49 protein-coding genes (2 of these 49 only partly in view) are annotated in these 57671 nt (G+C 61.0%); 33 read left to right on the top strand and 16 right to left on the bottom strand.

The features are described 5' to 3' along the window. Together EIY71_RS08140 and EIY71_RS08135 are read left to right on the top strand one after the other, a co-directional pair. A protein-coding gene (locus EIY71_RS08140; RefSeq protein WP_085696968.1) for an MFS transporter crosses the window boundary here: on the top strand, window positions 1–348 show its 3' end. 963 nt of this gene lie to the left of the window's left edge; the window shows 348 of its 1311 coding nt (coding positions 964–1311); its start codon lies off the left edge, out of view; its stop codon occupies window positions 346–348. A 60-nt stretch (window positions 349–408) separates the two neighbouring features. Beyond that, window positions 409–1212, top strand: a complete 804-nt coding sequence (locus EIY71_RS08135; RefSeq protein ID WP_134021288.1) for an IclR family transcriptional regulator — start codon at window positions 409–411, stop codon at window positions 1210–1212. A 4-nt stretch (window positions 1213–1216) separates the two neighbouring features. Here EIY71_RS08135 and EIY71_RS08130 read toward each other — a convergent pair whose 3' ends face one another. Continuing rightward, window positions 1217–2269, bottom strand: a complete 1053-nt coding sequence (locus tag EIY71_RS08130) for an NAD(P)-dependent alcohol dehydrogenase (RefSeq protein ID WP_134021285.1) — start codon at window positions 2267–2269, stop codon at window positions 1217–1219. Window positions 2270–2460: 191 nt separating this feature from the next. Between EIY71_RS08130 and EIY71_RS08125 the strand changes: the two genes are divergently transcribed. Then, the gene (locus EIY71_RS08125) at window positions 2461–3351 is read left to right on the top strand and encodes an AraC family transcriptional regulator (RefSeq protein WP_007950856.1); all 891 of its coding nucleotides are present in this window, start codon (window positions 2461–2463) and stop codon (window positions 3349–3351) included. A gap of 66 nt (window positions 3352–3417) precedes the next feature. On the opposite strand, the gene EIY71_RS08120 is transcribed toward EIY71_RS08125, so the two are convergent. Beyond that, window positions 3418–5082: an electron transfer flavoprotein-ubiquinone oxidoreductase gene (locus EIY71_RS08120; protein WP_007950858.1), complete on the bottom strand. Its 1665-nt coding sequence runs from the start codon at window positions 5080–5082 to the stop codon at window positions 3418–3420. Between the two features lie 525 nt (window positions 5083–5607). Between EIY71_RS08120 and EIY71_RS08115 the strand changes: the two genes are divergently transcribed. From EIY71_RS08115 to EIY71_RS08070, 10 genes are all read left to right on the top strand, one after another. Then, window positions 5608–6357 carry an electron transfer flavoprotein subunit beta/FixA family protein gene (locus tag EIY71_RS08115; protein ID WP_134021282.1) on the top strand — a complete coding sequence of 250 codons (750 nt, stop codon included), beginning with the start codon at window positions 5608–5610 and terminating at the stop codon, window positions 6355–6357. Window positions 6358–6359: 2 nt separating this feature from the next. Next, on the top strand, window positions 6360–7289 hold the full coding sequence (locus EIY71_RS08110; protein ID WP_085647477.1) for an electron transfer flavoprotein subunit alpha/FixB family protein: 930 nt from the start codon (window positions 6360–6362) through the stop codon (window positions 7287–7289). 80 nt (window positions 7290–7369) lie between these two features. Beyond that, on the top strand, window positions 7370–8206 hold the full coding sequence (locus EIY71_RS08105) for an ABC transporter substrate-binding protein (protein WP_085745035.1): 837 nt from the start codon (window positions 7370–7372) through the stop codon (window positions 8204–8206). A gap of 9 nt (window positions 8207–8215) precedes the next feature. Beyond that, a complete protein-coding gene (locus EIY71_RS08100) occupies window positions 8216–8572 on the top strand; it encodes a DUF4398 domain-containing protein (protein ID WP_173892743.1) in 357 nt (118 codons plus the stop codon). Continuing rightward, entirely contained in the window at window positions 8569–9381 is an 813-nt protein-coding gene (locus tag EIY71_RS08095; RefSeq protein WP_085745033.1) for an OmpA family protein, read from the top strand. Before EIY71_RS08100 ends, EIY71_RS08095 begins: the two co-directional genes overlap by 4 nt. Window positions 9382–9582: 201 nt before the next feature. Continuing rightward, window positions 9583–11022, top strand: coding sequence for a PLP-dependent aminotransferase family protein (locus tag EIY71_RS08090; protein ID WP_007950868.1), 1440 nt, complete (start codon window positions 9583–9585; stop codon window positions 11020–11022). A 74-nt stretch (window positions 11023–11096) separates the two neighbouring features. Then, window positions 11097–11576 (top strand): translation initiation factor 2, encoded by a 480-nt coding sequence (locus tag EIY71_RS08085; RefSeq protein ID WP_085745032.1) that lies wholly within the window; start codon window positions 11097–11099, stop codon window positions 11574–11576. A gap of 166 nt (window positions 11577–11742) precedes the next feature. Then, on the top strand, window positions 11743–11997 hold the full coding sequence (locus EIY71_RS08080; RefSeq protein ID WP_085745031.1) for a YkgJ family cysteine cluster protein: 255 nt from the start codon (window positions 11743–11745) through the stop codon (window positions 11995–11997). Between the two features lie 41 nt (window positions 11998–12038). Continuing rightward, entirely contained in the window at window positions 12039–12644 is a 606-nt protein-coding gene (locus EIY71_RS08075; protein ID WP_007950871.1) for an START domain-containing protein, read from the top strand. 313 nt (window positions 12645–12957) lie between these two features. Beyond that, window positions 12958–15051 carry an LTA synthase family protein gene (locus EIY71_RS08070; RefSeq protein WP_085745030.1) on the top strand — a complete coding sequence of 698 codons (2094 nt, stop codon included), beginning with the start codon at window positions 12958–12960 and terminating at the stop codon, window positions 15049–15051. 59 nt (window positions 15052–15110) lie between these two features. Here EIY71_RS08070 and EIY71_RS08065 read toward each other — a convergent pair whose 3' ends face one another. Further along, a complete protein-coding gene (locus EIY71_RS08065) occupies window positions 15111–15269 on the bottom strand; it encodes a DUF3309 family protein (RefSeq protein WP_169432680.1) in 159 nt (52 codons plus the stop codon). Between the two features lie 256 nt (window positions 15270–15525). Here EIY71_RS08065 and EIY71_RS08060 point away from each other — a divergent pair, with 256 nt between their 5' ends. The 3 genes from EIY71_RS08060 to csrA all read left to right on the top strand — a co-directional run bounded on the left by EIY71_RS08060 (window position 15526) and on the right by csrA (window position 17062). After that, window positions 15526–16341, top strand: a complete 816-nt coding sequence (locus EIY71_RS08060; RefSeq protein ID WP_085745029.1) for an SDR family oxidoreductase — start codon at window positions 15526–15528, stop codon at window positions 16339–16341. Window positions 16342–16405: 64 nt separating this feature from the next. Next, window positions 16406–16738 (top strand): YnfA family protein, encoded by a 333-nt coding sequence (locus EIY71_RS08055; RefSeq protein ID WP_007950874.1) that lies wholly within the window; start codon window positions 16406–16408, stop codon window positions 16736–16738. Between the two features lie 138 nt (window positions 16739–16876). Next, on the top strand, window positions 16877–17062 hold the full coding sequence (gene csrA / locus EIY71_RS08050) for a carbon storage regulator CsrA (RefSeq protein ID WP_039770603.1): 186 nt from the start codon (window positions 16877–16879) through the stop codon (window positions 17060–17062). 6 nt (window positions 17063–17068) lie between these two features. On the opposite strand, the gene EIY71_RS08045 is transcribed toward csrA, so the two are convergent. The 5 genes from EIY71_RS08045 to mnmC form a co-directional block, all read right to left on the bottom strand. Further along, entirely contained in the window at window positions 17069–17296 is a 228-nt protein-coding gene (locus EIY71_RS08045; RefSeq protein ID WP_003172962.1) for a YheU family protein, read from the bottom strand. Window positions 17297–17355: 59 nt separating this feature from the next. Beyond that, window positions 17356–18546, bottom strand: a complete 1191-nt coding sequence (locus EIY71_RS08040; RefSeq protein ID WP_085745028.1) for an osmoprotectant NAGGN system M42 family peptidase — start codon at window positions 18544–18546, stop codon at window positions 17356–17358. A 61-nt stretch (window positions 18547–18607) separates the two neighbouring features. Beyond that, window positions 18608–20353 carry an N-acetylglutaminylglutamine synthetase gene (ngg, locus tag EIY71_RS08035; RefSeq protein ID WP_134021280.1) on the bottom strand — a complete coding sequence of 582 codons (1746 nt, stop codon included), beginning with the start codon at window positions 20351–20353 and terminating at the stop codon, window positions 18608–18610. Window positions 20354–20356: 3 nt separating this feature from the next. Next, window positions 20357–22129, bottom strand: a complete 1773-nt coding sequence (locus tag EIY71_RS08030) for an N-acetylglutaminylglutamine amidotransferase (RefSeq protein ID WP_134021277.1) — start codon at window positions 22127–22129, stop codon at window positions 20357–20359. Window positions 22130–22391: 262 nt separating this feature from the next. Then, entirely contained in the window at window positions 22392–24374 is a 1983-nt protein-coding gene (mnmC, locus tag EIY71_RS08025) for a bifunctional tRNA (5-methylaminomethyl-2-thiouridine)(34)-methyltransferase MnmD/FAD-dependent 5-carboxymethylaminomethyl-2-thiouridine(34) oxidoreductase MnmC (RefSeq protein ID WP_134021274.1), read from the bottom strand. 173 nt (window positions 24375–24547) lie between these two features. Here mnmC and pap point away from each other — a divergent pair, with 173 nt between their 5' ends. Together pap and EIY71_RS08015 are read left to right on the top strand one after the other, a co-directional pair. Next, window positions 24548–26062 (top strand): polyphosphate:AMP phosphotransferase, encoded by a 1515-nt coding sequence (pap, locus tag EIY71_RS08020; RefSeq protein WP_102686489.1) that lies wholly within the window; start codon window positions 24548–24550, stop codon window positions 26060–26062. A gap of 102 nt (window positions 26063–26164) precedes the next feature. Beyond that, on the top strand, window positions 26165–27349 hold the full coding sequence (locus EIY71_RS08015) for a thiolase family protein (RefSeq protein ID WP_085745023.1): 1185 nt from the start codon (window positions 26165–26167) through the stop codon (window positions 27347–27349). Here the strand turns inward: EIY71_RS08015 and EIY71_RS08010 are convergent. Continuing rightward, window positions 27346–27546 carry a DUF6316 family protein gene (locus tag EIY71_RS08010; protein ID WP_085745022.1) on the bottom strand — a complete coding sequence of 67 codons (201 nt, stop codon included), beginning with the start codon at window positions 27544–27546 and terminating at the stop codon, window positions 27346–27348. The genes EIY71_RS08015 and EIY71_RS08010 overlap by 4 nt on opposite strands. 215 nt (window positions 27547–27761) lie before the next feature. Between EIY71_RS08010 and EIY71_RS08005 the strand changes: the two genes are divergently transcribed. Further along, window positions 27762–28721, top strand: a complete 960-nt coding sequence (locus tag EIY71_RS08005; protein WP_085745021.1) for a DMT family transporter — start codon at window positions 27762–27764, stop codon at window positions 28719–28721. A gap of 36 nt (window positions 28722–28757) precedes the next feature. On the opposite strand, the gene EIY71_RS08000 is transcribed toward EIY71_RS08005, so the two are convergent. Next, window positions 28758–30152 carry a class II fumarate hydratase gene (locus tag EIY71_RS08000; RefSeq protein WP_039770582.1) on the bottom strand — a complete coding sequence of 465 codons (1395 nt, stop codon included), beginning with the start codon at window positions 30150–30152 and terminating at the stop codon, window positions 28758–28760. A gap of 193 nt (window positions 30153–30345) precedes the next feature. Between EIY71_RS08000 and EIY71_RS07995 the strand changes: the two genes are divergently transcribed. From EIY71_RS07995 to EIY71_RS07975, 5 genes are all read left to right on the top strand, one after another. Continuing rightward, entirely contained in the window at window positions 30346–30864 is a 519-nt protein-coding gene (locus tag EIY71_RS07995; RefSeq protein WP_007950895.1) for a DUF2059 domain-containing protein, read from the top strand. A gap of 12 nt (window positions 30865–30876) precedes the next feature. Further along, the gene (locus EIY71_RS07990) at window positions 30877–31176 is read left to right on the top strand and encodes a BolA family transcriptional regulator (protein WP_007950896.1); all 300 of its coding nucleotides are present in this window, start codon (window positions 30877–30879) and stop codon (window positions 31174–31176) included. Between the two features lie 117 nt (window positions 31177–31293). Beyond that, window positions 31294–32235: a rhodanese-related sulfurtransferase gene (locus tag EIY71_RS07985; RefSeq protein ID WP_011335384.1), complete on the top strand. Its 942-nt coding sequence runs from the start codon at window positions 31294–31296 to the stop codon at window positions 32233–32235. A 35-nt stretch (window positions 32236–32270) separates the two neighbouring features. Further along, window positions 32271–32873, top strand: a complete 603-nt coding sequence (locus EIY71_RS07980; RefSeq protein ID WP_170929396.1) for a DsbA family protein — start codon at window positions 32271–32273, stop codon at window positions 32871–32873. Then, on the top strand, window positions 32866–34683 hold the full coding sequence (locus tag EIY71_RS07975; protein ID WP_102717094.1) for an ABC transporter ATP-binding protein: 1818 nt from the start codon (window positions 32866–32868) through the stop codon (window positions 34681–34683). Before EIY71_RS07980 ends, EIY71_RS07975 begins: the two co-directional genes overlap by 8 nt. Window position 34684: 1 nt before the next feature. Here EIY71_RS07975 and EIY71_RS07970 read toward each other — a convergent pair whose 3' ends face one another. Continuing rightward, window positions 34685–38839, bottom strand: a complete 4155-nt coding sequence (locus EIY71_RS07970; protein WP_134021271.1) for a hypothetical protein — start codon at window positions 38837–38839, stop codon at window positions 34685–34687. Window positions 38840–39059: 220 nt separating this feature from the next. Between EIY71_RS07970 and EIY71_RS07965 the strand changes: the two genes are divergently transcribed. Further along, window positions 39060–41522: an EAL domain-containing protein gene (locus EIY71_RS07965; RefSeq protein WP_085745018.1), complete on the top strand. Its 2463-nt coding sequence runs from the start codon at window positions 39060–39062 to the stop codon at window positions 41520–41522. A 46-nt stretch (window positions 41523–41568) separates the two neighbouring features. After that, window positions 41569–42363 carry a TenA family transcriptional regulator gene (locus tag EIY71_RS07960; protein WP_085745017.1) on the top strand — a complete coding sequence of 265 codons (795 nt, stop codon included), beginning with the start codon at window positions 41569–41571 and terminating at the stop codon, window positions 42361–42363. A 63-nt stretch (window positions 42364–42426) separates the two neighbouring features. On the opposite strand, the gene EIY71_RS07955 is transcribed toward EIY71_RS07960, so the two are convergent. The 5 genes from EIY71_RS07955 to EIY71_RS07935 form a co-directional block, all read right to left on the bottom strand. After that, a complete protein-coding gene (locus tag EIY71_RS07955; RefSeq protein WP_102717096.1) occupies window positions 42427–43353 on the bottom strand; it encodes a GGDEF domain-containing protein in 927 nt (308 codons plus the stop codon). A 362-nt stretch (window positions 43354–43715) separates the two neighbouring features. Further along, the gene (locus EIY71_RS07950) at window positions 43716–44456 is read right to left on the bottom strand and encodes a YciK family oxidoreductase (protein WP_085745015.1); all 741 of its coding nucleotides are present in this window, start codon (window positions 44454–44456) and stop codon (window positions 43716–43718) included. A gap of 80 nt (window positions 44457–44536) precedes the next feature. Then, entirely contained in the window at window positions 44537–45208 is a 672-nt protein-coding gene (gene mupP, locus EIY71_RS07945) for an N-acetylmuramic acid 6-phosphate phosphatase MupP (RefSeq protein ID WP_085745014.1), read from the bottom strand. Window positions 45209–45212: 4 nt separating this feature from the next. Then, on the bottom strand, window positions 45213–45911 hold the full coding sequence (gene ubiG / locus EIY71_RS07940; RefSeq protein WP_007950906.1) for a bifunctional 2-polyprenyl-6-hydroxyphenol methylase/3-demethylubiquinol 3-O-methyltransferase UbiG: 699 nt from the start codon (window positions 45909–45911) through the stop codon (window positions 45213–45215). Between the two features lie 58 nt (window positions 45912–45969). Beyond that, window positions 45970–47304, bottom strand: a complete 1335-nt coding sequence (locus tag EIY71_RS07935) for a TRZ/ATZ family hydrolase (RefSeq protein WP_007950908.1) — start codon at window positions 47302–47304, stop codon at window positions 45970–45972. Window positions 47305–47412: 108 nt separating this feature from the next. Between EIY71_RS07935 and mtnA the strand changes: the two genes are divergently transcribed. From mtnA to cmk, 7 genes are all read left to right on the top strand, one after another. Beyond that, window positions 47413–48489, top strand: coding sequence for an S-methyl-5-thioribose-1-phosphate isomerase (mtnA, locus tag EIY71_RS07930; protein ID WP_007950910.1), 1077 nt, complete (start codon window positions 47413–47415; stop codon window positions 48487–48489). Between the two features lie 423 nt (window positions 48490–48912). Further along, entirely contained in the window at window positions 48913–51576 is a 2664-nt protein-coding gene (gene gyrA / locus EIY71_RS07925; RefSeq protein WP_134021268.1) for a DNA gyrase subunit A, read from the top strand. A 64-nt stretch (window positions 51577–51640) separates the two neighbouring features. Next, window positions 51641–52726 (top strand): 3-phosphoserine/phosphohydroxythreonine transaminase, encoded by a 1086-nt coding sequence (serC, locus tag EIY71_RS07920; protein ID WP_085745010.1) that lies wholly within the window; start codon window positions 51641–51643, stop codon window positions 52724–52726. After that, the gene (pheA, locus tag EIY71_RS07915; protein ID WP_007950913.1) at window positions 52726–53820 is read left to right on the top strand and encodes a prephenate dehydratase; all 1095 of its coding nucleotides are present in this window, start codon (window positions 52726–52728) and stop codon (window positions 53818–53820) included. Before serC ends, pheA begins: the two co-directional genes overlap by 1 nt. A 12-nt stretch (window positions 53821–53832) precedes the next feature. Then, window positions 53833–54945, top strand: a complete 1113-nt coding sequence (gene hisC, locus EIY71_RS07910) for a histidinol-phosphate transaminase (protein ID WP_134021265.1) — start codon at window positions 53833–53835, stop codon at window positions 54943–54945. Window positions 54946–54973: 28 nt separating this feature from the next. Continuing rightward, on the top strand, window positions 54974–57181 hold the full coding sequence (locus tag EIY71_RS07905) for a bifunctional prephenate dehydrogenase/3-phosphoshikimate 1-carboxyvinyltransferase (protein WP_240868636.1): 2208 nt from the start codon (window positions 54974–54976) through the stop codon (window positions 57179–57181). Beyond that, window positions 57178–57671, top strand: partial view of a (d)CMP kinase gene (gene cmk / locus EIY71_RS07900; protein ID WP_085647507.1) — the 5' portion only. It continues 196 nt past the right edge of the window; 494 of the gene's 690 nt are visible here — the first part of the coding sequence; the start codon lies at window positions 57178–57180; the stop codon falls past the right edge of the window. Before EIY71_RS07905 ends, cmk begins: the two co-directional genes overlap by 4 nt.

Raw genomic sequence — 57671 nt, 5'->3', positions numbered from 1 at the left:
CCGATCATTGGCGGGCTGTTGATTTCCACCTCGATCATCGGCGCCAACTTCGTTGAATCGACGCCGCTGGTGATTGCCTTCCTGGCGCTGGCGTTTTTCGGTAACGGCTTGGCATCGATCACCTGGTCGCTGGTCTCGACACTGGCGCCGGCGCGGTTGCTGGGCTTGACCGGCGGGGTGTTCAACTTCATCGGCAACCTGTCGGCGATTGCCACGCCGATTGTCATCGGCTTCCTGGCCAGTGGCGATTCGTTCGCGCCGGCGATCACCTACATCGCGGTTCTGGCATTGATCGGTGCTTTGTCCTACGTGCTGCTGGTGGGCAAGGTCGAGCGCATCGAGTTGTAGTCGGCTATGTCGGGCGACCATAATGCCGCCCGTTCCCTCGCTCAACGCTAAAGGCTGGATATGCAGGAAGACGCCCCAAAAACCGCCAAGGACGCCGCGCCAACCGGCACCCAGACTCTGCTTCGCGGGTTGGGTGTGGTGCAGGCCGTCGCCAGTGGCGCCCGCGATCTCAAAGAGATTGCCCGCCTGATCGGTACCACACGCAGCACCACCCATCGTCTGGCCAGTTGTCTGGTGGACGAGCGCTACCTGCGCGTCGTGCCGCAAGTCGGTTATCTGCTGGGGCCGAAGTTGATCGAACTGGGTTTCCAGGCGCGTGAAGAGTTGCCGCTGGTGACGTTGGCCGGGCCTTATCTGGACGAGTTGTCGGCGCTGACCGGCGACACCGTTCACCTGGGAATTCGTGAAGGCGACGAGGTGCTGTACCTGTTGAAGAATCCGGGGCGCAACGGCCCGGAAATGCGCTCGCGGGTCGGCCATCGCATGCCGCTGGCGCGGACCGGGATCGGCAAAGCCTTGATGCTGGATGACGCGCCGCAGGACTGGCAGCGTCTGTACGACATCAGTCTGCCGGCGGGTGGGAAAAGTCAGTTCTGGCCGCAGCATCCCCATCAATCGTGGGAGCAGCTGGAGCAACGGATGACCGAGTACGTGGCCGGCGGCTACGCGTTCGATCTGGAAGACAACGAACCGTCGATCCGTTGCGTGGCGGCGCCGATCCGCGACGCGAGCAAGCGCATCGTCGCGGCGATCAGCATCGCCAGCACCGTGCCGTACATGCCGCTGGAAAAAATGGCCGAGCTGATTCCCCTGATCAAAGGGGTCACGGCCCGGCTCTCGGCAGAACTTGGCTTGAAGGTCTGAGGAATCAGAGCTTCAGAGTCGCCATGTCGATGACGAAACGATACTTCACGTCGCCAGCGATCATCCGCGCGTAGGCTTCGTTGATCTGGCGGATGTCGAGCATTTCGATGTCGCAGCTGATGTTGTGTTCGGCGCAGAAATCCAGCACTTCCTGGGTTTCGGCGACGCCACCGATCAACGAACCGGCCAATACGCGACGACCCAGCACCAGTTTCGCGGCGTGTACCGGCGGATCGATCGGTTCGATCAGACCCACCAGAATGTGCACGCCGTCGAAGCGCAGGGTGTCGAGGTACGGGTTGAGATCGTGCTGGACCGGAATGGTGTCCAGCAGGAAGTCGAAACGACCGGCTGCAGCTTTCATCTGCTCTTCGTCGGTGGAGACGATCACGTGATCGGCGCCCTGGCGACGACCTTCCTCAGCCTTGCTTGCCGAACGGGTGAACAGCGTCACTTCAGCGCCCATGGCCTTGGCGAACTTGATGCCCATGTGACCGAGGCCGCCCATGCCGAGAATCCCGACCTTGTCGCCGGCCTTTACACCGTAGTGTTTGAGCGGCGAGTAGGTGGTGATGCCGGCGCAGAGAATCGGTGCGGCAGCCGCCAGATCCAGCTTCTCGGGAATGCGCACCACGAAGTGTTCGTTGACCACGATGCTGTCCGAATAACCGCCCATGGTGTTGCTGCCGTCGACCCGGTCGGGCGTGGCATAAGTCATGGTCGGGCCTTCGAGGCAGTATTGCTCAAGGTTCGACTGGCAGGCTTCGCAGGTGCGGCAGGAGTCGACCATGCAGCCGACGCCGACCAGATCGCCGACCTTGTGCTTGGTAACATTCGCACCGACGGCGGTGACTTTTCCGACGATCTCGTGGCCGGGCATCAACGGGTAAACGGCGATGCCCCATTCGTTGCGCGCCTGGTGGATGTCGGAGTGGCAGACGCCGCAGTACAGGATTTCGATGGCGACGTCGTCAGCTCGAGGGCTGCGGCGTTCGAACTTCATCGGGGCGAGGGGCGTGGTGGCCGTTTGAGCGGCATAGCCGATGGCGGTGTACATGTGAAACCTCGCAAAAGCAGTGACAGGTGAGGCGGCGCATTCTGGGCGCCGTCCGGTCGTCCGGCCATGGCGATTCCTCCGGGTGTCATGCCTAATCCTCCGGCATGCGGGGTTGATCGGTCGCATTGGCAAAAGGATCTGCGATGATGCTTTTATCCCTTTTTCCGTGATTTTTTCTGAAGAGCCACCCGATGCAATTGACCCGTCACCTTGATGCCAACGCCACCCTGGTTTCGCTGATCGAACCGCTGGCGCTGCGCGATGGTTACAGCCAGACCGGGCTGCCGGGCGTGCAGGTGTTGCGCGCCAGTTGCGACGTCGCCCGTGGCCCGCACATTTATGAACCGAGCCTGATGATCATCGCCCAGGGCAGCAAACTGGCGTATCTGGGGCCGCGCACCATGGAGTACGGCGCCGGGCATTATCTGATCCAGGCGTTGCCGGTGCCGTTCGAGTGCGAGACCTACGCGTTGCCGGATGCGCCGTTGCTCGGTGTGTCGGTGGCGATCGACCGGGTGCTGCTCGGCGAACTGGTGCTGGCCATGGGGTTGGCGCCGGGGCGGCATATTCCGGCGCAGACCCCGGAGTCGATGACCTCGGTGGTGCTCGACGATGACATGCGCGGATGCGTCGAGCGCTTGTTGCGCTGTCTGCACGATCCGCTGGAATGCCAGATTCTCGGGCCGGCGCGTGTACGAGAGTTATTGTTCGTGGCGTTGCGCGGACCTCAGGCTGATGTGTTGCGGGCATTGGTGGAGCAGCAGGGGCAGTTTGCCCGGGTGGCGGCTTCGATCAGCCATTTGCACTCGCACTACACCGAACCGTTGAACGTCGAGACGCTGGCCAGTTGCGCGAACATGAGCGTTTCGACCTTTCATGAGCATTTCAAACGCAGCACGTTGCTGTCGCCAGTGCAGTATCTGAAGCGTTTACGTTTGTTGAAGGCGCAGACGTTGTTGATCGCCGAAGGACTGGGAGTGGCGCAGGTGGCGCATCGGGTGGGGTATCAGAGCACGTCGCAGTTCAGTCGCGAGTACAAACGCTATTTCGAGCGCAGTCCGGGGGATGAGCGCGCGGCTTGATCCTGTACAAATCGCGGGCAACAAAAAGGCCCCCATAAAGGGAGCCTTGATGTTCAGCAATTCGACTTACATGTTCGGGTAGGTCGGGCCGCCGGCGCCTTCCGGCGTCACCCAGGTGATGTTCTGCGAAGGATCCTTGATGTCACAGGTCTTGCAGTGCACGCAGTTCTGGGCGTTGATCTGGAAGCGTTTCTCGCCGTCTTCCTTGGTGATCACTTCATACACGCCGGCCGGGCAATAGCGCTGTGCCGGCTCGTCATACAGCGGCAGGTTCTTGCTCAGCGGGATGGTCGGGTCGGTCAGTTTCAGGTGGCACGGCTGTTCTTCTTCATGGTTGGTACCGGAGATGAACACCGAGCTCAGCTTGTCGAAACTGATCTTGCCGTCGGGTTTCGGGTAGTCGATCTTCTTGCAGTCGGCCGCGAGCTTGAGGCAGGCGTAGTCCGGCTTGGTGTCGTGCAGGGTGAACGGCAGTTTGCCGCCGAAGATGTTCTGATCCAGCCAGTTGAAACCGCCGCCGACGATAGCGCCGAACTTGTGGATCGCCGGGCCGAAGTTGCGGCTGGCGAACAGTTCTTCGTAGAGCCAGCTCTTCTTGAACGCGTCGACGTAGGTGGTCAGCTCTTCGGTGCCGTCCTTTTCAGCGAACAGCGCGTCGGCCACGGACTCGGCGGCGAGCATGCCGGACTTCATCGCGGTGTGGCTGCCCTTGATCTTGGCGAAGTTCAGGGTGCCGAGATCGCAACCGATCAGCGCGCCGCCCTTGAAGACCATTTTCGGCAGCGAGTTCAGGCCACCCTTGCAGATTGCGCGAGCGCCGTAGCTGATGCGCTTGCCGCCTTCCAGATATTGCTTGAGCACCGGGTGATGCTTGAGGCGCTGGAATTCGTCGAACGGCGACAGGTAGGTGTTGCTGTAGGAAAGATCGACGATCAGACCGACTACCACCTGATTGTTTTCCAGGTGATAGAGGAAGGAGCCGCCGGTGTTCTCGGTGCCCATGATGTCCATCGGCCAACCGGCGGTGTGCACCACCAGGCCCGGCTGGTGTTTGGCCGGGTCGATTTCCCAGATTTCCTTCAGGCCGATGCCGTAGTGCTGGGCGTCGGCATCGCTGTCGAGGTTGTAGCGCTTGATCAGTTGCTTGCCGATGTGGCCACGGCAGCCTTCGGCGAACAGTGTGTATTTGCCACGCAGTTCCATGCCCGGGGTGTACAGACCTTCTTTCGGATGACCTTCGCGGTCGACGCCGAGGTCGCCGGTGATGATCCCGCGTACCACGCCGTTTTCATCGATCAACGCTTCCTGAGCGGCGAAGCCCGGGTAGATTTCCACGCCCAGGTTTTCGGCCTGCTGAGCGAGCCAGCGGCACAGGTTGCCGAGGGAGATAATGTAGTTGCCTTCGTTGTGCATGGTCTTGGGCACAAAGAAGTCAGGAATTTTTTGCGCGCTTTCGGCGTTTTTCAGCACGAAGATGTCATCGCGGGTGACGGGCGTGTTCAGCGGGGCGCCGAGTTCTTTCCAGTCCGGGAACAGTTCGTTCAGAGCGCGCGGTTCGAACACGGCACCGGACAGGATGTGTGCGCCGACTTCGGAGCCTTTTTCGACCACGCAGACGCTGATTTCCTTACCGGCTTCGGCGGCCTTCTGCTTCAGACGGCAGGCGGCGGACAGGCCAGCGGGGCCGGCACCGACGATGACCACGTCGAATTCCATGTATTCGCGTTCCACAGGCTATCTCCTACTCAAGGCTCAACAGTTTTTTTTCTAATTTGGAGGTTCGGTGTCGTATCCGTTATTGCCTTTACGTTAACGTCAAGGCTAATAATGGGCAAACCACCTTTCTCTCTAGGCGGCGCATTATATCTACACCACTCTTAGCGTCCAATACAAACGTTTGTTTGAATCGGCTCCAGCCCAGAGAAATCAAAGAAGCGCGGCTTATGACAGGGCATTTTGGCGTATTGACCAGAATGGGCGTTCCGGTCAAGATACGGGCGGTTTTGCGCTCGCCGTAGGCTGAATGGTGGTTTCAAGAGCACCTCTAAAGACAGGGCGTAGGCGGTAACCGGTGATGCGCAGCGCAGGTTCGGCGCGCAGTTTACACACCGCAAAGCGGCATGACTCGTCGGTCACGACTGACGAACGGTCATCCCGCTCAGCCGGCGTTTTTAGAGGTGCCCTTGTGCCCGATGAGCATCAACCGCCAGGTTCGCCTAGGCGACTTTCTTTTCACCGGAGAGTAACGAGGAATCCATGAAGGTTCTTGTAGCTGTCAAACGCGTTGTGGATTACAACGTCAAGGTTCGCGTCAAGGCGGACAATTCCGGCGTAGACCTCGCCAACGTCAAGATGTCGATGAACCCGTTCTGCGAAATCGCAGTGGAAGAAGCCGTACGCCTGAAAGAAAAAGGCGTTGCGACTGAAATCGTCGTCGTCTCCATCGGCCCGTCCACCGCTCAGGAACAGCTGCGTACCGCACTGGCTCTGGGTGCCGACCGCGCCATCCTCGTCGAATCCGCTGAAGACCTGACTTCCCTGGCCGTGGTCAAGCTGCTCAAGGCCGTGGTCGACAAGGAACAGCCTCAGCTGGTGATCCTGGGCAAACAGGCCATCGACAGCGACAACAACCAGACCGGCCAGATGCTCGCTGCACTGAGCGGCTACGGTCAGGGCACTTTTGCCTCGAAAGTCGAAGTTTCCGGCGACAGCGTTGCCGTGACCCGCGAAATCGACGGCGGCGCGCAGACCGTTTCCCTGAAACTGCCAGCGATCGTCACCACCGACCTGCGTTTGAACGAGCCGCGCTACGCGTCCCTGCCAAACATCATGAAAGCCAAGAAGAAGCCTCTCGAAGTGCTGACTCCGGACGCTTTGGGCGTTTCCACCGCCTCCACCAACAAGACCCTGAAAGTCGAAGCGCCGGCTGCACGTAGCGCGGGCATCAAGGTCAAGTCGGTGGCTGAACTGGTCGAGAAACTGAAAAACGAAGCGAAGGTAATCTGATCATGACTATCTTGGTAATCGCCGAACACGACAACAAGGTGCTGGCTCCGGCCACCCTGAACACCGTGGCTGCCGCTGCCAAAATCGGCGGCGACATTCACGTTCTGGTTGCAGGCCAGGGCGCTGGCGCCGTGGCTGAAGCCGCCGCGAAAATCGCGGGTGTGAGCAAAGTCCTGAACGCTGACAATGCTGCCTACGCGCATCAGCTGCCGGAAAACGTTGCTCCGCTGGTAGCCGAACTGGGCGCTGGCTACAGCCACATCCTGGCTGCCGCTACTTCCAACGGCAAAAACATCCTGCCGCGCGTTGCTGCCCAGCTGGACGTTGACCAGATCTCCGAGATCATCTCGGTAGAAAGCGCTGACACTTTCAAGCGTCCGATCTACGCCGGTAACGCCATCGCTACCGTGCAATCGACCGCTGCGATCAAAGTAATCACCGTGCGTGCCACCGGTTTCGACCCGGTTGCCGCTGAAGGCGGTTCCGCTTCGGTTGAATCCGTTGCTGCTGCTCACAACGCCGGCACTTCCAGCTTCGTCAGCGAAGAGCTGGCCAAGTCCGATCGTCCTGAACTGACCGCTGCCAAGATCGTCGTTTCCGGCGGCCGCGGCATGCAGAACGGCGACAACTTCAAACACCTGTACGCTCTGGCCGACAAGCTGGGCGCTGCCGTTGGTGCTTCCCGCGCCGCGGTCGACGCAGGTTTCGTACCGAACGACATGCAGGTCGGCCAGACCGGCAAGATCGTTGCGCCACAGCTGTACATCGCCGTCGGTATCTCCGGCGCGATCCAGCACCTGGCAGGCATGAAAGACTCCAAAGTGATCGTTGCGATCAACAAGGACGAAGAAGCACCGATCTTCCAGGTGGCCGATTACGGCCTGGTGGCGGATCTGTTCGAAGCCGTACCTGAGTTGGAGAAGCTGGTCTAATCCGGCCGCTTCACTTATAAAGAGCCCGACCTTTTGGTCGGGCTTTTTTTTGTCTCGGATTTGAGTGGGAGCGTTTCGCCATGGATCTGCATCGTCGGTTGGGCTGCTCGTGGTTACTGGGGCTGGCATTGTTGCCGGGCCTGTCGGTGGCGGCGGGCAAGTGCGAGCGGCTGGTCGTCACCGGCAGCCCGGATGCACCGCCGTATCTCTGGCAGGATCCGCAGAACCCCAAACAACTGATCGGTGCCAGCGCCGACCTGTTGCAACAGGTGGCGAAAGAGCTCGGGATCAAAGTCGATCTGCTGTACGCCGGCAAGCGTTCCCAGGCCCTCGACGAGGTGCGCAGCGGGCGCATGGACATGCTGGCTGACGCGCCGCTGACCTTCAATGAGCTGGAAAACCTCGACTACATTCACCCGCCGTTGCTGGAAAACGATTACCTGGTGTGGACGCGCAAGGGCTCGACCCTCGTCTATAGCGAAGCCAAAGACCTGCACGGGCATACCGGAGGCTTGTCGGAAAAGTCTCGAATGACCCCGGCATTCGGCACTTTCGCCGAGCAGCAATTGACCCTGACCCGTACGGCAAACCTGACCCAGGCGTTTCAGAAACTTCTGCTGGGCGAGGTGGAATATGTACTCGCCGGTCGCTACTCGGGCATGGCAGCCGCGCAGGCACTGGGCATGGCCAATGATCTGCTGGCTTTTGAACAACCCATCGACCGGCCCGGTCTGTTCCTCGCGGTTTCGCACAACTCGGCCTGCAACGATCCGTGGTTGCGCGGACAGCTGGCCAAAAAGATGACAGAATTGCCCGCGTCCGGCCTGACGGAAGCCGCGCTGCAACGCAACATCGAGCGCTGGAAGGCGCAGCAGCAACAGCCGCCGCAACCACCTGTCAGCGCCCCAAAACAGTAGGGATTCTTAGTGAGTAATCGACTTCTTTTCGCGGCCATGGCCGTTCTGGCCCTGGCCGGTTGCGCCAGCGATCCGGCACCCAACGAACAAATGCGCCTGACCGAGCAGGCCCTTGAGCAAGCCAAAGCCGTGGGCGCCACCGCTGAAGACGTGCCGGAAATGAAACTGGCAGAAGACAAGTTCAACCGGGCCAAGGGCAGCATGGCCGGCGAATCGTACAAGAATGCGCGGATGCGCCTCGAACAGGCCGAACTCGACGCCCGTCTGGCGGAAGCCAAAGTGTTGACCCAGAAGAGCGAAGAGCAAGTGAATGTGCTCAACACCCGCATCGTCCGACTGCGCAAGCAACTGGGGGATGCCCAATGAGCCTGAAGTCCAAAACCCTCGGCGCTCTGATCCTCACCGGTTGCGCCAGCCTGTACGGCTGCGCCGGTCAGCACAGTGAATCCGCATTGCAGCAGGCCAGCACCGACTTCCAGAAGGTCAAGGAAGATTCCAACGTGCTGCGTATCGCGCCGAAAGACGTGATTCGCGCCGGTGAGTCCCTGGCCCGTGCCGATCGTCTGTCGACGTACTGGGGCAGCGGCTCGGACGTGGTGCATTACGCCTACCTGAGTCAGCGCTACAGCGAAATCGCCCGTGAGCACACCAATCAGGTGCTCAACGAAGAACGCGCAGCGAAACTGGAACTTGAACGCCAGCGCCTGCAACTGGCCCTGCGCGAGTCGAAACTGCTGAGCGTGCAACAGCAGGGCAAATGGCTGGAAGAGCAGATCGTTGCGCTGGCCACCACCCAGACCGACCGTGGCCTGGTGATGACCCTGGGTGACGTGCTGTTCGATACCGGCGAAGCCGAACTGAAAAATTCGGCCAACCGCGTGGTGCTGAAGATCGTGCAATTTCTGCAACTCAACCCGAAACGCGTCGTGCGCATCGAGGGCTACACCGATAGCACCGGCGGCAAGCAGGAAAATCTCAAGCTGTCCCGCGATCGCGCGCAGTCGGTAGCGGACGTGCTGACGGATCTGGGCATCGACGAAAAACGCATTCAGGTCGAAGGCTACGGCGACGAATACCCGGTGGACGCAAACGCTTCCGAGCGTGGGCGTGCGCAGAACCGTCGGGTGGAAATCGTGTTCTCCGACGAAAAAGGCCAGCTCGGCGCCACCCGCTGAGGGTGGCGTTACTGGAAAGCCCGGGCTGTCAGGCAGCGCCGGGCTTTTTTACGTCTGTCGATTACCTCACAAAGCAGTACAGATTTAACCGACACAGCACTGTATGGTTGACTAATATGGCAACTGTCCCAGTACACTTCCAAACTGTTCCGGTATTGTTTCACACAAGAATAAAACGCCCGTGAAATCGAGTGCTGCGTCATGACCAATCTCTTGCTCTACCAACGTATTGCTCAACAGCTGGCCGAAGATATCCGCCGTGGCGTCTATCAACCGGGCGAGCGCGTGCCTTCGGTGCGCAAGATGAGTTCGCAGCTCAACGTCAGCCATGCCACCGTATTGCAGGCTTACGCCAACCTCGAGGATCAGGGCCTGATCCGCGCGCGGCCGCAGTCCGGTTACTACGTGCACCAGACTCCCGCACTGACGGCGCCCACGCCGGACATCGCCCGGGTCGAACGGCCAGGCCTGGTCACCCGCAGCAGCATCATTCAGCAAGTGCTGGTCGAATCCCGTCGTGAAGGCGTGTTCCCGCTGGGTGCGGCGGTGCCGAGTGTCGATTACCTGCCGGTGCGCGCCCTGCATCAGCAACTGGCCAAAGTCACCCGCTTTCACAGCCCTCGGGCGTTCAGCTACATGTTCAGCCCGGGTTTCGAGCCGCTGCGCCGCCAGGTGGCGATTCGCATGCGTGATGCAGGCGTTGTCGTCGACCCTTCGGAAGTGGTGATCACCCACGGTTGCGTCGACGCCTTGCAGATGTCGTTGCGGGTGCTGACTCGCCCCGGTGACCTGATCGCCGCCGAATCACCGACGTATTACGGGTTGCTGCAACTGGCTGACCTGCTGGGCCTGAAAGTCATCGAGATTCCCAGCGATCCTGCCACCGGCATGAGCCTCGAAGCCCTGCAACTGGCGGCCAACCAATGGTCGATCAAGGCGCTGGTGCTGACCACGCGTCTGAGCAATCCACTCGGCGGCACCATGCCGGAAGAACGGCAGAAGCAATTGCTGAGACTGGCCTCGGACTTCGACATCCAGATCGTCGAAGACGACATCTATGGCGAGTTGATGTTCGAACAGGGTCGCACAAAATCACTCAAAGCCTACGACCGGCTCGATCGGGTGATCTACTGCTCGAGTTTTTCCAAGACATTATCGCCCGGTGTGCGCATCGGCTGGATGATCGCCGGCAAGTACCAGCAGGAAATCCAGCGCTTGCAGACTTTCAGCACCCATTCGGCGTGCAGCGTCACGCAAATGGCCATCGCGGCGTACCTGGAAAACGGCGGCTATGACCGGCATTTAAGGTACATCCGCCAGGAATACCGAAAAAATCTCAGCGCATTCCAGCTGGCGGTTCAGCAGTATTTTCCGGAAGGCACTCAGATGACCCGGCCGACCGGTGGATTCATTCTATGGGTCAGTCTGCCAGGGCGGGTCAACACCCAGGAATTGCACGTGCGAGCGCTGCAACAGGGCATCAGCATTGCGCCAGGCCTGATCTTCAGCAACACCGAACAGTTCAACCACTGCATCCGGTTGAACTGCGGCATCCCGTGGAATCGCGAGGCGGAACGGGCGCTGATGACCCTCGGGATGCTGGCGACCCAGCTCTGCCAGGAGATGGCCGGCGGGTTTTGAAACATTGAGGGCGCTTGTCATGTGACGTCCAACAGGCGAGCATATGGCTATCTGCCGTTAGCTTCGTTGGGTTCATGAAAGCGAAATTTTCTGCCGCCTGGGTCGTGTTCTGCTTGCTGTTGATGGGTCATGTGCCCGGCGCTTTGGCGGCTGCGGCGCAGGAAAAGACGCCGGCCACCGCTACCGCGAAAAAACCGGTCACGGCCAAGAAAACCGTTCCAGCGAAAAAAACACCGCAGAAAAAGGCTGCTCCAGCCAAGAAGCGCGCACCGGTCGCTTCCAAGTCGAAGTCGGCAAAAGAAGTGGCCAAGACGCCGTTGCCGTCCGCGAAACTCGATTTGAGCCTGCCCAAAGATATGGTTCAGGAATTGAAACCACCTGGCTCCGTGACGCTGCCCAAACGCGAACCGATTCTGCCGCAAATGTTCGGTGACAAGAACAACGGGTTTCAGCTCAACGGCCGTCTGCTCAGCAACGAAATGCAGCTGCAACTGCGCAATGAGGAGCGTCGAGAAGTCGAAGGCGCGGCGCTGGATTTCGAGTTCAAGCAATAAATCGTCCCCATCGGTGACCCGCAGACCAGACGCTTTGTCGGAGACTGGTCAGTCACTTTCGTTTCTGCGTAAAAACCCCGGTTCAGGCAATTTAAAACAGCCGTTTAAGCGGTTACCCTGTTCCGCGTCCCTTTAACACATTGCCCGCTGCGAGGAATGCGTCGTCATGAAATGCCGTGAAGGCTGTGGCGCCTGCTGCATTGCCCCTTCCATCAGTTCGCCGATTCCAGGCATGCCCGATGGCAAACCTGCCGGTGAACGCTGCGTTCAGTTGTCGGTCGATAACCTGTGCAACATTTTCGGCCGACCGGAACGTCCAGCGGTCTGTTCAGGATTCAAGGCCGATCCCGAAGTCTGCGGCAGCAGCCAGGACGACGCGATCAGACTGCTCGGCTGGTGGGAGCAGATGACGGCGGCGTGATGTGTCAAACGAACGGAACTTCAACAATAAGGAATAAGACTATGGGTTCGCTGCATCGTATCGCTGTGTTGTGTGGTTTGACGGCCGTGCTGGCCACCTCGGCCGCCCAGGCTGAAGACTGGAAAGTCGCCAAGAACGAGGACGGCATCAAGGTCTCCCTGAGCGAAGTGCCGGGTTCGGACTACAAGTCTTATCAGGGCGTGACCGTGATGAAGACCACCATCGCCAAACTGCGCGCCTTGCAGGAAGACGTTTCCGGTGCCTGCGCCTGGATTCACGAATGCAAGACCCAGAAACTGCTCAAGCACGAAGGCGACCAGAGCTGGACCTACACTCAGTTCAACACGCCATGGCCGGTGACTCCGCGCGATTCGATTCTGCATGTCACCACTGTTGAAGGCGCCGATGGCAGCCTGACCCGTAATCTGGAAGGCGTGCCGAAGTACCTGCCTGAAGAAAAGGGCTTTGTGCGGGTTGCTCAAGTCAAAGGCTTCTGGAAGTTCGTACCAAAAGGCGACCAGGTTGAAGTGACCTATCAGGTTCACACCGAGCCGGGCGGCAGCGTGCCGTCGATGATCGCCAACAAGTTTGTGGTCGATGCACCGTTCAACACCCTCAAAGCCTTGAAAGAACGCGCCGAGAAGTAACTGTCGCGTTCATCTGTAAACGCCCCGAAGAACTCGGGGCGTTTTGTTTTCCGGGTTTATTGTGTTTCCAGATATGCGTTGGACGAAATTTTCACAAAGTCTCCAAGACAATTCGCCCGCGCTGTCTGCACCTGTCCCGGTGCGCCGTGCCTTGAATGAAAGCGTCCGGCAACGGGCACTAATCAATGGCAATGCCGCCGGTGATCGTGCAACATTTGCGCTCCGCGCAAGCCCCGGGGCCTGGAATGGCCAACAGAGGGCAGGGCGCAGCTGAATTTTTGCAACTTCAACTTCCAATGGGTCCTAAAACGACATGGCAAACCCGGACGCCCTGAGTCAGCAGCGATCTTCCAGTCGCCTGCTGCAACCGACCGTCAAATCGCATCTGGCCTACACGCTCCTGTGCGCGCTGGTCATGATGGTGATGTTTTCCGTGCTGCGCCTCGCGCTGCTGGTCTACAACCGCGAGATGATCCTCGACACCCCGGCCTCGACCTTCCTCGAAGCCTTCGCCAACGGCCTGCGCTTCGATGTGCGTCTGGTGGTGTACCTGTGCATTCCGCTGGTGCTGGCGCTGTTCAGTGCCCGGGCCATGGCGGCCCGCGGTTTCTTCCGTCTGTGGCTGACCGTTGCTTCGAGCATTGCACTGTTCCTCGGTCTGATGGAGATGGACTTCTATCGCGAGTTCCACCAGCGCCTCAACGGCCTGGTGTTCCAGTACGTGAAGGAAGACCCGAAAACCGTGATGAGCATGCTCTGGTACGGTTTCCCGGTGGTGCGTTATCTGCTGGCCTGGGCCGTGGGCACGCTGATCCTGACCCTGGCGTTCAAGGGCGCCGACCGTCTGACCCGTCCGCGTGGTCCGTTCAGCGGTGGCAACGTCGGCACCCGTCAAGTGGCGCCATGGTATGCGCGTCTGGTTGTCTTCGTAGTATGCCTGCTGGTCTGCGTGGTGGCCGCTCGCGGCACCCTGCGTCAAGGCCCGCCGCTGCGTTGGGGGGACGTGTATACCACCGAATCGAACTTCGCCAATCAGCTCGGCCTCAACGGCACGCTGTCGCTGATCGCGGCGGCCAAGGACCGGATGGGCGAGGATCGCGACAACATCTGGAAAGCCACGCTGCCGCAGGATCAGGCGCAGAAAGTGGTCCGCGAGATGCTGGTGATGCCGGACGACAAACTGGTGGATGCCGATATCGCCGCCGTGCGTCGTGAATACACGCCGCCTGCCGACAAGACCCTGCCGATCAAGAACGTCGTCGTGATCCTCATGGAAAGCATGGCCGGTCACTCGGTCGGTGCTCTGGGCGCGCCGGGCAACATCACGCCGTACCTCGACAAGCTGTCGAAGGAAGGCCTGCTGTTCGACCGTTTCTTCTCCAACGGCACCCACACCCACCAGGGCATGTTCGCCACCATGGCATGTTTCCCGAACCTGCCGGGTTTCGAATACCTGATGCAGACCCCGGAAGGCAGCCACAAGCTGTCCGGCCTGCCGCAGTTGCTCAGCGCTCGTGACTATGACGATGTCTACGTCTACAACGGTGATTTTGCCTGGGATAACCAGTCCGGTTTCTTCAGCAACCAGGGCATGACCAACTTCGTCGGCCGCAACGACTTCGTGAACCCGGTGTTCTCCGATCCGACTTGGGGCGTGTCCGACCAGGACATGTTCGACCGCGGTCTGGTGGAGCTCAAGGCCCGGGAAAACGGCAAGCCGTTCTACGCGCTGCTGCAGACCCTGTCCAACCACACGCCGTACGCCTTGCCGACGCCGCTGCCGGTCGAGCGCGTGACGGATCGTGGCACGCTCAACGAGCACTTGACCGCCATGCGTTACGCGGACTGGGCGCTGGGCCAGTTCTTCGAGAAAGCCCGCAAGGAGCCGTACTTCAAGGAAACCCTGTTCGTCATCGTCGGCGACCACGGCTTCGGCAACGAGCGTCAGATCACCGAAATGGACCTGGGCCGCTTCAACGTGCCGATGCTGATGATCGCACCGGGCATCCAGGAAAAATTCGGTACCCGTGACCACACCGTGGGCACTCAGATCGACATCGTGCCGACCATCATGGGTCGCCTCGGTGGCGAAGTGCGCCATCAGTGCTGGGGCCGCGATCTGCTGAACCTGCCGCAGGGTGACACCGGTTTCGGTGTGATCAAGCCGTCGGGCAGCGAGCAGACCACCGCCATCGTCACCGCCGACCAGATCCTGGTGCTGCCGAAAGAGAAGGAAATGGCACCGAAGATCTATCAGTACGAGCTGGGTGCCAACCCGCACGCTGAAGTGGTACCGGATGCTCCGCGCACAGCCGAGCTGAAACTCAAGCTCGAAGCGTTCCTGCAAACGGCGACCAAGAGCCTGATGGACAACACCGCCGGTGTGATTAACGGCAAGCCGGACTGATCAGTCGGCACCATAAAAAAGAGGCCCTTGAAGGGCCTCTTTTTTTGTCGGTCAAACAGTCATATCCGACCGAGTAACAACAGCACCAACAGGACTACCAGCACTACGCCGATAATGCCCGATGGGCCATAACCCCAACTTCTGGAGTGCGGGAAGACCGGCAGACCACCGATCAGCAACAGGATCAGGATAATGATTAGAATTGTGCCCATGTCTATTTCCTTGTTGATAGTGTCTGTGAAGTCTTGGTGTTCAAGGGCGGCTGGAAGTTGAATTAAATCCAGCCGGCTTATAAATTCCGACTGGTGCACATGAAAGAAAATTCAATGTTTTTTTAAGGTATTTGGCTCGCCTGCTTATTTCGTTTGTTGTTGCGGTTTGCCCTCGCCATTCAGCAATCTGATGGAGCGTGGGTCGCTGCGGATCCTTCGCTACACTCCGCGCATCTTCCCCGGAACAACAAGGCTGTCTGCTATGCAAAATCGCATGATGATCACTGGCGCGGGCTCAGGCCTGGGTCGCGAAATCGCGCTGCGCTGGGCGCGTGAAGGCTGGCAACTGGCCTTGTCCGACGTCAGCGAACCCGGTTTGCAAGAGACCCTGAAACTGGTTCGCGAGGCTGGCGGCGACGGCTTCATCCAGCGCTGCGACGTGCGCGATTACAGCCAGCTAACGGCGTTCGCCCAGGCCTGCGAAGTGAAACTGGGCGGCATCGACATCATCGTCAACAACGCCGGTGTGGCCTCGGGCGGTTTCTTCAGCGAACTGTCGCTGGAGGACTGGGACTGGCAGATCGCGATCAACCTGATGGGCGTGGTCAAGGGCTGCAAGGCGTTCCTGCCGCTGCTGGAACTGAGCAAGGGCAAGATCATCAACATCGCCTCGATGGCCGCGCTGATGCAGGGGCCGGCGATGAGCAACTACAACGTGGCGAAGGCCGGGGTAGTGGCGCTGTCGGAAAGTCTGTTGATCGAACTGGCCCAACAGGAAGTCGGGGTTCATGTGGTCTGCCCGTCATTCTTCCAGACCAATCTGCTGGATTCCTTCCGTGGCCCGACGCCGGCGATGAAAGCCCAGGTCGGCAAGTTGCTGGAAAGTTCGCCAATCACCGCCAGCGATATTGCCGACTACATCTACCAGCAAGTCGCGGCCGGCGAGTTCATGATCCTGCCTCACGAACAAGGGCGTATGGCCTGGGCGCTCAAACAGAAGAATCCGCAGCTGCTGTACAACGAAATGACCGCGATGGCCGAAAAGATGCGCGCCAAGGCCAAACAGAATAACGGCTGAACTTGCCCGGGGTTCACCGCATCGTTAGGGTGGCCGCAACAGTCACCCTGACGAGATGTTTTGCATGCTCAATTACCTGTGGTTCTTCCTCGCCGCGCTGTTCGAAATCGCCGGCTGTTTCGCGTTCTGGATGTGGCTGCGCCAGGGCAAGAGCGCCTTGTGGGTGATCCCGGCGCTGATCAGCCTGACCCTGTTCGCGCTGCTATTGACGCGCGTCGAAGCGACTTACGCCGGTCGCGCCTACGCCGCTTATGGCGGCATCTACATCATTGCTTCGATTGGCTGGCTGGCGGTGGTCGAGCGCATCCGCCCGTTGGGGTCGGACTGGATCGGGGTGGCGCTGTGTGTGATCGGGGCCAGTGTGATCCTGTTCGGACCACGGTTTTCCGCGAGCTGAATCTTGCAGCCTTGAAGGAAACGTCTGAAGGCTTGCGCGACCTGATGCGTAGGGAATGACTGAATTGCCCGGCGTGCATTGTAGGGCGGTCGAAACCCGCGCATCTTCGAGGCTCGCAAACCTTGAAGGACAACCCCCATGCTTGTACTCAGCCGTGTTGTCGGTGAACTGATTTCCATCGGCGACAACATCACTCTGCGCGTTCTGGCGGTCAACGGCTCCAGCGTGCGGTTCGGCGTCGAAGCGCCGGAGCAGATCGGCGTGCATCGCGCCGAGGTCTACGAACGGATCCAGCGCAAACAGGCCAGCGGCAAGGGCCGCTGACTGTTTTCAGTCGAACAGGTGCTTGGGCACGTCGTGCTTGAGCATCAACTGGCATTGCTCGCTTTCCGGATCGAAAACAATCAACGCCTGGCCTTTGGTCAGCGCCTGGCGAACCCGCAATACGCGGGTTTCCAGCGGCGTGTCGTCACCGTTGTCGGTACCGTCGCGGGTGACGAAATCCTCGATCAGGCGGGTGAGGGTGTCGACTTCGAGCGCGTCGTGGGGAATCAGCATGGGCACCTCGGCTAAATCAATGTCGGGATGCTACGGCGAATGATCGCCGAGGGCCAGACTCAACCGTCCGAGCGTTGCCCCACCAGGCTGTCCACCGACGGCACACGGGTGTCGCTCTCCATCTGCGTTTCGTGCTCGATTTGGTGACTGAAGCGATCCAGTGACCCGGTGGCCGGTTGCGCATCGCTGGCGAACACCGGTGGACTCAAAATGTACGCCCCCAGCAGGCGACTGAGCGCCGCCAGGCTGTCGATGTGTGTGCGTTCGTAGCCGTGGGTTGCGTCGCAGCCGAAGGCGAGCAGGGCGGTGCGGATGTCGTGGCCGGCAGTGACCGCCGAATGGGCGTCGCTGAAGTAATAGCGGAACAGGTCGCGGCGCACCGGCAGTTCGTGCTCGCCGGCCAGACGCAACAGGTGCCGCGACAGGTGATAGTCGTACGGCCCGCCGGAATCCTGCATCGCCACGCTCACCGCGTGTTCGCTGGAGTGTTGGCCCGGCGCGACCGGGGCGATGTCGATGCCGACGAATTCGCTGACGTCCCACGGCAACGCTGCTGCTGCGCCGCTGCCGGTTTCCTCGGTGATGGTGAACAGCGGATGACAGTCGATCATCAGTTCCTGACCGCTGTCGACGATGGCTTTCAGTGCTGCCAGCAGCGCGGCGACACCGGCTTTGTCGTCCAGATGTCGGGCGCTGATGTGACCGCTTTCGGTGAACTCCGGCAGTGGGTCAAAGGCCACCACATCGCCGACGCTGATGCCCAGCGAATCGCAATCGGCGCGGGTCGCGCAGTAGGCGTCCAGACGCAGCTCGACGTGATCCCAGCTGATCGGCATCTCATCCACGGCCGTATTGAAGGCATGCCCGGACGCCATCAACGGCAACACGCTGCCGCGAATCACGCCGTTGTCGGTGAACAGGCTGACGCGGCTGCCCTCGGCGAACCGGCTCGACCAGCAACCCACCGGCGCCAGGGTCAGACGCCCGTTGTCTTTCACCGCGCGCACGGCGGCGCCGATGGTGTCCAGGTGCGCCGAGACCGCACGGTCGGGGCTGTTTTTCTTGCCTTTAAGGGTGGCGCGGATCGTGCCGCGACGGGTCATCTCGAAGGGAATGCCGAGTTCTTCCAGACGCTCGGCGACGTAGCGCACGATGGTGTCGGTGAACCCGGTCGGGCTCGGGATGGCGAGCATTTCCAACAGGACTTTCTGCAGGTAGTTCAGGTCCGGTTCGGGAATTTGGGTGGTCATGGAGACTCCTGTTGCGGGGCGTCATTCGCGCGTTGAACGCGGGAATGACGCTGAAGAGAGATCAAACGGCCGGCTGACTGTGCGGAAACAGCAGATCGACAAACCGCTCCGCCGTCGGCTGCGGCTCATGGTTGGCGAGCCCTGCCCGTTCGTTGGCTTCGATGAACACGTACGTCGGTTGATCCGCCGCCGGCACCATCAGGTCGAGGCCGACCATCGGGATCTCCAGCGCCCGAGCCGCGCGCACGGCAGCCTCGGCCAGGGTCGGGTGCAGAATCGCCGTGACGTCTTCCAGCGTGCCGCCGGTATGCAGGTTCGCCGTGCGCCGCACGAACAGATGCTCACCGGCCGGCAGGATGCTGCTGTAGTCGTAACCGGCCGCATGCAGGGTTCGCTGGGTTTCGTGGTCCAGCGGGATTTTGCTTTCGCCGCTGGTGGCTGCTTGTCTGCGTCGGCTCTGCGCTTCAATCAACGCGCCGATGGAATGATGACCGTCGCCGACCACTTCCGCCGGCCTGCGGATCGCCGCTGCAACCACCTCGAAACCGATCACCAGAATCCGCAGGTCGAAGCCTTCGTGAAAGCTTTCCAGCAGCACGCGAGTGTCGAACTGCCTGGCCGCTTCGATGGCCTTCTGCACGTCCTCTATGGTCTGCAGATCCACCGCCACGCCTCGGCCCTGTTCGCCATCCAGCGGTTTGACCACCACTCGCTGGTGCTCATCGAGAAACGCCAGATTGTCGTCCGCATTCCCCGCCAACTGCTGCGACGGCACATTCAGTCCGGCGGCTTTCAATACTTTGTGGGTCAGGCTTTTGTCCTGGCACAGGTTCATGCTGATGGCGCTGGTCAGATCGCTCAGGGATTCACGGCAACGCACCCGGCGCCCACCATGACTGAGGGTGAACAGTCCGGCGTCGGCGTCATCCACCTGCACATCGATGCCGCGTCGATGGGCTTCCTCGACGATGATTCGCGCGTAAGGGTTGAACTGCGCCTCCGGCCCCGGACCGAGGAACAGCGGCTGGTTGATGCCGTTCTTGCGCTTGATGGCGAACGTCGGCAGGTTGCGAAAACCGAGTTTGGCGTAGAGATTTTTCGCCTGCCGGTTGTCATGCAGCACCGACAGATCGAGGTAGCTCAGACCGCGACTCATGAAATGCTCGATCAGATGGCGCACCAATACTTCACCGACACCGGGACGCGAGCACTGCGGGTCGACCGCCAGGCACCACAGGCTGCTGCCGTTTTCCGGGTCGTTGTAGGCCTTCTGGTGATTGAGGCCCATGACGCTGCCGATCACCGCGCCGCTGTCGTCGTCTTCCGCCAGCCAGTACACCGGGCCGCCCTGATGGTGCGGGGTGAGCAGGGTGGCATCGATCGGCAACATGCCGCGCGCCTGATACAGCTGATTGATCGCCTGCCAGTCCGCGTCACTTTGCGCACGGCGGATGCGGAAGCCGCGAAATACGCGGGTCGCCTGACGGTAATCGCTGAACCACAAGCGCAGGGTGTCGGACGGGTCGAGAAACAGTTGGGTCGGCTCGAGGCCGAGAATCTGCTGCGGTGCAGCAACGTACAACGCAATATCGCGCTCGCCCGGCTGTTCGTTGAGCAGTTCCCGGGCAAGGCTCGCCGGATCGGGAAAAGTGTGGCCGATCAGCAACCGGCCCCAGCCGCAATGCACCGCAATCGGCTCGGCGGCCGGCTCGCTGCCGTCCTCGGCCAGACGCGCCTGCAAGCGTTCGTAGGACGGTGTCTGACCGCGTAGTAGCCGTTGGCTGTAAGCCGTGGCGTGAGGTTTCATCGATCAGATTCCTTGTTCGCTGAGCCACAGGTTCAAAGCCGCCAGTTGCCACAGCTTGGAGCCGCGCAACGGGGTCAACTGGCCTTGTGGATCGGTCAGCAGTTTGTCGAGCATGGCGGGGTTGAACAGGCCGCGATTCTGACTCGGATCGAGCAGCAGTTCGCGCACCCAGTTGAGGGTATCGCCCTGCAAGTGTTTGAGGCCGGGCACCGGGAAGTAACCTTTCTTGCGGTCGATCACTTCGCTCGGGATGACCAGTCGCGCGGCTTCTTTCAACACTTGCTTGCCGCCGTCCGGCAGTTTGAATTTGCCCGGAACACGGGCCGACAATTCCACCAGTCGATAGTCGAGAAACGGCGTACGCGCTTCCAGGCCCCAGGCCATGGTCATGTTGTCGACGCGTTTGACCGGGTCGTCCACCAGCATCACCGTGCTGTCCAGGCGCAGGGCCTTGTCGACCGCCGCATCGGCGCCCGGCTGTGCGAAATGTTCCTTCACGAAGTCACCGGCAGCGTCATTGGCGGTCAGCCATTTCGGCTGCACCGTGGCGGCGTAATCGTCGTAGCTGCGGTCGAAAAACGCTTCGCGATAGGCCGCATACGGATCGGCCGCGCCGTCGACTTGCGGGTACCAGTGATAACCGGCGAACAACTCGTCGGCGCCCTGGCCGCTCTGTACAACCTTGCAGTGCTTGGCCACTTCGCGGGACAGCAGATAGAAGGCGATGCAGTCGTGGCTCACCATCGGCTCGCTCATGGCGCGGAACGCAGCGGGCAGTTGTTCGATAATTTCCCTTTCGTCGATGCGCAATTGATGGTGCTGAGTGCCGTAGTGCTTGGCGATCAGATCGGAATACTGAAACTCGTCACCGCGTTCGCCACCGGCATCCTGGAAACCGATGGAAAAGGTCGAAAGGTTCTCTACGCCGACTTCGCGCAGCAGGCCGACGAGCATGCTCGAATCGACGCCGCCGGAAAGCAGCACGCCGACATCCACTGCCGCCCGTTGGCGGATTGCCACGGCTTCGCGGGTGCTGTCGAGCACGCGGTCGCGCCAGTCTTCCAGGGTCAGGTTTTTCTCGTCGTCGTGTGGGCCGTAGGGCAGGGTCCACCAGGTTTTCTGCTCGGTGCTGCCGTCCGCTTCAATGCGCATCCAGCTCGCTGGCGGCAGCTTTTCGATGCCGGCCAGCAAGGTGCGCGGCGCAGGCACCACGGCGTGGAAATTCAGGTAATGGTTGAGCGCCACCGGGTCGAGGATCGGGTTGATGTCACCGCCCTTGAGCAGCGCCGGCAGAGCCGAAGCAAAACGCAGGCGCTGGCCGGTGCGCGACAGGTACAGCGGCTTCACACCGAGACGGTCGCGGGCGATGAACAGGCGCTGGGCATCGCGCTCCCAGATGGCGAAAGCAAACATGCCGTTGAGTTTCGGCAGCAGCGCTTCGCCCCAGGCGTGGTAACCCTTGAGCAGCACTTCGGTGTCGCCGCCGGAGTAGAACGCATAACCGAGCGCTTCGAGTTCTGCACGCAGTTCCGGGAAGTTGTAGATCGCGCCGTTGAAGGCCAGGGACAGGCCCAGTTGGCTGTCGATCATCGGCTGCGCCGAGCCGTCCGACAGGTCCATGATTTTCAGGCGTCGATGGCCCAGGGCAATCGGCCCCTGGGCATGGAAGCCCCACGCGTCGGGGCCGCGAGGGGCCAGGTGATGGGTGATTTGCTCAATGGCTGCAAGGTTTGCAGGTTGTTGATCAAAACGTAACTCGCCAGCTAATCCGCACATAAAGTCCTTACCGGTTTTTCCGTTGGGGAGGGGCAATCGGGACCCGCCAAAAAGGGTGGGTACTCAGAGACTGACCCCGGCGCGGACGTCGGAGTTTTAGAACAATGAGTTATAAGGCGCGATGTGCCGACCGATGGCAGGCAAGGGAGCGAGGCGCAGAAGGGAGGAGTTGGAGGGTGTTGTGCTGCTTGGGTAGGGCTGCTCGAACAGCGGTCAGTCATCACGGGATTTGCCGAACCTGCAGAGTGCAGGCCGGCGTCCCTCAGGCCTTCCCGCGAATCAGTTCACGCAAGGCAAAACGGTTGGGATGACACGCTTCGGCCACCGCTCTTGGCAGCGGCAGCGGTTCCTTGTCCAGCCACGCCGCCAGCAATTCGCCAGACAGTGGTGCAGTGATCAACCCGCGTGAGCCGTGGCCACTGTTGACGTACAGACCGTCCAGCCACGGGCACGGAGTGTCCGGCACTTGCCGGGCATCCTTGCTCAAGGCGCGATAGGCCGCGGTGAAGGCCTCGCGATCGGAGAGCGGGCCGACAATCGGCAGGTAGTCGGGGCTGGTGCAACGGAACGCTGCGCGACCCTGAAGGCTGTCGGCGTCGGGTTCGCCGATGTGCAGGCGCGCCACCAGATCCGTGGAGATCTCTTCGAGCATCGCCAGATTGCCCAGGTGTTCGGCGGTGGTCGGGGTCAGGTCATCGTTATTGAAATCGAAGCTGGCGCCGAGGGTGTGTTCGCCAAAGCGTGCCGGTGCTACGTAACCTTCGGCGCAGACCACCGTGCTCAGCGCCTGACTTTGTGTGGTCTGCGCCAAGCAAGTGATCTGCCCGCGAATGCGCTTGAGGGGCAGGTCGGCGCTCTGGGCAAAACGCTTGATTTCGGCAGCACCGGCCAGCACCACGACGGGGGCTGTTGCGATCAGTCGTTCACCGTCGAAGGCCTGCCACTGACCGTCAAGCTTGCGCAGCTCAATGGCTTCCTGATGGGTGAGCAGCGTGACGCCCGGTTGTGCGGCTTGCGCCTGACACAATGCGGGCGGATGCACCCAGCCGCCTTCGGGATAATACAAACCGCCATGGGCCAGACCGATCCCGGCGCGGGCCTGAGCGTCGGGTTGATCGAGCCATTGCAGAAGGTCTTCGGGAAACGCCGCCGCCAGTTGCGCCTGACGCTCGCGTTCCTTTTCATTGAACGCCAGTTGCAGCACGCCGCAGTCATCCCAGTCGGTACCGCGTTGCAGGGTTTCCAGCAGGCGACGGGTGTAGCCGAAACCGCTGACAATCAACTGCGACAGTGCGGTGCCGTGGGCGGACAGTTTCAGATACAGAACGCCTTGCGGGTTACCCGACGCTTCTTGTGCAACCGCGTCATGCCGTTCCAGCAGACTGACCTGCCAGCCCCGTGCTGCAAGGCTGGCTGCCGTGGCACAACCGGCCAGACCGGCGCCGATCACCAGGGCTCGACGGTCACCTGTCAACGCTGTTGGGCGGGCGAACCACGGTTTTGCCGCCGCAGGTGGCGCAACACCCTCGGGCCAGCCGAGAAATTCGCCGCGCAGGATTTCCCATTTGTGGCCGATGCCCGGCGTGCGTTTCATCTTGAAGCCGGCGGCGTTGAGCAAGCGCCGCACCCAACCGGTGCTGGTAAACGTGCTGATGGTCGAGCCCGGCGCCGCCAATCGCGCCAGTTCGGCGAACAGTTCGGCGGTCCACATTTCCGGGTTTTTCGCCGGGGCGAAACCGTCGAGAAACCACGCGTCGATCTGGCCATCCAGTTGCGGCAACTGCTCCAGTGCATCGCCAATCAACAGCGTCAGGGTCACACGACCGTTATCCAGAACAATGCGCTGGAAACCTTGATGAATTGCCACGTAATGCTTGAGCAACTGATCGGAGAATGGCTTCAGGTCAGGCCACAACGCCAGCGCCCGTTGCAGGTCGGCAGGGCTCAACGGAAACTTTTCGACGCTGACAAAATGCAGCCGCGCACCGGCCACCGCCTGCTGTTCGAACAACTGCCAGGCGCAGAGAAAATTCAGCCCGGTACCGAAGCCGGTTTCACCGATCACCAGTCGCCCACCCGCCGACAGCGCGGCAAAACGCTCGGCCAGACGGTTCTGTTCAAGGAACACGTAGCGGGTTTCATCGAGCCCCGACTGGTCGGAAAAATACACATCGTCGAACACTCGCGAACGCGGGCGTCCCTGGTCATCCCAGTCGAGTTGGGCGTGGGGCATTACAGGTTTCATGGCAGGCTCGGCAACGACAAGGCGGCCATTCTAGCCGATCACGCACGCGGCGCTTGATCCATGGCAAGCCTTGCTGACGATCACTCAAGGACAATCCGCCGCCGGCGGGAATTTCTGTGCCGCGCCAGAGCCCAATCCGCTAGTCTTGCTGAATCCTGGAAGGAGCCGTCCCTATGTTCGAATCCGCTGAAATCGGTCACGCCATCGACAAAGACACCTACGAAGCCGCCGTGCCCGCCCTGCGTGAAGCCTTGCTCGAAGCCCAGTTCGAGTTGCAGCAGCAGAAGCGTTTCCCGGTGATCATTTTGATCAACGGCATCGAAGGCGCCGGCAAGGGCGAGACGGTGAAGCTGCTCAACGAATGGATGGATCCGCGCCTGATCGAAGTGCGCACCTTCGACCAGCAGACCGACGAAGAGCTGGCGCGGCCACCGGCCTGGCGTTACTGGCGGATGCTGCCGGCCAAGGGGCGGATGGGGATTTTCTTCGGCAACTGGTACAGCCAGATGCTGCAGGGCCGGGTCCACGGCTTGTTCAAGGATCCACGTCTGGATCAGGCGATTGCCGGCGCCGAGCGCATGGAAAAGATGTTCTGCGATGAAGGCGCGCTGATCTTCAAGTTCTGGTTCCACCTGTCCAAGAAACAGATGAAGGCGCGGCTCAAGGCCCTGGCCGATGACCCGCTGCACAGTTGGCGCATCAGCCCGCTGGACTGGCAGCAATCGCAGACCTACGACAAGTTCGTCAAATACGGCGAGCGCGTGTTGCGCCGTACCAGTCGCGATTACGCGCCATGGCATGTCATCGAGGGTGTCGACCCGTACTACCGCAGCCTGACGGTCGGCAAGATTCTGCTCGAAGGGCTGCAAAACGCCTTGAAGCGTCCCGATGTGCATCCCCATGAGGTCAACGCTGCACCGTTGGGGACTTCCGTCGATCAGTTGAACCTGCTCGACAGCCTCGACCTGACCCAGCGTCTGGACAAAAAAGACTACGAAGAACAACTGATCACCGAGCAGGCGCGACTGTCGGGGCTGATGCGTGACAAACGCATGCGTCGTCACGCGCTGGTGGCGGTGTTCGAAGGCAACGATGCGGCGGGCAAGGGCGGTTCGATTCGCCGGGTCGCGGCGGCGCTCGATCCGCGTCAGTACAACATCGTGCCGATTGCCGCGCCCACCGAAGAGGAGCGGGCGCAGCCGTATCTGTGGCGGTTCTGGCGGCACATTCCGGCGCGGGGCAAATTCACCGTATTTGATCGCTCGTGGTACGGCCGGGTGCTGGTGGAGCGGGTCGAAGGCTTTTGCAGTACCGCCGACTGGATGCGTGCCTATGGCGAAATCAATGATTTCGAAGAGCAACTGGCCGACGCCGGGGTGATCGTGGTCAAGTTCTGGCTGGCCATCGACAAGGACACGCAGATGGAACGCTTCCAGGAGCGCGAAGAAATCCCGTTCAAGCGCTTCAAGATCACCGAAGACGACTGGCGCAACCGCGACAAGTGGGACGCCTATCGCGCCGCCGTGGGCGACATGGTCGACCGCACCAGCACCGAAATTGCGCCGTGGACCCTGGTCGAGGCCAATGACAAGCGCTGGGCCCGGGTCAAGGTGCTGCGCACGATCAACCGGGCGCTGGAAGAAGCGTTCGAGAAGTCCGACAAGCGAGCCAAGAAGCACAAGGACTGAACCGATGGGCCCGCATACGCGAGGTGAATGATTGTCGCGGTCGGCGATTGGGTGGACTTATGCTCGGTCCACTCTCAACCGACTGCAACAATGAGGTATGCCATGCGTGAAGTGGTGATCGTCGACAGCGTACGGACCGGCCTGGCCAAGTCCTTTCGCGGCAAGTTCAACCAGACCCGTCCCGATGACATGGCGGCCCATTGCGTCAATGCGTTGCTCTCACGCAACGACATCGACCCGGCCAGCGTCGAGGATTGCATCGTCGGCGCCGGTTCCAACGAAGGCGCCCAGGGCTACAACATCGGCCGCAACGTGGCGGTGCTCTCGCAATTGGGCACCGGCACCGCGGGCATGACCCTCAACCGTTTTTGTTCCTCAGGCTTGCAGGCGATTGCGATTGCCGCCAACCAGATCGCGTCGGGTTGCAGCGACATCATCGTCGCCGGCGGCGTCGAGTCGATCAGCCTGACGCTGAAAAGTGTCAACACCGATCACCTGATCAACCCGCTGCTCAAGCAACAGACGCCGGGCATCTACTACACCATGGGCCAGACCGCCGAAGTGGTGGCGCGCCGTTATGGCGTCAGTCGCGAGGCGCAGGATCGCTACTCGCTGCAAAGTCAGATCCGTACCGCCCAGGCGCAGGCTGCCGGCCTGTTCAACGATGAAATCGTGCCGATGGCGGTGAAGTACCGTGTTGAAGACAAGAACAGTGGGGTGGTGCAGATCCTCGACGGCCTCGTCGATCGCGACGACTGCAATCGCCCGGACACCACCTATGAAAGCCTCGCCGGGTTGAAACCGGTGTTCGCCGAGGACGGTTCGGTGACTGCCGGCAACTCGTCGCAGTTGTCCGACGGCGCCTCGATGACGCTGGTGATGAGCCTGGAAAAGGCCCTGCAACTGGGGCTCAAGCCTAAGGCGTTTTTCCGTGGGTTCACCGTGGCCGGTTGCGAGCCGGATGAAATGGGCATCGGCCCGGTGTTCTCGGTGCCGAAGCTGCTCAAGGCCAAAGGCTTGCAGGTGGCGGATATCGATCTGTGGGAATTGAACGAAGCGTTCGCCTCGCAGTGCCTGTACGCCCGTGACAGGCTGGAAATCGACAACGAGAAGTACAACGTCAACGGCGGCTCGATTTCCATCGGCCACCCGTTCGGCATGACCGGATCACGGCAGGTCGGGCATCTGGTGCGCGAGTTGCAGCGGCGCAATCTGCGTTACGGGATCGTGACCATGTGCGTGGGCGGCGGGATGGGCGCGACCGGGTTGTTTGAGGCCGTACGCTAGTTCGACCTGCCAGAATCCATCAACTGCATCCGCGCGATGTACGCGCGGATTTCCTGCTCGGCTTTCTCGTGGCTGTCGAACGGCCCTTCGAGGGTGTTTTCCCGGGTGCTGAAATACAGTTCGCCGTTGACCCGGCACACGCGGTCGCTGCGAAAGTGCGTGGCGGGGGCGGTGTCCTGGGCGCGCATGCCTAACATGACGGGGTCTCCTTGGTGAGTGATGTCCCGGGCTGGATCCAAGAAGCTTATGCCTGAACCACTTACCTTGCCCGGCCGGCCGATCAACGGCCCATCGTCAATTTTCTGCTGCGACCTGCACAGTTTCATTTGCGGCTGGAGCGCAACTGTCCCTGTGTCGGGCAGGGACTGTGCGCCTAGAATGAGCGCTCCTGTCTCTGGCGCTTGGGGTTCTCATGCACGTTTCATCGGGTCGTTGGGTGTACGGCATGTTCCTGGCGTTGTTGACGGCGTTTCTGTGGGGAATCCTGCCGATCAAGCTCAAGCAGGTGCTGGTGGTGATGGACCCGGTCACGGTGACCTGGTTTCGCCTGCTGGTGTCCGGCGGCTGTCTGTTCCTTTATCTGGCGGCGACCAAAAGGTTGCCGAGTCGCAAAGTGCTCGGGCCGAAGGGCGGCTGGCTGGTGCTGATGGCGGTGCTCGGGCTGGTGGGTAACTACGTGCTGTACCTGATGGGCTTGAACCTGCTCAGCCCCGGCACTGCGCAACTCGTGGTGCAGATGGGGCCGATCATGTTGCTGATCGCCAGTCTGTTCGTGTTCAAGGAACGCTTCAGTATCGGTCAGGGCATTGGCCTGGCGGTGCTGTTGATCGGGTTTACGCTGTTCTTCAATCAGCGTCTGGCGGAATTGCTCACCTCTTTGTCTGACTACACCGCCGGTGTGTTGTTGGTGCTGCTGGCGTCGACGGTCTGGACCTTTTACGCACTGGGGCAGAAGCAACTGCTGACAGTATGGAATTCGCTGCAGGTGATGATGGTGATCTACCTGTTCTGCGCCCTGTTGCTGACACCTTGGGTGCATCCGCTCGAAGCGCTGTCGCTGAACCCGTTGCAGGGTTGGCTGCTGCTGGCGTGCTGCATGAACACCCTGATCGCCTACGGCGCATTTGCCGAGGCGCTGGCGCATTGGGAAGCTTCGCGGGTCAGCGCGACGCTGGCGATCACGCCGTTGGTGACGTTCGGTGCGGTGGCAGTGGCGGCGGGGGTGTGGCCGGAGTATGTGCATGCCGAGCAGATCAATCTGCTGGGGTATGGCGGGGCGGTGCTGGTGGTGCTGGGTTCGGCGCTGGTGGCGCTCGGGCCTTCGCTGATTGCCGGGCTCAAGGCCCGGCGGGCGAAACTGTTGGTCGGATGACCTTCCCGTGCCGGGCACGGGAAGGATCGGGATGACTCAGCCCTTGGCCCCGGCCTCGATCATGTTCTCCGGCCGCACCCAGGCATCGAACTCTTCATCGGTCAGATAACCCAGCTCCAGCGCCGCTTCACGCAGAGTCTTGCCTTCGCTGTAGGCCTTCTTGGCGATTTCCGCCGACTTGTCGTAGCCGATGTGCGGGTTCAGCGCCGTTACCAGCATCAGGCCGCGTTCCAGATGTTTCGCCATGACTTCGGCGTCCGGCTCAAGCCCGGCGATGCAATGCTGCTGGAAATTGCTGCAGCCATCGGCCAGCAGGCGGATCGATTGCAGCAGGTTATGGATGATCACCGGTTTGAACACGTTCAGTTGCAGGTGACCCTGACTGGCGGCGATGCCGATCGCCACATCGTTGCCCAGCACCTGACAGGCGAGCATCGACAACGCCTCGCACTGGGTCGGGTTGACCTTGCCGGGCATGATCGAACTGCCCGGTTCGTTGGCCGGCAGGCGCACTTCGGCAAAACCGGCACGCGGACCGGAACCCAGCAGACGCAGGTCGTTGGCGATTTTCATCAGCGCCACGGCGAGGGTTTTCAGGGCACCGGACAGCGTAGTCAGTGGCTCATGGCCGGCGAGGGCGGCGAACTTGTTCGGTGCGGTGACGAACGGCAGGCCGGACAACGCCGCCAGTTCAGCGGCAATCGCTTCGCCGAAACCGTGCGGCGAGTTGAGCCCGGTGCCGACCGCGGTGCCGCCCTGCGCCAGCTCGCAAACTGCCGGCAGCGCCGCGCGAATTGCCCGTTCGGCGTAATCCAGCTGCGCTATGAAACCGGAAATCTCCTGGCCGAAGGTGATCGGCGTGGCGTCCATCATGTGGGTGCGACCGGTTTTCACCAGTTTCATGTGTCGCGCCGACAGTTCGGCCAGGCCGCCCGACAGCTCGGCGATCGCCGGCAACAGTTGGGTCTGCACCGCTTGCGCAGTGGCGATGCTCATGGCGGTGGGGAAGCAGTCGTTGGAGCTCTGCGAGCGGTTGACGTGATCGTTGGGGTGCACCGGCGTCTTGCCGCCGCGCGGGTTACCGGCCAGTTCGTTGGCGCGGCCGGCAATCACTTCGTTGGCGTTCATGTTGCTTTGGGTGCCGCTGCCGGTCTGCCAGACCACCAGCGGGAACTGGTCGTCATGCTGGCCGTCGAGCACTTCGTCGGCGGCCTGTTCGATCAGGCGGGCGATGTCGGCAGGCAGATCGCCGTTGCGGTCGTTGACCCGGGCCGCGGCTTTCTTGATCAGGGCCAGTGCGTGCAGTACCGGCAAGGGCATGCGTTCCTGGCCGATGGCGAAGTTGATCAGCGAGCGTTGCGTCTGAGCGCCCCAGTAAGCGTCGTCCGGGACCTCGATCTGGCCCAGGCTGTCGGTTTCGATACGGCTCATCGTGCACACTCCTGTTGGTCTGTTTGCGCAGTTTAGGCCGGTGTCGGCCCGGGTGGTTCCATCCGGTCGATTGTTGACCGGCAAATCCCCGCCAATCAAGCACGGCAAGGCCCGGGGGTTGAGCCGCAGCGTTATTCAGGCGCAGAATGGTCGCCCTTGGGGTTTTACCTCGCCTAGCTGAAAAGGAAACTCGATGACTCGTCTTCGTGCCATCTGCACCGCGGTTGCCCTGGTTTGCGCCAGCGGCCAGGTGCTTGCCGATACCGCCAGCCACAACGCCAGTGCCGAAGCTTTCCTGACCCTGGCGCACGCTGACAAGCTGGGCACTCCGGTGTACATGCAGGTTCAGCAAATGTTCGCCCAGCGTTTTGAACAGACCAAGGCGCCGGAATCCAAGAAAGCCGTTCTGGATACCTATCAGGCCAAGGCCAATGCCGCTCTGGATCAGGCCATTGGCTGGAACAAGCTGAAACCGGACATGGTCAAGCTCTACACCAGCAACTTCAGCGAATCCGAGCTGAAAGACCTGGTTGCGTTCTACCAGTCGCCACTGGGCAAGAAAGTTCTGGAAAAAATGCCGCAGCTGACCCAGCAATCGGCCCAGATGACCCAGGCCAAACTGGAAAGCGCCGTACCGGTGGTCAACAAGCTGCTGGACGACATGACCAACGAGCTGGCACCGAAAGGCGCGGCTCCGGCCAAGAAGAAGTAAGCGGAGTTCGTGATGACCATGCAACAACGCATCGAATCGACGCTGGCGCTGCTTCAGCCTGAGCATCTGCAAGTGCTGGACGAAAGCCACATGCACAGTCGCGGGTTGCAGACCCACTTCAAGGCAGTGGTGGTCAGTGCGCAGTTCGAAGGCCTGAACCGGGTCAAGCGCCACCAGAAAGTCTACGGCACGCTCGGCGAGCTGATGGGCGAGTTCCATGCGTTGGCGCTGCATACCTACACCCCGCAGGAATGGGCAGAGACAGGCGTCGCTCCGGCGTCGCCGACCTGTGCCGGCGGCAGCAAGCATTGAGCCTTGCAGCAATGAACTGAGGTTTTTTGCTAGAATCCGCAACGCGCCGCTCACCCGGCGCGTTTTTTTTCGCATCCGGTTCACCCTTTACGAGGGTAGCCACCTGGAGAAATACCCATGACACAACCGATTGTCGTGGCGGCACTGTACAAGTTCGTCACCCTCGAAGATTACGTCAACCTGCGCGAGCCTCTGCTGCAAGCGATGGTCGACAACGGCATCAAAGGCACCCTGCTGATCGCCGAAGAAGGCATCAACGGCACGGTGTCCGGCAGCCGCGAAGGCATCGACGGCCTGCTGGCCTGGCTGCGCAACGATCCGCGCATGGTCGATATCGATCACAAGGAATCGTACTGCGACGAGCAGCCGTTCTATCGCACCAAGGTCAAGCTCAAGAAAGAGATCGTGACCCTGGGCGTCGAAGGCGTCGACCCGAACAAGAAGGTCGGCACCTACGTCGAGCCCAAGGACTGGAACGCGCTGATCAGCGATCCGGAAGTGCTGCTGATCGACACCCGCAACGATTACGAAGTCTCGATCGGCACCTTCGAAGGCGCCATCGATCCGAAAACCACCAGTTTTCGCGAATTCCCCGACTACATCAAAGAACACTTCGACCCGGCCGTGCACAAGAAGGTCGCGATGTTCTGCACCGGCGGCATTCGCTGCGAAAAAGCTTCGAGCTACATGCTTGGCGAAGGCTTCGAAGAGGTTTACCACCTTAAGGGCGGTATCCTGAAGTACCTCGAAGAGGTGCCGCAGGAAGAAACCAAATGGCAGGGCGACTGCTTCGTCTTCGACAACCGCGTGACCGTGCGCCATGACCTGAGCGAAGGCGACTACGATCAGTGCCATGCCTGCCGCACCCCGGTCAGCGTTGAAGATCGCGCCTCCGAGCATTACGTGGCCGGCATCAGCTGCCCGCACTGCTGGGACACCCTGAGCGAGAAGACTCGCCGCAGTGCGATCGACCGCCAGAAACAGATCGAACTGGCAAAAGCGCGCAACATGCCGCACCCGATCGGCTACAACTATAAGCAAGCATCCACCGAGGCTTAATCATGTCTGCACGCCTGCTCTATGTGATGGATCCGATGTGTTCGTGGTGCTGGGGATTTGCCCCGGTCGCCAAGGCATTGGTGGAGCAGGCGCAGGCAGCCGGGGTGGAACTGCACCTGGTGGTCGGCGGGTTGCGCACCGGCAGCGGTGCAGCACTTGAACCCACCACCCGGCGCTACATTCTCGAACACTGGCAGGCGGTCACCGAGGCCACCGGCCAGCCGTTCAAGCTGGAAGGCGCGTTGCCGGACGGCTTTGTCTACGACACCGAACCTGCCTGCCGGGCCATCGTCACCGCGCGCAGCCTGGCGCCGGATTGCGCGTGGAAACTGGTCGGGCTGATCCAGCACGCGTTTTACGCTGAAGGTCGCGATGTCACCCAGGCCAGCGTTCTGGTGGAGCTGGCGGAGCAGGCCGGCGTCCCGCGCATCGAATTTGCTGCGCTGTTCGATCATGCCGATCAGCACAAGGCAACCCAGGCCGATTTCAGTTGGGTGCAGGATCTGGGCATCGCCGGATTCCCGACCCTGCTCGCCGAACGCAACGGCCAACTGGCGTTGCTGACCAACGGCTACCAGCCGCTCAGTGAACTGTCGCCGTTGCTCGGTCGATGGCTGGAGCGCGCGGCCTGTGTCTGACCCGGCCGATGACACGCCAGCCGTCAAGCGTGTCGACCGGCTGAGCTGGGCTGAAGTCCGGCGACTGGCACTTCATCACAAAAAATCCCTGTGGATCGCCAACGGCGTGGCCGTACTGGCGACGCTGTGCAGCGTGCCGATTCCTCTGCTGTTGCCGTTGCTGGTGGACGAAGTCCTGCTCGGCCACGGCGATGCCGCGCTGAAAGTCATGAACCACGTGCTGCCCTCAATGTGGCAGCAAGCGGCGGGCTACATCGGCCTGATGCTGGTGGTGACGCTGACCCTGCGCTGCAGCGCCCTGTGTTTTGGCGTGTTGCAGGCGCGGTTGTTTGCGCGGCTGGCCAAGGACATCGTTTATCGCATTCGCGTGCGTTTGATTGAACGACTCAAACGGATCTCCCTCGGCGAATACGAAAGCCTGGGCAGCGGCACGGTTACCACGCACTTGGTCACCGATCTCGATACCCTCGACAAGTTTGTCGGCGAAACCCTCAGCCGTTTCCTGGTGGCGATGCTGACGCTGGTCGGTACCGCCAGCATCCTGATGTGGATGCACTGGAAGCTGGCGCTGCTGATCCTGCTGTTCAACCCGCTGGTGATCTACGCCACCGTGCAGTTGGGCAAACGGGTCAAGCACCTGAAGAAACTGGAGAACGACAGCACCTCGCGCTTCACCCAGGCGCTGAGCGAAACCCTCGATGCGATCCAGGAAGTGCGCGCCGGCAACCGGCAGGGCTTCTTCCTCGGACGGTTGGGTCTGCGTGCGCAGGAAGTGCGCAACTACGCGGTTAACTCGCAGTGGAAGACCGATGCGTCGAACCGCGCCAGTGGTCTGCTGTTCCAGTTCGGCATCGATATTTTCCGCGCGGCGGCCATGTTGACGGTGTTGTTCTCCGACCTGTCGATCGGCCAGATGCTCGCGGTGTTCAGCTACCTGTGGTTCATGATCGGCCCGGTCGAACAACTGCTGAACCTGCAGTACGCCTATTACGCGGCGGGCGGTGCGCTGTCGCGGATCAACGAACTGCTGGCCCGCGCCGACGAGCCGCAATACCCCGGCGGCGTCGACCCGTTCAAGGGCCGCGATACCGTCGGGATTCAGGTGCAGGGTCTGAGCTTCGGTTACGGCGACGAACTGGTGCTGGATCAGTTGAACCTGTCCATCGCGCCGGGCGAGAAAGTGGCGATTGTCGGCGCCAGTGGCGGCGGCAAAAGTACCTTGGTGCAATTGCTGCTGGGCCTTTACACGCCACTGGCCGGGACGATCCGTTTCGGCGGATCGACCCAGCAGGAAATCGGCCTGGAAACGGTCCGGGAAAACGTGGCTGTGGTGTTGCAACATCCGGCGCTGTTCAACGACACCGTACGCGCCAACCTGACCATGGGCCGCACCCGCAGCGATGAAGCCTGCTGGCAGGCACTGGAAATCGCCCAGCTCGAACCCACCATCCGCGCCTTGCCGGACGGGCTGGACAGCATCGTCGGCCGCGCCGGCGTGCGTCTGTCCGGCGGTCAGCGCCAGCGTCTGGCCATCGCGCGGATGATCCTCGCCGAACCCAAAGTGGTGATCCTCGACGAAGCGACGTCAGCCCTCGACGCCGCCACCGAATACAACCTGCACCAGGCCATGGCGCGCTTTCTCCATGGCCGCACCACGCTGATCATCGCCCACCGCCTGTCAGCGGTGAAGCAGGCGGATCGGGTGCTGGTGTTCGACGGCGGGCAAGTGGCCGAAGACGGCGACCACCAGCAACTGATTGCCGATGGCGGGTTGTACGCCAAGCTTTATGGGCATTTGCAGAGGTTGTAGATCATTTCCATAGCACCTCCAGTGCGTTGGCCGTGCCGTCGTAGCCAAACTCTTTGACGATCACTGAACAACTGGTGCATGGAGGCATGGTTGTAGCCACGTCGACCGAAGCGATCATGTGGTTTTCGGGGTATTTCTTGCGAAGCACACTGATCAGTTTGGCCTCGCTGTCCAGAGAGGTCGGCCGACGGGTTAGCGCAGGCGTGTAGGTGTCGATGTCCTTTATCGTATGGGGAATCGCCACCAATTGCCCTTTGCTCGAGACTTCCAGTGAGGTTCTGTTGAAGGTCTGGTCGAAGTCGATATTGAAGTAGGTGGTGTCGCCGATGATCACTTTGTCCGGCGCGAATGGAGGCTTGAACAAAGGCAGTTCCCCGGTCAGTCCTTGCGCTCCGGAAACGCTGACATACACCTCGCGCTTGCCTGTCGAAGTCAGGATGTCGGCGTAGGCGATGTTTCTCGGATTCTGTCCCTGTAAACGAGACGGGAGCAGCGCCTGCAACTTGTCCATTGTCCGATTGATTTTCAGGTCGGCGCTTTGTTGGATATTGATGGTTTTCTCGCAAAACAGCGTATCGAAGATATCGGCGGTTCGTTGGCGAAAGCTGTCTGAAGCATCCCTGCTACGTGACCAGGATGCTGCACCGTCCGGCAGCCGGTTGACGATCATGCGTGTGGAATGATCGAACAAAACCGCTTCACCGGGGCTGGTATCGACTTTAAGCAGTTTGAGCGTGTCGGGCGGGTTCGCATGACCACCAATGCGAATGGCAATTTTCTCCATGGTTTCGAGGGCGCGTTCTACGGCTGGAATACCGTAGATTCTCGCCATGTTGTTGGCATTGAGAGACCCGGTGTACACCGTCATCAGCTCACCCTTCAGATTGGCAGGCAGGGTATTGGCCTTGCGCAGCGTCAACGGAGTGGTGAGGCTCTGACCTTTGGGCAGTTCGGCGATGTAGAAGGATCCGGCGTCCAGTCGGGTGAACACATAGTGCCTTGAGTCGTCGATAGCGGGGACGATGATGGCGCCGGCCTCGAAGGTGTCGAACTGATTCCGGGTGCCGAAGGGGATATCCACTTTGATCCTCCCGTAAATCCCTTTTTGAAACGCTATCACCGCCGGGTGTCTGCTTTTCTTTTTCAGGAACTCGAGCAGCATCGCTCGACCCGCTGTGGCCGGGGTGTAAATGCTGTCCCCGAACCAGGGTGCCCAGCCTTTATCCGTGTCGTAAGTGCCGTTGGCTGGCGTGGGGGCCGGATTGCGGGTGACATAGCTCGTTTTACAGGCGTCCGACCCCGGCATGCGCCGCACTCTGCAGGGCAGGGCTTTGAGTAGCGACTGATCATCGATCAGGTCGGCGCGGCGCAGTTGGTTGCCGTCCGGTCGATAAGGGATGTCATCAATCAGCAGCGTGGTTCGACCATCGACCTCAAGCACTTCACGAACATGGGCGTGTTCTGGAACTTGCGCAACGACGTGGGTTTCGCTCGGGGGCAATGTCTTGAAGCCGGATCGACCTTGCGTGAGATTTTTGCCGTTGTTGCGCAGGCGCGGGCCGTAGGGCAGGGAGGTCATCGGGTCGACCAGATGAAAGCGTTCCAGTCCCGAAGAATCTGTATGGCGCAGGAGTACATCATCAATACCGTTGACCGTCGCGAGCTGATCACCGTTCGTCAGCGGCTTCCAGTCCCCGGGATCGATGGCTTGTGGCAGATTCTGGACCAGGCGGAAGCCATCGGCCTTTCCCGTCAGTTTTCTGATGCCGACAACGCTCACTCCGCCGATGAAGAGCAGCCCTTTTCCGGCACCGCTTCCCAGACCCTTGAGCAGCGAGGGAATACCGTCCAGTGGGTTGAGGTTTGCCAGTGAGCGGGTGAGGAGTTGGCGGGCCAATGTCGAAAACGGCGGCAGCGTTGCATTGACGACCATGCGAGTGGTGCCGGCAGCGGCGCGGAGCAGGCGCACCGAACCCGAGATGAATTTGCCGATCGGGCAAAGGAACGAAGCCAGGTCGAACAGGAGTCCGATCCCGCCCAGGGCTTTGCTTTTGACATCGTCGGAGAGCAGGTCCTCGATGCTGCCCCAGAAAGGAACGAACCCTTTGACGATCGTCACGAATACTTCCAGCCGTTTCTCGATCTTCGCCCTGTGGCTGTCGAAGATTGTCATGCCTCGGGCTTGCTGGCGCAGGTGTTCTTCATCGACGTAGAGGTAGTTTGTCGCGATGTAGTTGGCCAGTGCGTCCAGTCGTGATGTCAGCGTCGCAGCATCGGTCCCGGTACCCATGGAGGCTGCGGCTATAGTGCCCACGGTGTCGAGGTAGCCGATGTAGGCCCCCCGGGCGGCAGGTGTCCTGCCGTGGAGATGGGCCGACCAGTCGAGCAGCAACGAAGTACTGATGTCACGCTCGGGTGAATAGGTTTGCCCGGGGATGGTGGCGTGCAAGGCAAACTCGGTCCGAACGCCATTGACGGTTGAAAACCTCAAGGTGGGTCGAAGGCGAATGACACCGGCACTCGGGATCAGCTCGTAGTAGGCAATATTTCCCTGGTGGGTCACTTTTATAACGAAGCCCTTCCTGGCCCGGGTCAGATCCGGCGGTTCGTTGGGTACTGATTTTCGACGCATCCCCAACAACTCGATTTCACCCATTGCCAATGCCTGGCGTTCGCTCGCTGGCAGTGAAGTCAGCAAGCTGGCGATCAAGGTCTGATAGGGCGGCCTGATCGTCGCCAGATATTGGTTGAAGGCGCTTTCAAACTGCGCATTGATATCCGGCAAGGATTTGCCGGCCCAGCTGTAGTCATCTGCATTTACCCGTTCATAACCACCCCGCGAGTTTTCACGCTCGGCGTAGAGGACGCGCTGCTCATCCAGCCGGAGTGCTGTGGTGGATCGCGTTTTGCCGTCGGGCATGGAGACAATCCATCGCTTTTCGCCATCGAGTTGGCCGTCTGCATAGACATCCAGAAAGTCGTGGCCCTGCTGATTCTTCTGGTCCAGTGGTGCTCTTGAATGACTATGGCTCGGATCGGCAGACATCAACTTGCGTCCGTCCTTGTTGAATGTAAAACCACTGAACCGGTCAGCCAGCACCTCCCTGGCCATCTGTATCCGGTCAGGCGGGGTTGAATCCAGCGTCATCACGGCCTTGTTCAGGTTTTCGCTTTGTTCTTCCAGCGCAGTCAGCGCTCGCTTGATGTCTTCCTGATCGTGACCGGATGCCGCTCGCGCCGGGATGACGCCAGTGCACACCGCCCATTCAAGGGCGGGGCCTATTCGCAGTCGTGCAATTGTTTCCAGCTCTGCGGGGGAGGCGCCAGTACTGCGTTCCAGAGGCAAACTGACCAGTTGCTGGAAAGACAAGGGTTGCGACTGATCCAGGCCAAGCACCTCGGCCAGCAGCACGCCGTGCATGAAGTTCACCCACACGATCGACGTCTTGTAATGAAGCTCGGGCGGGATATCGCGCACGGCAAAGTCTTTCGACAGGCGATGTTGAAACATCTGGGCCAGCAGGATCGCCTCTTTGGTAGTGGCAACTCGTCGGGTACGCAGCAAATGCTGTTCGAAATCGCGGCGCAGGGTCTGGTAGCTTTTGCCCCAGTGAGCAGGGTCTTGCCAGTGGAATCCGGCGAGCTCCTGCGACTCGTCGGGAGACGGCGCATGCAAATGCAGGCAGATGGCTTTGCATGACAACTGATAGCGCACGGACGGCGGCGTCTGTTCGCCGGGGGATGCACCGAACCATTTGAGCCTTTTCAGCAGCCTTTCTGTCAGGTCCAGTGATTCGGGGGAATTCAGTACTCGCTGGAGGAAAACCGAAGGGGTCGCGCGCAGTTCGTCCGTGTCGGCGAGCCGCAGGATATCGCCACTCAAATGACGGATCAGCGAAGGTTTGCCGATCAAAAAGGTTTTGACCGTGTCGAGCATTCGTTCATTGATGCGTTGTGCCATGTACTGTTCGAGGGTCATGGCGGGTGCAATAGCCGGTGTTGCGACTCGGGCTGCCTTGAACCTTTTGCGGTCCCGGCCGGTCGGTTGGGGAATCAGGGATTCGATATCCGGGCCGGTAGCCAGTCCAAGCGCCTCGATGGCGCTGGTTTCTGCGGTTGTCGATAAGTCGGTTGAAGCTGAAAACGTCGAGGGCATATCACACTCCTTGTGAAGGCATTCCCGTTACAGAGGGTTGGATGCCTGAAGTGCCCAGTAGATCGATGCCGCCAGCGACCGTGGCTGTACATATGTCTATCCGGCGTTTGTCCTGAACTGAGGCGGATCCGCCGCTTGCCGGAACCCCGAACGCCTCCTAGTCTTTGGGGGTTGGTCTGATAGAGACGGACAATCAGGCAGTGACCACGCAAGGAACTCCATGAAGCAAAAGCGGACTCTCGGAACGCCTCGGTTGCTGGGCATCGTCTGGCCATTTATCGCCGTCGTGTTGTTTCAAGCCTTGTTGGGGGGCGTGAGTCTTTACGTCCTGTCGGCCGTTCGCGGCTATGTCGCTGGTGAAAGCCTTTGGTCCAAGGGCCAGAAAGACGCTATCTATTACCTCAACCTGTACGCGGACAGTCGCGACGAGGCAATTTACCTTAAATACCAGAACGCCATTGCCGTGCCTCAGGGCGGCCATCAATTGCGCCTGGCGCTGGACAAGCAACCGCCCGACCTGCAAGCGGCGCGTGAGGGCATTCTCAAGGGCGGCAACCACCCGGACGACGTTTCCAGTCTGATCTGGCTGTACCTGAACTTTCGTCACTTCAGTTATCTGGAAACCGCCATCGACCGCTGGACGCTGGGCGACGCCTATCTGGTGGAACTCGACGGCGTGGCGCAGGAGATGCATCAGCGCATCACCGCCAATGCCGCCACCGAAGCCGATATCCGCCGCTGGAAAGACCGGATCTTTGCGATCAATGACGGCGTGACCCCGGCCGCCAAGGCGTTCAGCGATGCCTTGGGTGAAGGCTCGCGGATGATCCTGCGCCTGCTGCTGTTCACCAACCTCGCCACTGCGCTGGGCCTGATCGTGCTGGCGCTGCTGCGCACCCGCAAACTGCTCAAGCAGCGCCATGCCTTCGCCGAAGCGCTGCAACTGGAAAAGGACCGGGCCCATGTGACCCTGCACTCGATCGGCGACGGGGTGATCACCACCGACGTCAGCGGGGCGATCGATTACATGAACCCGGCCGCCGAGGCGTTGACTCACTGGAAGGCCGAGCAGGCTGCCGGTCTGCCCTTGGCGGCGCTGTTCAACCTGCTGGATGACAATGCCCAGAGCGAGGGCTTGACCCTGATCGAGCACATTCTCAGTGGCCAGCTCACCGGCGGCAGCGAGCATTCGAAGCTGATCCAGCGGCTGGACGGCAGCACCGTGTCGGTGACGCTGGTCGGTGCGCCGATCCGCAATGCCGGCAAGGTCAGCGGTACGGTGCTGGTGCTGCATGACATGACTCAGGAGCGGCAATACATCGCCAATCTGTCGTGGCAGGCCACCCACGATGCGCTGACCGGCCTGGCCAACCGTCGCGAGTTCGAATACCGGCTCGAACAGGCCCTGCACAACCTGACGCGGCAGGCCGGGCGACATGCGCTGATGTTCCTCGATCTCGATCAGTTCAAGCTGGTCAACGACACCTGCGGGCACGCGGCAGGCGATGAGTTGCTGCGCCATATCTGCGCGTTGCTGCAATCGGGCTTGCGTGAGGGCGACACCCTGGCGCGGCTGGGCGGCGACGAGTTCGGCATCCTGCTGGAGAACTGCGCACCGGAGGCGGCCGAGAAGATCGCCGAGAGCCTGCGTCAGACCGTGCAAAACCTGCATTTCGTCTGGAAGGGGCGGCCGTTCCTGACCACCGTCAGCATTGGTCTGGTGCACGTCGCACAGAACCCGACCACCCTCGAGGCCTCGTTGCGGGCCGCCGACATGGCTTGCTACATGGCCAAGGAAAAGGGCCGCAACCGGGTGCAGGTCTACCACGCCGACGACTCGGAACTGTCCCTGCGTTTTGGCGAGATGGCTTGGGTGCAACGCCTGCATATGGCTTTGGAGGAAAACCGCTTCTGTCTCTACGCCCAGGAAATCGCACCACTGGGTTCGGTTGCCGGTGGCACCCGCGGGCACATCGAAATCCTGTTGCGTCTGCACGATGAGGCAGGCCGGATGATCCTGCCGGACAGTTTCATACCCGCGGCGGAACGTTACGGTTTGATGACGTCGCTGGATCGCTGGGTTGTGCAGAATGTATTTAAGGTTATTGCTCAATGTATTAACGAAGAGTGCGAAGGCCCTCTGGCAATGTGTGCGATTAATCTTTCAGGCATTACTATCGGAGATGACGCGTTCTTGCACTTTCTACGCGAGCAGTTTGATAACTACGGCGTACCGCCTGAAATGATTTGTTTTGAAATTACAGAAACCAGTGCCATTGCAAATCTCGGGAGTGCAATCAGATTTATTAATGAACTCAAAGGCTTGGGTTGCTATTTCTCACTCGATGACTTTTGTGCCGGAATGTCTTCATTCGCTTATCTGAAACATTTGCCTGTAGACTTCCTGAAGATCGACGGGAGTTTCGTAAAGGATATGCTGGACGACCCGATTAACCGTGCAATGGTCGAAGTGATCAATCACATCGGGCATGTCATGGGTAAGCAGACAATTGCCGAGTTTGTCGAAACAGCGCAGATCGAGCAGGCATTGCTTGAAATCGGCGTGGATTACGCTCAGGGTTATGTCATCGAACGCCCGCAGTTGTTTACCTGTGACAGTTTGCAAAGTCGGCCCGCCAGACCGCAGCCGTTGTTATTCAAGGCGCCTGGCACGTTCCGTTGAAGTCTCTTGCCGATCCGTACAATCACAAATCAAAAGGAGCCGAACAGTGATCGACACATTCAACCGAACCGGACCACTCATGGAAGCTGCAAGTTATCCCGCCTGGGCGCAACAGTTGATCCAGGATTGCAGCGAGAGCAAACGCCGGGTTGTCGAACATGAACTTTATCTGCGCATGCGTGATAACAAGCTCAGCGCCAAAACCATGCGCCAGTACCTGATCGGGGGCTGGCCCGTCGTTGAGCAATTCGCGTTGTACATGGCGCAGAACCTCACCAAGACCAAATTCGCCCGTCATCCGGGTGAAGACATGGCGCGGCGCTGGTTGATGCGCAACATTCGCGTCGAACTCAACCATGCCGATTACTGGCTGCACTGGAGCCGGGCCCATGGGGTGAGCCTGGAAGACCTGCAGGCGCAGCAAGTGCCACCGGAATTGCACGCCCTGAGCCACTGGTGCTGGCACACCAGTTCGGCGGATTCACTGATCGTGGCCATCGCGGCCACCAACTACGCCATCGAAGGCGCGACCGGGGAGTGGTCGGCGCTGGTCTGTTCGACGGGTGTCTATGCTGCGGCCTTCCCTGAAGAGGATCGCAAGCGGGCCATGAAGTGGCTGAAGATGCACGCCCAGTACGATGATGCCCATCCGTGGGAGGCACTGGAGATCATCTGCACCCTGGCCGGGATGAACCCGAGCAAAGCCTTGCAGGCGGAGCTGCGACAGGCCATCTGCAAGAGCTACGACTACATGTACCTGTTCCTCGAGCGCTGCATGCAGCTCGAACTGTCGGAGCGGGTGTTAGTCGGGCGTGAGCGTCGGGCACTGGTCGAGAGCTGATTTCGGCAACATCCATAAAAAAAACGGGAGCCTTGGCTCCCGTTTTTTGTTGGCGGCGAATAATCAGCCCGCCATGGTCAGGCGATTTCGCCCCTCGCGCTTGGCGACATACAGCGCGCTGTCGGCGCGGCGCAGCAGGCTGTCGGCGGATTCGCCCGGCAACAGAGTCGAGCAGCCGAGGCTCACGGTCAGTTCGATCAATTGGTTATTGGCGTAGTAATCCTGGGCCTGGGCTGCCTGACGCAGGCGCTCACCGACCATGGCGGCCGCGTCGCGACCGGTGTTGGACAACAGGATCAGAAACTCTTCCCCGCCATAACGGAACACCATGTCGACGTTGCGCAACTGGCCCTTGATCGATGCGGCCACGGCTTTGAGCACGTCGTCGCCGGCGCTGTGACCATGGAGGTCGTTGACCTGCTTGAAGTGGTCGATGTCCAGCATCAGCAACGACAGCGGTTGCAGGTGCCGGCGGGACATCTCGATTTCGCGGTGCAGCGTCTGTTCCATGGCAATGCGGTTGCCGGCACCGGTCAGCGGATCACGCAGGGCGCTTTGCGTGGCGGCGCGGTACAGCAGGGCATTGCGCATCGGATACAGCAGCGCAGACAGCAACGATTCGAGATTGCCCAGTTCCTGTTCGCTGAAGCGCTGGTTGCGGCGGAACACCAGCTCACCCATGTGCTCGCCTTCGTGGCTGAGGCTGTAGCTGGCCGAGTGGTGACCGCGGGCACCGAACTCCAGTCGCAGGTCACTGCCATTGTGCACGTAGGTCAAGGCGTCCAGCGGCACCAGGCGCTGAACCTCGCGGAAAAACAGACCGAGGATGCGTTGAGGCTCAAGGCTGGTTTGCAGTTGCAGGCTCATTTGCTGGCGCAATTGTGCCAGGCTGGCAGGTCGCGCCAGAAGAGGTGGCTGCTGACCAAAGCCCAGGCGTTGCAATTTGGCATTGTCGAAGTCAATTGCAGTGGTCTGGGAGGGTGATTTCATATGGCGTGAGCCCCTAAGCAGTAAGTCTGTCTTACAGGCTGGGTGAGAGCGGCTATGGGCTGCGCGTCATACTGATCCATCAGTCCCGTAGGACATTTGGCGTAAGTTTAGTCTGCCCGATGACGATTAGTCAGCTATCGAATCAGGCCTTGCCCGACTGCCTTCACTCGGCGTGCTTTGAGGAAATGTAGAGCGAAAGTCGTGCCATACGGTTCATATTTTATTAAAACCGTTGTGGATCAATGGCTTGAGATTTTTGCGGAAGAAGGGGTGGTGGTTATTTGACTGAAGCTGCCGCGCTCAAAGCGGCAATTGCATGCCGCGACGGTATTCCGCCACGGCAACAAATGCGACGTATGGCATTACTGGGCGTTGAAGGCCTGGCCATTGATACCGGTGCTGTCCGGGCCCATCAGGTACAGATAGACCGGCATGATCTCTTCTGGAGTCGGGTTGTTCAGCGGGTTTTCCCCCGGGTAAGCCTGAGCGCGCATGCTGGTGCGAGTGGCGCCCGGGTTGATGCTGTTGGAGCGTACCGGGGCGACGTTTTCGACTTCGTCGGCCAGGGTTTGCATCAGGCCTTCGGTGGCGAACTTCGACACGCCATAGGCGCCCCAGTAAGCACGGCCCTTGCGCCCGACGCTGCTGGAGGTGAAGACCACCGAGGCGTCCTGCGACAGTTTGAGCAGCGGCAGCAGCGTGCTGGTCAGCATGAACATCGCGTTGACGTTGACCTGCATGACGCGCATGAAGTTTTCACCGGACAACTGCTCGATCGGCGTGCGCGGGCCGATGATCGAGGCGTTATGCAGCAGGCCGTCGAGGTGGCCGAACTCGGTCTCGATCATCGCCGCCAGCTCATCGTATTGATGGGGCAGGGCGGTTTCGAGGTTGAACGGGATCACGGCCGGCTGCGGATGCCCGGCTGCTTCGATCTCGTCGTAGACCTGGGTCAGGTTGGCTTCGGTCTTGCCCAATAGCAGCACGGTTGCACCGTGGGCGGCGTAGGCCTTGGCGGCAGCCGCGCCGATGCCACGACCGGCACCGGTGACCAGAATGACCCGATCCTTGAGCAATTCGGGGCGAGCGGAGTAATCAAACATAAGAAACCTCTAATCCATTAACTTCTGATCGTTCCCGCGTCATGCGCGGGAATTCAGCGATGGTCGCTTTGCCGCACCACTCAGCAACTGCAGAGCGCGTTGTCGAGCACCTTGCGCAACTCCAGCGGATGATCCACCACCACGTCCGCGCCCCAGTGCCGAGGGTTGTCGTCGGGGTGGATGTAGCCATAGGTCACGGCAGCGGTTTTGGTGCCGGCGTCACGGCCGGATTCGATATCGCGCAGATCATCGCCGATAAACAGAACGGTCGACGGATCCAGATCAAGCATCTTGCAGGCCAGGGTCAGCATCTCGGGATCCGGCTTGCTGTTCTTCACGTGATCCGGGCAGATCAGCAGGGCCGAGCGCTCGGCCAGCCCCAGTTGCTGCATGATCGGCTCGGCGAAGCGCAGCGGCTTGTTGGTGACCACGCCCCAGACCAGATGGGCTTTCTCGATGTCGGCCAGCAATTCGCCCATGCCGTCGAACAGCTTGCTGTGTACGGCGCAACCGACGAGGTAACGCTCGAGGAACTCCAGACGCAACTCCTCGAAGCCCGGCGACTCCGGATCCATCGAGAACGTCACCGCGACCATGGCCTTGGCGCCGCCGGAGATTTCATCGCGGATGTGTTTGTCGTTCATTGGCGGCAAGCCGCGATCCGCGCGCATCGCCTGGCAAATGGCGATGAAGTCCGGCGCGGTGTCGAGCAGAGTGCCGTCCATGTCGAAAAGGACTGCTCTGATGGCCATCGGCTTACTCCTCGCGCAGGGTCTGGATCATGTAGTTGACGTCAACGTCCGCCGCCAGCTTGTAGTGCTTGGTCAGCGGGTTGTAGGTCAGGCCGATGATGTCCTTGACGGTCAGGCCGGCCATGCGGCTCCAGGCACCCAGCTCGGACGGGCGGATGAATTTCTTGAAGTCGTGGGTGCCGCGCGGCAGCAGCTTCATGATGTATTCGGCGCCGACGATGGCGAACAGGTACGCCTTCGGGTTGCGGTTGATGGTGGAGAAGAACACCTGGCCGCCGGGCTTGACCATGCGGAAGCAGGCGCGGATCACCGAGGAAGGGTCCGGTACGTGCTCGAGCATTTCCAGGCAGGTGACGACGTCGAACTGCTCGGGCATTTCTTCGGCCAGGGCTTCGGCGGTGATCTGCCGGTATTCGACGTTCACGCCGGATTCCAGCTGATGCAGTTGCGCGACCGCCAGTGGCGCTTCGCCCATGTCGATGCCGGTCACGGTCGCGCCGCGCTGAGCCATGGCTTCACTGAGGATGCCGCCGCCGCAACCGACGTCGAGGACCTTCTTGCCGGCCAGATTGACGCGTTCGTCAATCCAGTTGACCCGCAGCGGGTTGATGTCGTGCAGCGGTTTGAACTCGCTCTCGCGGTCCCACCAGCGATGGGCCAGGGCTTCGAATTTGGCGATTTCGGCGTGGTCGACGTTGCTCATGATTTCAATCCTCTAAAACTTGAAAAGGGCTGTAGCCCCGGAGTTTGCCCCGGGGTGTTTACGATTCGGTGTGGCCGCTGATGCGTCGGCCCCAGGCCCGGGCGGTTTCGCCGAGCTGTTGTTCGTCCAGTCGGGTCAGGCGCCGGTCGTCGAGCAACTGCTTGCCGGCAACCCACAGGTGTTTCACGCAGTCGCGACCGGTGGCGTATATAAGCTGCGAGACCGGGTCATAGACCGGTTGTTGCGCCAGGCCGGACAGGTCGAAGGCGACGATGTCGGCCGCCTTGCCGAGCTCCAGCGAGCCGGTCTCGGCTTCGATCCCCAAGGCTCGCGCGCCGTTCAGCGTGGCCATGCGCAGCGCCCGGTGGGCGTCCAGCGCGGTGGCCGAGCCGGCGACGGCTTTGGCCAACAGAGCGGCAGTGCGGGTTTCACCCAGCAGGTCCAGGTCATTGTTGCTCGCGGCGCCATCGGTGCCGACCGCCACGTTGACTCCGGCCTGCCACAGGCGCTCCACCGGGCAGAAGCCGCTGGCCAGTTTCAGGTTCGACTCCGGGCAGTGGATCACGCTGGTGTTGCTTTCTACCAGCAACGCCAGGTCGTCATCGCTGATCTGGGTCATGTGCACGGCCTGGAAGCGCGGGCCGAGCAAGCCCAGTCGGCCAAGGCGGGCCAGCGGGCGTTCGCCGCGCTGTTCGACCGCTTGCTGCACTTCGAACGCGGTTTCGTGGACGTGCATGTGTATCGAGGCGTCCAGCTCTTCGGCGATCACGCGGATTTTTTCCAGGTTCTCGTCGCCCACGGTGTAGGGTGCATGAGGGCCGAAGGTGATCTTGATGCGCTCGTGATGCTTCAGGTCGCCGAACAGTTCGACGCCCTGACGAATGGCTTCATCGGCGCTGGCGGCACCCGGAATCGGGAAGTCGAGGATCGGAATCGCGATCTGCGCGCGGATTCCGCTGTTGTGCACGCGCTCGCTGGCAACCTTCGGGAAGAAGTACATGTCCGAGAAACAGGTGATGCCACCTTTTATCTGCTCGGCGATGGCCAGGTCGGTGCCGTCACGCACAAAATCTTCATCGACCCATTTGCCTTCGGCCGGCCAGATGTGGTTTTCCAGCCAGGTCATCAGCGGCAGATCGTCGGCCAGCCCACGGAACAGCGTCATCGCGGCGTGGCCGTGGGCGTTGATCAGGCCGGGGCTGAGCAAAACGTCCGGCAGTTCGCGGACTTCGGCGGCGTTACACTTCAGCGCTTCGGCACGCGGGCCGATAAACACGATGCGACCGTCGCGGATGCCCAGGCCATGCTCCTTGAGCACAACGCCTGCAGGTTCGACGGGTACCAGCCAGGTCGGCAGCAATAATAAGTCGAGCGCAATGGCAGGTTTCGGCATCGAGGGTCGGTTCCAGTGCTTTTGTAAAGGATGGCGAAGTATACCCGAGCGTCTTCGCGGGGGGATCGCTATAATCGGCGGCTTTTGTTCATGAGTGCGGGGTGAGGGATGCGCGATCGACTGTTGGCTGCGGAGAAAGTAAAGGCCATCGATTGGCGTGATGGCGCGCTCCACCTGCTGGATCAGCGCGTTTTGCCGTTCGAGGAAAACTGGATCGCCTACACCAGCGCCGCCGGCGTGGCCGAGGCAATTCGTTCGATGGTGGTGCGCGGTGCGCCGGCCATCGGCATCAGTGCCGCGTACGGCATCGTGTTGGCGGCCCGTGCCCGGATTGCCGAAGGTGGCGACTGGTATGCGTCGCTGGAAGAGGATTTCATGTTGCTGGCCGATTCCCGTCCGACAGCGGTCAACCTGTTCTGGGCGTTGAACCGCATGCACGACCGGCTGGACCGCTTGAAGGAAAACGCCGATCCGCTGGCGGCGCTGGAAGCCGAAGCCATTGCGATTCATGAAAGCGATCGTGAAGCCAACCTGACCATGGCCCAGCTCGGCGTCGACCTGATCCGCAAGCATCAGGGCAATGCTCAGGCAATTCTCACTCACTGCAACACCGGCGCCCTGGCCACCGGCGGTTTCGGGACGGCGCTCGGGGTGATTCGCGCGGCGTTCATCGAGGGCATGGTCGAGCGCGTCTACGCCGACGAAACCCGGCCGTGGCTTCAAGGCTCGCGTCTGACCGCGTGGGAGCTGGCCAACGAAGGCATTCCGGTGACCCTGAACGCTGACTCTGCCGCCGCGCATATCATGAAAACCAAAGGCGTGACCTGGGTGATCGTCGGCGCCGACCGGATCACCGCCAACGGCGATGTGGCGAACAAGATCGGCACCTATCAACTGGCGGTCAACGCCATGCACCACGGCGTGCGTTTCATGGTGGTGGCGCCGAGTTCGACCATCGACATGAATCTGGCCAGCGGTGACGACATCCCGATCGAGGAGCGCGACGGCGCCGAGTTGCTGGAGGTTGGCGGCAAACGTGTCGGGGCTGACGTCGAAGCGTTCAACCCGGTGTTTGACGTGACCCCGGCGGATCTGATCGATGCGATCGTCACCGAAAAAGGCATCGTCGAGCGCCCGGACACCGCGAAAATGGCGCAGTTGATGTGCCGCAAGCGCCTGCATTGATTGGCTTGATGTCCGCGTTGTCCTCTTCGCAGCAGGCTCGCTCCCACAGGTTTTGTGATCGCCACAGAACCTTGCGGGAGCGAGCCTGCTCGCGATGGGGCCTTGAAAGTCAATAAACATCCGCAATTTCGCCCCGAAATTTGCATTCAGGGAAGCTCTGAGCCTCTCTCGTCCCCGTTAAGCCTGTCATCGGTCATCTAACTATGCTCCATGCGCATCTGGGGGATAGGTGCGTGGCGGCTCTTGTGATAACATCCGGCGTTTTCCGAGGCAGTCCCACGGGGTTGTCTTCACTGCGCAAATCCAGGGTCAACTTGTCGATTTGTCGTAAGTCGGCGCATGGCACTCGGCCTGCATCGACGAGCTTCGTGCGTCCCCTATGGATATGGCGAAGTTTCACCAGAAAAAGGAATCAGGCTTCTCATGGGCGAACTGGCCAAAGAAATCCTCCCGGTCAATATCGAAGACGAGCTGAAACAGTCCTATCTCGACTACGCGATGAGCGTGATCGTCGGCCGTGCACTGCCGGATGCGCGCGATGGCTTGAAGCCCGTGCACCGTCGCGTGCTGTTCGCGATGAGCGAGCTGGGCAATGACTTCAACAAGCCGTACAAGAAATCTGCCCGTGTCGTCGGTGACGTGATCGGTAAGTATCACCCGCACGGTGATACCGCGGTGTACGACACCATCGTCCGCATGGCGCAGCCTTTCTCCCTGCGTTACCTGCTGGTCGACGGCCAGGGCAACTTCGGTTCGGTGGACGGCGACAACGCCGCGGCCATGCGATACACCGAAGTGCGCATGACCAAGCTGGCGCACGAGCTGCTGGCCGACCTGCACAAGGAAACCGTGGACTGGGTGCCGAACTACGACGGCACCGAACTGATCCCGGCGGTCATGCCGACCCGCGTACCCAACCTGCTGGTCAACGGTTCCAGCGGTATCGCCGTGGGCATGGCGACCAATATTCCGCCGCACAACCTCGGTGAAGTTATCGACGGTTGCCTGGCCCTCATCGACAACCCCGAGCTGACCGTCGATGAGCTGATGCAATACATTCCCGGTCCGGACTTCCCGACTGCCGCGATCATCAACGGTCGCGCCGGCATCATCGAAGCCTACCGCACCGGCCGTGGCCGCATTTACATGCGCGCCCGTTCGATCATCGAAGACATCGACAAGGTCGGTGGCCGTCAGCAGATCGTCATCACCGAACTCCCTTACCAGCTGAACAAGGCACGCCTGATCGAGAAGATCGCCGAGCTGGTAAAAGAGAAGAAACTCGAAGGCATCACCGAACTGCGCGACGAGTCCGACAAGGACGGTATGCGCGTCGTGATCGAACTGCGTCGCGGCGAAGTGCCTGAGGTGATCCTCAACAACCTCTACGCCCAGACCCAGCTGCAATCGGTATTCGGCATCAACATCGTTGCGCTGATCGACGGCCGTCCGCGGATCCTGAACCTCAAGGACCTGCTGGAAGCCTTCGTCCGTCACCGTCGCGAAGTGGTTACCCGCCGTACCGTGTTCGAACTGCGCAAGGCGCGCGAGCGCGGTCACATCCTCGAAGGTCAGGCCGTTGCCCTGTCGAACATCGACCCGGTGATCGCCCTGATCAAGGCTTCGCCGACGCCGTCGGAAGCCAAGGAAGCGCTGGTCAGCACGCCGTGGGAATCCTCGGCTGTGGTGGCGATGGTGGAACGTGCCGGTGCCGATTCGTGCCGTCCGGAAAACCTCGATCCGCAATACGGGCTGCGCGACGGCAAGTACTTCCTGTCGCCGGAACAGGCGCAAGCCATTCTGGAGCTGCGTCTGCACCGTCTGACCGGTCTGGAGCACGAAAAGCTGCTGGCCGAGTATCAAGAGATCCTCAACCAGATCGGCGAGCTGATCCGCATCCTCAACAGCGCCGTGCGCCTGATGGAAGTGATCCGCGAAGAACTGGAAGTGATCCGTGCCGAATACGGCGACGTGCGCCGCACCGAAATTCTCGATGCCCGTCTCGACCTGACCCTGGGCGACATGATCCCGGAAGAAGAGCGCGTCGTGACCATCTCCCACGGTGGCTATGCCAAGACCCAGCCGCTGGCTGCGTACCAGGCCCAGCGTCGTGGCGGTAAAGGCAAATCGGCTACTGGCGTGAAGGATGAGGACTACATCGCTCACCTGCTGGTCGCCAACAGCCACACCACCCTGCTGCTGTTCTCCAGCAAGGGCAAGGTGTACTGGCTGAAAACCTACGAAATCCCTGAAGCGTCCCGCGCCGCCCGTGGTCGTCCGTTGGTCAACCTGCTGCCGCTGGATGACGGTGAATACATCACCACCATGCTGCCGGTCGAGGAATACACCGAAGGTCACTACATCTTCATGGCCACCGCCAACGGCACCGTGAAGAAGACCCCGCTGGAATCCTTCAGCCGTCAGCGCAGCGTCGGTCTGATCGCGCTGGAACTGGACGAAGGTGACGTGCTGATCTCCGCGGCCATCACCGATGGCGAGCGTGAAGTAATGCTGTTCTCCGACGGCGGCAAGGTCACCCGCTTCAAGGAATCCGACGTGCGTGCCATGGGCCGTACCGCCCGCGGTGTGCGCGGCATGCGTTTGCCGGAAGGGCAGAAGCTGATTTCGATGCTGATCCCGGAAGAAGGCAGCCAGATCCTCACCGCTTCCGAGCGTGGCTACGGCAAACGCACCGCGATCACCGAGTTCCCTGAGTACAAACGTGGCGGCCAGGGCGTGATCGCCATGGTCAGCAACGAGCGTAACGGCCGTCTGGTCGGTGCGGTTCAGGTGCTCGATGGCGAGGAGATCATGCTGATTTCCGACCAGGGCACGCTGGTGCGTACCCGTGTCGACGAAGTTTCCAGCCTGGGTCGTAACACCCAGGGCGTGACCCTGATCAAGCTGGCCAAGGATGAAACCCTGGTCGGTCTGGAGCGGGTCCAGGAGCCGTCGGAAGTCGAGGGTGAAGAGCTTCAAGGTGAAGAAGGTGTCGAACTGGAAGAGGGCGTGATCGGCGCCGAACCGGACGATGCGGTCGACAACCTGCAGGCGGACGCCGCAGACGAAGAAGAGTCGCAAGACTAACCAAATCGTAGCAGGGCAGAGTGTTTGCTCTGTCCGCTACCGTGATTGCATAGCGAGAGTGGATGTGAGCAAACGAGCCTATAACTTCTGCGCAGGTCCCGCTGCGCTGCCTGAAGCTGTCCTGTTGCGTGCCCAGTCCGAGATGCTCGACTGGCACGGCAAGGGTCTGTCGGTCATGGAAATGAGCCATCGCAGCGATGACTACGTGGCCATCGCCGAGAAGGCCGAACAAGACCTGCGCGACCTGCTGTCCATCCCCTCCAATTACAAAGTGCTGTTCCTGCAGGGCGGTGCGAGCCAACAGTTCGCCGAGATTCCGCTGAACCTGCTGCCCGAGAACGGCACTGCCGACTATGTCGAAACCGGCATCTGGTCGAAGAAAGCCATCGAGGAAGCGCGTCGCTTCGGCAACGTCAATGTTGCCGCCAGTGCCAAGCCTTATGACTATCTGGCCATCCCTGGTCAGAACGAGTGGAAGCTGACCCCGGGTGCGGCCTATCTGCACTATGCGTCCAACGAAACCATCGGCGGCCTGCAGTTCGACTGGGTTCCCGAGGCTGGTGACGTTCCGCTGGTGGTCGACATGTCCTCCGATATCCTCTCGCGCCCGATCGATGTGTCGCAGTACGGCCTGATCTACGCCGGCGCGCAGAAGAACATCGGCCCGAGCGGTCTGGTCGTGGTGATCGTTCGTGAAGACCTGCTGGGCCGCGCCCGCAGTTCGTGCCCGACCATGCTCGACTACAAGGTCTCGGCCGATAACGGCTCGATGTACAACACCCCGGCCACCTATTCCTGGTACCTCTCGGGCCTCGTCTTCGAGTGGCTGAAGGAGCAGGGTGGCGTCGCCGCGATGGAGCAGCGCAACAAGGCGAAGAAAGATCGCCTGTACGGCTTCATCGACAACAGCGACTTCTATACCAACCCGATCAGCGTCAACGCCCGGTCGTGGATGAACGTGCCGTTCCGTCTGGCTGACGAGCGTCTGGACAAGGCGTTCCTGGCCGGCGCCGACGCCCGTGGCCTGCTCAACCTCAAGGGCCATCGTTCGGTTGGCGGCATGCGTGCCTCGATCTACAACGCCCTGGGTCTGGACGCCGTCGAAGCGTTGGTCGGCTACATGGCTGAATTCGAGAAGGAGCATTCCTGATGTCCGAGCAGGAGCTCAAGGCGCTGCGCGTTCGCATCGATAACCTGGATGAGAAGATCCTCCAGCTGATCAGCGATCGCGCGCGCTGCGCCGAAGAAGTTGCCCGGGTCAAGATGGCCAGTCTGGCCGAAGGCGAGCAGCCGGTGTTCTACCGTCCCGAGCGTGAGGCGCAGGTCCTCAAGCGTGTGATGGAACGCAACAAGGGGCCGCTGGGCAACGAAGAGATGGCGCGCTTGTTCCGCGAAATCATGTCTTCGTGCCTGGCTCTCGAGAACCCGCTGAAAGTGGCTTATCTCGGTCCGGAAGGCACCTTCACCCAAGCGGCGGCCATGAAGCACTTCGGTCACGCGGTGATCAGCAAGCCGATGGCGGCGATCGACGAAGTGTTCCGTGAAGTGGCAGCCGGTGCGGTGAATTTCGGCGTGGTGCCGGTGGAGAACTCCACCGAAGGCGCGGTCAACCATACCCTCGACAGCTTCCTCGAACACGACATGGTCATCTGCGGCGAAGTCGAGCTGCGGATTCACCATCATCTGCTGGTTGGTGAAAACACCAAGACCGACAGCATCAGCCGCATCTATTCCCACGCTCAGTCGCTGGCCCAGTGCCGCAAGTGGCTGGACGCCCATTACCCGAATGTCGAGCGCGTGGCGGTGTCCAGCAACGCCGAAGCGGCCAAGCGGGTCAAAGGCGAGTGGAACTCGGCGGCGATCGCCGGCGACATGGCGGCCGGGCTGTACGGCCTGACCCGTCTGGCCGAGAAGATCGAAGATCGCCCGGACAACTCCACGCGCTTCCTGATGATCGGTAACCAGGAAGTGCCACCGACCGGCGACGACAAGACTTCGATCATCGTGTCCATGAGCAACAAGCCCGGCGCGCTCCATGAGCTGCTGGTGCCGTTCCATGACAACGGGATCGACCTGACCCGGATCGAAACCCGTCCGTCGCGCAGCGGCAAATGGACCTACGTGTTCTTCATCGACTTCGTTGGTCATCACCGTGATCCGCTGATCAAAGGTGTACTGGAAAAGATCAGTCAGGAAGCAGTAGCACTCAAGGTGCTGGGTTCCTACCCGAAAGCAGTTCTTTAAGGGGTGGTAGCAATGAGTGGCAACTTCCTCGCTCTGGCACAGCCGGGCGTGCAACAACTTTCGCCCTACGTACCGGGCAAGCCCGTGGACGAACTGGCGCGCGAGCTGGATCTGGATCCGGCAAGCATCGTCAAACTGGCGAGCAACGAAAACCCGTTGGGCGCCAGCCCGAAAGCGCTGGCCGCGATCCGCGAAGCGCTGGACGAGCTGACTCGTTATCCGGACGGCAACGGTTTTGCCCTGAAATCCCTGCTGGCCGAGCAGTGCCGTGTCGAGCTGAACCAGGTGACCCTGGGCAACGGCTCCAACGACATTCTTGAACTGGTGGCGCGCGCCTATCTGGCGCCGGGCCTGAATGCCGTGTTCAGCGAGCACGCGTTCGCGGTCTACCCGATCGCGACCCAGGCGGTCGGCGCTCAGGCCAAGGTCGTTCCGGCCAAGGACTGGGGTCATGACCTGCCAGCGATGCTGGCGGCCATCGACGCCAGCACCCGCGTCGTGTTCATCGCCAACCCGAACAACCCGACCGGCACCTGGTTCGGCGCCGAAGCGCTGGACGAGTTCCTGCAGGACGTGCCGGAACATGTGCTGGTGGTGCTGGACGAGGCCTACATCGAATACGCCGAAGGCAGCGATCTGCCGGACGGTCTGGATTTCCTCGCGGCTTATCCGAACCTGCTGGTCTCGCGTACGTTCTCCAAGGCCTACGGTCTGGCGGCGCTGCGCGTTGGTTACGGCTTGTCCACACCCGTGGTGGCAGACGTGCTGAATCGCGTACGTCAGCCATTCAACGTCAACAGCCTGGCTTTGGCCGCGGCGTGTGCGGCGCTGAAGGACGAGGAGTATCTGGCGCAGAGCCGTCAGCTCAATGAATCCGGCATGCAACAGCTGGAAGCGGGTTTCCGCGAGCTGGGCCTGAGCTGGATTCCGTCCAAGGGCAACTTTATCTGCGTCGACCTTGGTCAGGTGGCGGCTCCGGTGTTCCAGGGCCTGCTGCGCGAAGGCGTGATCGTGCGTCCGGTCGCCAACTACGGCATGCCGAACCATCTGCGGGTGACCATCGGTCTGCCGGCGGAAAACAGCCGCTTCCTCGAAGCGCTGCGCAAGGTTCTGGCTCGTGGGTGATGTCACTGCGCTGCAATCTGCTGCACCTATGATCGGGCGCCTGGTGGTGGTCGGTCTGGGGTTGATCGGTGGTTCGTTTGCCAAAGGTTTGCGTGAAAGCGGCGTGTGCCGCGAAGTGGTCGGGGTCGATCTCGATCCGCAATCGCGCAAGCTGGCGGTCGAGTTGGGCGTGGTGGATCGCTGCGAAGATGATCTGGCAGCGGCTTGCCAGGGCGCGGACGTGATCCAGTTGGCGGTACCGATCCTGGCCATGGAAAAAGTGCTGGCCCGTCTGGCCAGTATGGATCTGGGGCAGGCGATCCTGACGGATGTCGGCAGCGCCAAGGGCAATGTGGTGCGCGCGGCGACCGAAGCGTTCGGCGGCATGCCGGCGCGTTTCGTGCCGGGCCATCCGATTGCCGGTTCCGAGCAGAGCGGGGTGGAAGCCTCCAACTCGGAACTGTTCCGCCGTCATAAAGTCATTCTGACCCCGCTGGAGCAGACCGATCCGGCTGCCCTGGCGGTGGTTGATCGCTTGTGGCGCGAGCTGGGTGCCGACGTTGAGCACATGCAGGTCGAGCGTCACGATGAAGTGCTGGCTGCGACCAGTCATCTGCCGCACCTGCTGGCCTTCGGTCTGGTCGATTCGCTGGCCAAACGCAATGAAAACCTTGAGATCTTCCGTTACGCTGCGGGCGGTTTCCGTGATTTCACAAGAATCGCCGGAAGCGACCCGGTCATGTGGCATGACATCTTTCTCGCCAATCGCGAGGCTGTCCTGCGCACACTCGATACATTTCGCAGCGACCTCGACGCCTTGCGCGACGCGGTCGATGCAGGGGATGGGCACCAATTGTTGGGCGTCTTCACGCGCGCCCGGGTTGCCCGCGAGCATTTCAGTAAAATCCTGGCCCGCAGGGCCTATGTGGACGCTATGAATTCCAACGATCTGATTTTCCTGGCTCAACCTGGTGGCCGCCTGTCCGGTCGGATTCGCGTACCGGGTGACAAATCGATTTCCCACCGTTCGATCATGCTCGGTTCTCTGGCTGAAGGCGTCACCGAAGTCGAAGGCTTCCTCGAGGGCGAAGACGCCCTGGCGACCTTGCAGGCGTTCCGCGACATGGGCGTGGTCATCGAAGGCCCGCATCACGGCCGCGTGACCATCCACGGTGTCGGCCTGCATGGCCTGAAGCCTGCGCCGGGCCCGATCTATCTGGGCAACTCCGGCACTTCGATGCGCCTGCTGTCCGGCCTGCTGGCCGCGCAGGACTTCGACAGCACCCTGACTGGTGATGCTTCGCTGTCCAAGCGTCCGATGAATCGCGTCGCCAACCCGCTCCGGGAAATGGGTGCCGTGATCGAAACCGCTGCCGAGGGTCGTCCACCGATGACCATTCGTGGCGGTCACAAACTCAAAGGCCTGACCTACACCATGCCGATGGCCAGTGCCCAGGTTAAATCCTGCCTGCTGTTGGCGGGTCTGTACGCCGAAGGCAAGACCACCGTCACCGAGCCGGCTCCGACCCGTGACCACACCGAGCGCATGCTGCGCGGCTTCGGCTACCCGGTGAGCGTCAACGGTGCCACGGCATCGGTTGAGTCCGGCGGCAAGCTGACCGCGACCCACATCGAAGTGCCGGGCGATATCTCGTCGTCGGCATTCTTCCTGGTGGCCGCGTCGATCGCCGAAGGTTCGGAGCTGGTGCTCGAACACGTCGGCATCAACCCGACCCGCACCGGTGTGATCGACATTCTGCGCCTGATGGGCGCCGACATCACCCTGGAAAACCAGCGTGAAGTGGGTGGCGAGCCGGTTGCCGACCTGCGCGTGCGAGCGGCTAAACTCAAGGGTATCGAGATTCCGGAAGCGCTGGTTCCACTGGCGATCGACGAATTCCCGGTGCTGTTCGTGGCCGCGGCCTGTGCCGAAGGGCGTACCGTGCTGACCGGCGCCGAAGAGCTGCGGGTCAAGGAGTCGGACCGTATCCAGGTCATGGCGGACGGTCTGCTGGCGCTGGGCGTCAAGTGCGAACCGACCCCGGACGGCATCATCATCGACGGCGGCCAGATCGGCGGCGGCGAAGTGCATGGTCATGGCGATCACCGTATCGCGATGGCTTTCAGCGTGGCCTCGCTGCGCGCCACGGCACCGATCCGCATCCATGACTGCGCCAACGTCGCGACATCGTTCCCGAACTTCCTGGCGCTGTGCGCACAGGTCGGCATTCGTGTGGCGCAAGAGGCTCAGTCGTGAACAATATTGCTCCGGTCATCACCATCGATGGGCCAAGCGGCTCGGGCAAAGGCACCGTAGCCGGGATTCTGGCCAAGCGTCTGGGCTGGAACCTGCTGGATTCCGGTGCGCTGTATCGCCTGCTGGCGTTTGCTGCGCACAACCATGGTGTTGACCTGACCAATGAAGAGCTGCTGAAGAAACTGGCCGCTCATCTGGATGTGCAGTTCATCGCGGCGACCGACGGTCAACTGCAACGCATCATTCTGGAAGGTGACGAAGTCAGCGATGTCATCCGCACTGAAAGCGTCGGTTCCGGCGCTTCTCAGGTGGCTGCATTGCCGGCCGTGCGCGAGGCGCTGCTGCAGCGCCAGCGTGCTTTTCAGGAGTCGCCGGGGCTGGTGGCCGATGGTCGCGACATGGGCACGGTGGTATTTCCGAATGCGCCCTTGAAGATTTTCCTGACCGCCAGTGCCGAGGAGCGGGCGCGCCGTCGATATTTGCAGTTGAA

Source organism: Pseudomonas sp. CH235 (genome assembly GCF_004368175.1).
In the GTDB taxonomy this organism is placed as follows: domain Bacteria; phylum Pseudomonadota; class Gammaproteobacteria; order Pseudomonadales; family Pseudomonadaceae; genus Aquipseudomonas; species Aquipseudomonas paraglycinae.
The sequence above is the reverse complement of the archived record's forward strand: the minus strand, read 5'-3'. Positions and strand labels throughout refer to the sequence as shown.

What these genes read in the sequence shown, in the direction of transcription:
- EIY71_RS08135 (WP_134021288.1), top strand. Translation starts at nt 409, where the DNA reads ATGCAGGAAGACGCCCCAAAAACCGCCAAGGACGCCGCGCCAACCGGC.
- EIY71_RS08130 (WP_134021285.1), bottom strand. Translation starts at nt 2,269, where the DNA reads ATGTACACCGCCATCGGCTATGCCGCTCAAACGGCCACCACGCCCCTC.
- EIY71_RS08125 (WP_007950856.1), top strand. Translation starts at nt 2,461, where the DNA reads ATGCAATTGACCCGTCACCTTGATGCCAACGCCACCCTGGTTTCGCTG.
- EIY71_RS08115 (WP_134021282.1), top strand. Translation starts at nt 5,608, where the DNA reads ATGAAGGTTCTTGTAGCTGTCAAACGCGTTGTGGATTACAACGTCAAG.
- EIY71_RS08110 (WP_085647477.1), top strand. Translation starts at nt 6,360, where the DNA reads ATGACTATCTTGGTAATCGCCGAACACGACAACAAGGTGCTGGCTCCG.
- EIY71_RS08105 (WP_085745035.1), top strand. Translation starts at nt 7,370, where the DNA reads ATGGATCTGCATCGTCGGTTGGGCTGCTCGTGGTTACTGGGGCTGGCA.
- EIY71_RS08095 (WP_085745033.1), top strand. Translation starts at nt 8,569, where the DNA reads ATGAGCCTGAAGTCCAAAACCCTCGGCGCTCTGATCCTCACCGGTTGC.
- EIY71_RS08090 (WP_007950868.1), top strand. Translation starts at nt 9,583, where the DNA reads ATGACCAATCTCTTGCTCTACCAACGTATTGCTCAACAGCTGGCCGAA.
- EIY71_RS08085 (WP_085745032.1), top strand. Translation starts at nt 11,097, where the DNA reads ATGAAAGCGAAATTTTCTGCCGCCTGGGTCGTGTTCTGCTTGCTGTTG.
- EIY71_RS08080 (WP_085745031.1), top strand. Translation starts at nt 11,743, where the DNA reads ATGAAATGCCGTGAAGGCTGTGGCGCCTGCTGCATTGCCCCTTCCATC.
- EIY71_RS08075 (WP_007950871.1), top strand. Translation starts at nt 12,039, where the DNA reads ATGGGTTCGCTGCATCGTATCGCTGTGTTGTGTGGTTTGACGGCCGTG.
- EIY71_RS08070 (WP_085745030.1), top strand. Translation starts at nt 12,958, where the DNA reads ATGGCAAACCCGGACGCCCTGAGTCAGCAGCGATCTTCCAGTCGCCTG.
- EIY71_RS08060 (WP_085745029.1), top strand. Translation starts at nt 15,526, where the DNA reads ATGCAAAATCGCATGATGATCACTGGCGCGGGCTCAGGCCTGGGTCGC.
- EIY71_RS08055 (WP_007950874.1), top strand. Translation starts at nt 16,406, where the DNA reads ATGCTCAATTACCTGTGGTTCTTCCTCGCCGCGCTGTTCGAAATCGCC.
- csrA (WP_039770603.1), top strand. Translation starts at nt 16,877, where the DNA reads ATGCTTGTACTCAGCCGTGTTGTCGGTGAACTGATTTCCATCGGCGAC.
- EIY71_RS08045 (WP_003172962.1), bottom strand. Translation starts at nt 17,296, where the DNA reads ATGCTGATTCCCCACGACGCGCTCGAAGTCGACACCCTCACCCGCCTG.
- EIY71_RS08040 (WP_085745028.1), bottom strand. Translation starts at nt 18,546, where the DNA reads ATGACCACCCAAATTCCCGAACCGGACCTGAACTACCTGCAGAAAGTC.
- ngg (WP_134021280.1), bottom strand. Translation starts at nt 20,353, where the DNA reads ATGAAACCTCACGCCACGGCTTACAGCCAACGGCTACTACGCGGTCAG.
- EIY71_RS08030 (WP_134021277.1), bottom strand. Translation starts at nt 22,129, where the DNA reads ATGTGCGGATTAGCTGGCGAGTTACGTTTTGATCAACAACCTGCAAAC.
- mnmC (WP_134021274.1), bottom strand. Translation starts at nt 24,374, where the DNA reads ATGAAACCTGTAATGCCCCACGCCCAACTCGACTGGGATGACCAGGGA.
- pap (WP_102686489.1), top strand. Translation starts at nt 24,548, where the DNA reads ATGTTCGAATCCGCTGAAATCGGTCACGCCATCGACAAAGACACCTAC.
- EIY71_RS08015 (WP_085745023.1), top strand. Translation starts at nt 26,165, where the DNA reads ATGCGTGAAGTGGTGATCGTCGACAGCGTACGGACCGGCCTGGCCAAG.
- EIY71_RS08010 (WP_085745022.1), bottom strand. Translation starts at nt 27,546, where the DNA reads ATGTTAGGCATGCGCGCCCAGGACACCGCCCCCGCCACGCACTTTCGC.
- EIY71_RS08005 (WP_085745021.1), top strand. Translation starts at nt 27,762, where the DNA reads ATGCACGTTTCATCGGGTCGTTGGGTGTACGGCATGTTCCTGGCGTTG.
- EIY71_RS08000 (WP_039770582.1), bottom strand. Translation starts at nt 30,152, where the DNA reads ATGAGCCGTATCGAAACCGACAGCCTGGGCCAGATCGAGGTCCCGGAC.
- EIY71_RS07995 (WP_007950895.1), top strand. Translation starts at nt 30,346, where the DNA reads ATGACTCGTCTTCGTGCCATCTGCACCGCGGTTGCCCTGGTTTGCGCC.
- EIY71_RS07990 (WP_007950896.1), top strand. Translation starts at nt 30,877, where the DNA reads ATGACCATGCAACAACGCATCGAATCGACGCTGGCGCTGCTTCAGCCT.
- EIY71_RS07985 (WP_011335384.1), top strand. Translation starts at nt 31,294, where the DNA reads ATGACACAACCGATTGTCGTGGCGGCACTGTACAAGTTCGTCACCCTC.
- EIY71_RS07980 (WP_170929396.1), top strand. Translation starts at nt 32,271, where the DNA reads ATGTGTTCGTGGTGCTGGGGATTTGCCCCGGTCGCCAAGGCATTGGTG.
- EIY71_RS07970 (WP_134021271.1), bottom strand. Translation starts at nt 38,839, where the DNA reads ATGCCCTCGACGTTTTCAGCTTCAACCGACTTATCGACAACCGCAGAA.
- EIY71_RS07965 (WP_085745018.1), top strand. Translation starts at nt 39,060, where the DNA reads ATGAAGCAAAAGCGGACTCTCGGAACGCCTCGGTTGCTGGGCATCGTC.
- EIY71_RS07955 (WP_102717096.1), bottom strand. Translation starts at nt 43,353, where the DNA reads ATGAAATCACCCTCCCAGACCACTGCAATTGACTTCGACAATGCCAAA.
- EIY71_RS07950 (WP_085745015.1), bottom strand. Translation starts at nt 44,456, where the DNA reads ATGTTTGATTACTCCGCTCGCCCCGAATTGCTCAAGGATCGGGTCATT.
- mupP (WP_085745014.1), bottom strand. Translation starts at nt 45,208, where the DNA reads ATGGCCATCAGAGCAGTCCTTTTCGACATGGACGGCACTCTGCTCGAC.
- ubiG (WP_007950906.1), bottom strand. Translation starts at nt 45,911, where the DNA reads ATGAGCAACGTCGACCACGCCGAAATCGCCAAATTCGAAGCCCTGGCC.
- EIY71_RS07935 (WP_007950908.1), bottom strand. Translation starts at nt 47,304, where the DNA reads ATGCCGAAACCTGCCATTGCGCTCGACTTATTATTGCTGCCGACCTGG.
- mtnA (WP_007950910.1), top strand. Translation starts at nt 47,413, where the DNA reads ATGCGCGATCGACTGTTGGCTGCGGAGAAAGTAAAGGCCATCGATTGG.
- gyrA (WP_134021268.1), top strand. Translation starts at nt 48,913, where the DNA reads ATGGGCGAACTGGCCAAAGAAATCCTCCCGGTCAATATCGAAGACGAG.
- pheA (WP_007950913.1), top strand. Translation starts at nt 52,726, where the DNA reads ATGTCCGAGCAGGAGCTCAAGGCGCTGCGCGTTCGCATCGATAACCTG.
- hisC (WP_134021265.1), top strand. Translation starts at nt 53,833, where the DNA reads ATGAGTGGCAACTTCCTCGCTCTGGCACAGCCGGGCGTGCAACAACTT.
- EIY71_RS07905 (WP_240868636.1), top strand. Translation starts at nt 54,974, where the DNA reads ATGATCGGGCGCCTGGTGGTGGTCGGTCTGGGGTTGATCGGTGGTTCG.